Raw genomic sequence first — 57,365 nt, 5'->3', positions numbered from 1 at the left:
CTTCACGACCGGAACTTGCCGGGAAAACCAGACATGGTCTTCCCCCGGTACAAGGCGGTCATTTTTGCAAATGGCTGTTTCTGGCATGGACATTCCTGTCATTTGTTCAAATGGCCCTCTTCAAATGAGGAATTTTGGCGTAACAAGATAAATCGGAACATGGAAGTGGACGGTGAGACCGTGGCTCGCCTTCAGGAGATGGGCTGGAGGGTTGGAATTGTATGGGAATGTTCCCTGAAAGGGAAATACCGCATCAACAGCGAAGAAGTAATAGAGCTATGTGCCCAATGGTTGCACACGACGGATATGGCATCGATAGAGATTGGTGGGCAATGCTGACAAACCATCATTTGTGAGGATGTTATCGTATGAAGAGAGGTTTTCTTTCGCAGTATTTTGAAGGGGTAGCAATAAAACGACTTAGTGCAGTAGAGGCGAATCGTTCTAAGTCCAACCAACATGAGTTTAACGGAGTCAGGCTCCTGAGGAATCTGTTGGGAAATGGGGAGAGATCATTCACAGCCCGGTTTATGTGGCTGTCTGGCGAAAATGAGGGAATTACATCTGAGGGGAAAGTAACTTGGTATGACTCAAGAAAGAGACAAGCCCACAGGGCAGCTGAATACAGGTTATATTTTAACAGTAATCCAGTAATGGATGGTGCCAAAGAGGGCGACCTTCTTATAGTTGCTAAAAGACCTGATGAAGAGATTTATATTATTGTAGTCCCTGCAGATAGTACATTCGAGAATCAACTGTTGTGGCTGTTTGATGTTGAACTGACTGACAAGCAGTTCACGTATCAGTCTTTTGAAGCGGGTAATGATCCAGAAGTTGATTTTGTTGTTCGCTATATTCTCGAGGAGTTGGGTATTGAAGTCTCGGACCCCGATGGTAGCTACCTTGACAGTATAATCGAACCTTATTTAAAATCAGGCTTCCCTAGTACGTCGGTGTTCTCGATGGTAGCCCGAAAGACACTCAAGGATGTTTCACCGATTGAGGAACCGGACCAAACCCTACTAAAGTGGATTGAACATGAAGAAAAACTCTTCAAACGTCTTGAACGCCATATGGTTGCTAGAAGGCTCGAAGCGGGATTCCGGGATGAAGGAGCAACTGATGTTGAAGGATTTATCCAGTTCTCCCTCAGTGTTCATAATCGAAGAAAATCGCGTGTGGGTTATGCTCTAGAGAACCATCTGGAGGAAATTTTCAAGGTTCATAACATGACTTATTCTCGAACGCCAGTAACGGAAAATAAGTCCAAACCAGATTTTCTATTTCCGCATATCGACAATTATCGTGACATGTCGTTCCCTGAATCCAGATTGACTATGTTAGGCGTCAAGTCCACCTGTAAGGACAGATGGCGGCAGGTATTGGCTGAAGCTCAGCGGATTCGGAATAAGCACCTTTTTACACTCGAACCAGGAATCAGTGAGAACCAGACTGATGAAATGCAAGCGAGCAATTTGCAGCTTATCTTACCCAAGCGGCTGCATGAAACATACAAACCCAATCAGCAAAGCTGGCTGATGGACCTGAATTCATTTATTCAGCTTGCCAAAGAGAGACAATAATGGTGATGGTGAACATTACGAGGCTGTGATTTAACTCAGCCTCGTTTTGATGTCATTTTTTGCTGATAGTTTCTTTCCATTCCATCAAATCAAAGATAACCTCTCGAAAGTCCTTGTCAAAGGGATATCCCTCGGAAAGCTTATCGCTATAATCGGCCTCGATTTTTTCCCATTCCTCACCCAAGTGAGACCATGCATGAATGGCTTCATTCAATGCCTTTAAAAAGTCCTCCAATCCGATTACCTCCTGAACAGTGTCTTATTGTACTATGATATCATTCAAAAACTGATTGGTATATGGCAACGATCAGGCACCACAAGATTTCGCTCTATGGATGATACGGTGAACCGTATCACAAGTAGGGCGAAAAATTATGAAGATGAAATGACTAGAGTTGTCGTTAAGCAAGTTGAATAATTTGATATGAGGACTCCTGAGACCATTTGGCTCGGAAGTTTCTTAGTTCTTTTTGACTAGGGCTTGTCCATTATTTTCCAAAGCTATGATATGATAAGAAGGTAAATAGAAGGATTCGGATCTATACGAGGGGGTTAAACTGATGGCTAATCGGACAGGAACCTATGTCGCTTTTGATGGTTTTGGAGAAACAGACCCTACAAAGTCTGACTTTAAATACTATGCCACACTTCAAGCATGGAGTGCGAACAAAAATATCGAATTTTCGCTGACTAACAGTCACGAAAAAACGGATGCGGTGCGTGATACAAGTAAACGGGCAACATTGTATGCGCGTATTCAAGCAAGGCTGAGAGCATCAAAAAACATGTTCGTCGTCCTTACGAGTAAGACGCGTTATACCGGAAGTGTTTTAACCTATGAGATCGAACAAGCAATAGACACATACAAAATTCCACTTATTATCGCCTATCCCGAATATTCATCCATTCTGCATGTGGAGAGCCTCAGTAATCTTTGGCCAAAGGCACTTGCCGACCGTATAAATAGTACAGGTATAGAGGCAATCCATATCCCATTTGCTAAAGATTGCATTTTGAATGCCATCACTCGTTTCCATGTGAACGGTGAGCATCTTAGCGGAGGGAAGGATTATTACAACCGTGAAACACAAGTCAAATGGGGTCTGATCCGGTAAAGGAGAACATGTAAATGAAAGTCCCGTTTTTTGGTAAAAAGATACTGCATACTTTCTATGGATTTCTAAGTGTAATAAGCGTTCTTACTTCTATTGTTTTTCTTTTTGTTGAAATAGATCCTAAATGGAAAGGCGCCATTGGTGGAGGGGTACTGGCATTGCTGGTTCTTGTTTACATCGGAACCTGGATTCATGCTACTCTGCGCCGAAGCATAAAACTAACGATTAACACCTCAGAGATTGAGGTGAAGTTTGGTGATATTTTTTCTGAGGAAGCCAATCTAAAGGTAGTTGCTTTTAATGAATATTTCGACACGCTGGTGGACGAGAAAGTCATTTCAAGCAATTCACTCAATGGAATATATATTAAGAAATTCTATCAAGGAAAAGTCGCTGATTTAGACGGAATTATCTCTTTGGACACCCACCTGCCGGAGATGATCTCCTACAAAAATGTAGAAAGGCCTGTCGGAAAGAAGGTTGCATATAGACTTGGAACAATATGCACAGTAGACGATTATCTTCTGACGGCGTTCTCACGCTTCGATAAAAGTAACCAAGCGTATCTTGAAATGAACGATTACATAAGCTGCCTGTTGAATTTCTGGAATGAAATAGATAGGGTTTATGCAGGGAGAACAGTTGCCATACCCGTTCTAGGCTCCGGAATCACTCGCTTTAGAGGTTACGAGCATATTTCAGATCAAGAATTGCTTGAACTCATTATATGGACATTTAAGGTGAGTCGTATAAAATTCAAGTATCCATCTACGGTGAAGATCGTGGTCTGGAAGAAAAAAAAAGAAAAGATAAACCTGCTCAAGCTGAAGGACTTACAATCGCGAAATTAGAGCAGATAATTATGATATAAGCCTCTATTCCAGGACTGGGAATGGAGGCTTATATTACGCAAGGGAAAACCTTATATGGAGGTTTAGTATGGCTGAAAACAACCCGAAGGTATTTATTAGTTACTGCCAAGAGAGCATCGATTTTTCAGATAAGGTTCTGAAATTATCTAATAAGTTACGCAGTGAAGGTATAGATACAGTATTGGACCAGTATGAAGAGTCACCTAGCGAGGGATGGCCGAGATGGATGGAAAATTCAATTAGTGAGTCAGACTACGTCCTTATAATCTGCACCCAAGAGTATTTGAACAGATTAATGGGCAAGGCTGATAGAGGAGTGGGTAGAGGAGTAAAGTGGGAAAGCAATATTATTTATCAGCATCTTTATAATGATGATACTATTAACGAAAGATTTATCCCTATTGTATTCAACGGATCGGATACTGCATTCATTCCAATGCCTCTTCAAGGAACTACATATTACGAAGTATCAAGATCGGACAAATACGACAGCCTGTATTGGCGCTTACGCGGAATAAATAAAAGAGAGAAGCCTAAGTTAGGTAAATTAAGGCCATTACCAGTAAAAGAAAGAAAATCTCTATTTATTACCTCGCCAATTGATTTAGAATCTTGGGATAAGGCAATTTGGAGAGGAGCTGCCTTTCTTTTGGATGTAGGGGATGAGGAACCTCCGTGCTTACTACTTCCATATGCGAAAGGATTTTATGCTAAAAAAATATTTAAAAACTGGATTTTAATGCATGGTAAAGAAGACAAAAATGATGAGATAAGAATATCGATTGTCGAGGGTGATATTCCGGGTGAAGAATCCGGTTATACAATACACATTAGTTCCAATATTGACCGAGTAGCAAAGAGAATGGAAGAACAGGGGCTTGAATTAAATGAGAGCCTAATAATGTCAATATCTAGATTGCAGCGTGCTAATCCTACAGATGGTTTCAAAATGTTTAATATGTTTAAAGCAAGGTATAAAAAGCACCAAAAGTATGTTCTGATGCCTGCTGTACTTGACGAAAAGAACCGGAGAATTAAACCACTTACTGAGTACGGAATATTGAAGCATGAATTACTTTTTAGACATGCTTGTGACATTGGTGAGCATGATCTCGATGCGATAGTTATTCAAAGGAATAAGCCCTGGAAACAGCTATAATAATTTTAGATTCCCTTTTACTTAAACTAATATGAACTACCCAAGAAGAAATGCTGTTTACTTATTTCATGCAAAATCCACATTCTTTGTAAGGCAAATTCTTAGCCTTCATTTCAACCACCAGTTCGTAATAATCAGTGGAGCACAGTTTTGGGTGTTTAGGCGTAATGGGGCGGCTTCGGTTACGACTCGGTGGGGTTTCCAATGTTCGACATGTACGTGCCGAATGAATGATATTCTTAGTTGTTGTCGACTTTGGATTCCTATTGTTAATATTGAGAACAAATCCTTCTGGGTTACGGTTCCTCCACTCCATATATTGGTGTTTGTCTTCCTCTATTGTAAACCTCTCTATGGACATTGTGGTTACTCCTCTAATGGATGGTTTTCTAAACACACCACTCACCATTTTCGATATGAATAACGCTTTCTCCTGCAACAACGACATTGGCATTCTTTAAGAAATTCAACAGAAACGAATGTTATCCATGCGTTTAAACATCGAAACTTGGGAGTTTTGATGATTTTTATTCCCACCTGAGAAAGTATCTTGAGTTTTTGCAGATCATAAATAGCCGATTGCCGGGGCCATAAAAACCCCGAATTATGTAGGGCCAGAGACTAGCGAAGTTAACTATGTGATAAGTTGATTGGGCTACAATACTCTCGCGGCCCTTCGTTATTTCCAATTGGAGGAATTTATCATTATTTGTCGAAAAGTTCCTATAGAAACAAACAATTAAGATACAAATTCTTGTTGGAATGGGCAACAACTGCGAAGTGGATTCTGATCTTTAGCATCCTATAGCCCAACACAGAAAATAAAAATGAAAGTGGAGGCACATTATGGATTTAAGCACGTGGCTAAGTATTATCGGAATTATTATTACTTGTGTCGGATTGTTTGTGACTGTTAATAAGACAAAAACAATACACAAAAATAGTCACAACAGCAATATCACCAACAGCTTTAATACAACAAAAAATATTGATAAACGTAAAACCACATACGAGCATCACGAACACCACGAGCATCATCATCACACTACGAAGCACCCTACGTCCGTTACTTCGGCCGCAAATAGCGAGAATGATGAAATGGGGAAGGCTATAGCATTAGGCTTCGGTGCGCTCGCTGTGTTTGGGGTAGCGATATTTTTTTACATCAAATATAAATCGATGATTATTGAGATTTCCACTGGAGTAATGATTGTGGGCTTACTAACTGCGTGTCTTGTTGCTTATTTCAAGGAATCGATCTCCAATGGATATAAATATTATTTGCTGATTTTTTGGCTGTTTGTCTTTGGGATGGTTATTTTAATCAACCATCCGATTTATTCACCTGATAAATTGGATATTGCAGTAAACAAATTTACAAGTATTGAAGTTAAGGATGCTCCCAAGACATTATGGCAATTACATAAGGACAATCGATCAGCGGCACTCTTTTTAACATTTCAAATCGTCGGGCTGGTCATGATGATATGCTACCAGTTGTTTTACTTCTTTCTAATCTTTAAGATCATTGCAAACAAAAGAATTCAGTCAATAAACTCATTGATTAAAACAGACGTAGTCTTTGTACTAATCATCATGCTTTTTATAAGTGGTGAGCTAAATCGGTTAATTCAACTGCTACCTGCTGCGACAAATTGAAGGGGGAGTTCCGATGGCTCAACGAGATTCGAAACCAAAGATAAATAAAATCGAGGATACATACGTCATATCCCCTTCCCAATACGAAGAAGGCCGAACGGAGCTTGCGGATGATCAACGTGTAAAGGTTGATCAATTGTCCAAATTAATTACTGGTTACTACGATAATTTTTTTACCCTGGCCGATTCCTATACACCAAGAAGTTATTTAGACATCATTCATTCTCAACTTAATCTCAGGGTAAAAGACAATATGATGGAACCACATAAACGACTGGAAGCGCTCAGAATACTGGAAGAGTTGAGACAAGAGTTAGGTATTAAATAGCTGTTCAAAGACAAGAACATCCTTAATGACCAAGTTCGTTCGAGCCACCGATTTTCTTCGGTGGCTTTCGTGCATCACTATAGGTTTGATAGTGCCCCTTTGGAAGGTTGGGCAATACGCACCGCGGCAGCTCTTTTCGCAATTTTCGCCGATGCCCCCGTTAAGCTGAACAGTACCACAAGTAGGGCGAAATTTTTGTAATAGCAATAAAGCCTGTTTGTTAAGCAGGCTTTGCAACAAAGAACTAGTTAAACCATCGATAGCATTATGTGATACATGTTATAATTACTATAATGTTATCCAATGGGTAGGTGAACATATTATTGAAAAGAGCATCCAAAGAGGATTTATTAAAATTCAAACAATCTTTAAGCACACATAATGGAATAGAGAATAAAAATGAGGTTGCAGCTACAATAGAAGAGCCTCCGATTATTAGCAAGGCACCTGTTATTAATTTGTTGGAAAAGGCAAAATTAAAAGAAAAGCTATCAGTAGATGAGCAAATTGAGTACTTAAAATTTAAAGGTATTACTTTCAATCACTATAATGAATCTTTAGCTAAAGAAATACTAACGGAGCGAACTTACTATTATAAAGTTACTGCTTTCAGAAAAAATTTTAGTAAAGATAATGATAACAAATATACAAATGTTGATTTTTCAGTTTTGAATGACTTAGCTACAATTGACATGCACTTTAGGTATTTATTCTTAAAGTTGTCTTTAGATATTGAACATAATATAAAGTCATTAATTATTCGCTTAATAACTGACAGCGACGAAGATGGTTTTAAAATCATTGATGAGTATAAAGCATATGAGTTAGAAAGTTATAGAGAAAAACTTATCAAAAGAGATCTATCACTAGAAGAAATTGAAAATAAAATCAAAAAGTATGAAACTCTGGATAAAAAGTTATTGGAGGCATATAAGTCCCAAAGAGATTATAGCTACGATTTAATTGTCAAAAGAAAAAATAAGCCGTCTATTTGGGTGTTAATCGAATTAATGTCTTTTGGTCAATTATGCTTCTTTATTAAATTTTATGTTCATAAAAAGAAATATAAGTATAAAGAATTAAGACTGGCGAATAGCCTATTATTTGATTCAAAAAATATAAGAGATTCTTCTGCTCATAGTAGGCCTATTATTTTTAATATTGTAGGACCTAATCAATTTTTAATAGCAGATGAAAAGCGTATTAAATTGCAAGTTCGAAATTACTTAACTCAAAACTCTAAGTTGAGTAATTCAATCACTAATATCCGTCTTAGAAACCTTAAAGTACATGATATTAGTGCGTTAATATACTTGCATGATTATTATGTTAAAGGTAAGATTTCAAGAATTCAACGTAAGAAAGAATTAGTGGATCTTATTAAAAGATGTAGATTGAAGAAAAATTACTATGAAGAACATCAGGAGTTTGGAGAAATACTAAATATCCTATTCAAATTGGTTAGAAATTATAAAGTGAATACTTAAGATGTTTTTATTGACTTAATTAGTTTGTAGTGATAAGATCCTATTTAGATGAAAGACCCTTCCGAAAGGTCGTCTGGAAAATAGGGTAACAGCTATTTCTAGATTAGAGGAATAAAATCCTTTAAACAATTATTACTCGTGTAATTGTTTAAAGGATTTTTTAGTATTCGATTTAGCATGGAGATATTGAAGCCTATTCAAGATAATTAGATCTTGGATAGGCTTCTTTGTGCTGCTAGAAAATAACATAACTCTATATTGCTTGCTTAAGTTAGAGTATCGTTTCGGCGCTCTTTAAATTTCGCTCTATAGATGTTACGGTGAACCGTATCATAAGTGACGGCGAAAAATTTTGTTGTGGGGAACTTGTGAGAATGTTGTCGTACCTGTGGGATAGTGTGATTTCGAGCCTCTAAGACCTTGGGTTCTAGTGGTTTTTCGTAGGAGTAAAAAAGACAATTTTGTCCACCATTTTCCATAATGTGATATGATAATTTGAGCGAGTGGTACTCCGGGATTCATGAATATTACTGATCGACCCAGTCGCTGACGCTCCTTTAAGCCTCTCGGGTCCGTAAAAAGGATCGCTAAGGTGAGCAGTAGTTATGAGAGTGTTTTCATGATGTCAGATGGCGATTTCGATTTTCTCCCACTTCCTTTCTTGTTTTCGCTGGAATGAATCTCCCGCCGCTACTGCGACGGGAGCCGAGAAGTAGGAATCCACGTTTTCATCGAAGCTCAGTTCAATAGTCTCGATCTTCTTGCTTGTATTCATCGTAATTCGCTTGATGAACAAGTGTAGTAACGTTTTTCGCTGTTCGAACGGTGATGTGGCGATAACCAGCGGCAGTTTACCGTTATGTTCCCCCTTCTTTGCTCTTTGTTTCATTCCCATTTTTACGTTATCGACAATCGTGTTTCGTTCAAGACCGACCGCGCCCATCATTTGAAGGGCGAACTTACCCATAGATGTGCTTGTGTCGAAGTTTTCTGAGAAGGAACGGAAGGTAATGTTGTACGTTACTAATCGTTCTACGATGTTAAGTAAAATCAATGTTTTTTCGAGCCATGCGGTTAAACTTCCAGACGATAACCTCGTCGAATTTCCTTTCTTCCGCCTCCTTCAGAAGCTGTTGCAGTTCGTATCTGCCGACGATGCTTTTGCCGCTTATCCCCGCATCCACGTACTCTTTATAGACCTCTTTCTTATATAATCCGCAGTATTTACGCAAGGTGTCGAGTTGGGCATCGATGCTATAGCCTTGCTCGGCTTGGTCTTCGGTGCTCACACGCGCGTAAATGGCCACTTTAACGGGCTTGTTGGTCATGATAATTTTCCTTCCCACTTTCAAGCTCTAATTCGGTTACTGCTGCCTTAAATTGAAGGGCGAATTTGCCGATAGGTGTACTATTCTCGAAGTTCTCAGTGATGGATCGAAAGCCAATTTCAAGTTCATCAAGCGTTCGTGGCATCCTAGCCAACGTTAATTACATCGGAAAGATTCGGTTCATTGCACACGAGAAGTTTAACGGAGTGTCCAGTGACCATTCAAAACAGGTTGTGCAAGGCTCGCACGAGCCAATTATCAGCATGGAGCTATGGAACGAAGTACAAGAGCTTATGAAGCATCGCTACACGATCACCAACAAAAGCCATTACTCGAAATTATTCATTGACCGGGCTGTTAAAATGCCCTTTATGCGGAAGTGGCATGGTTCCTTTCCAAGATATAGAAATGTATTATTAGGGAGGGGGTCATAATCCATAAGCTCGAAACAACGTCTTTGTAAGTTTTTAGGTGGGAGTTGGTTTTTTGTCGAAAAATTTAAAAAGAATTGCATTCTGTTCCATAGCAATTTTATTAATCGTTTTATATTTTTGGGGTATTGGACTAAAAGACAATGCCAAGGAAATTGAAAAAGCTGTATTATCTTTAAACCAGCCGATGACAAAAATTGTCCATATTGAAGCATTAGAGAATAAGAAAGCTATTGCGTTTTATGAATGGGGAACAGCACCCGAAGATTATTTTGGGATTGCGATATTAATGAAAGACCTTTTTGGTTGGCACTTTAAGAGTGGCTCAACTTCGGCATCCCCAAAGGAATATAAAATAGGGTGGTCTTTTAGTGATTTAAAAAGGGACTTTTCAAATTACACAGACATTCTCTATGGAAAAATATTAGACGCCGAAATCGTAGACGTTCTTATTAAGACTAATGATGGTAAGCAATATTCAGCAAAAATCATTGACGATAAAAACGGTGAAAGGTTTTGGTTCTTAATAACAGAAGGAGTAAAACTTACTGGTTCTACTATTACAGCCTGTTCTCAAAATGGAAAAACAATTGAACAGATAACAAGATAAATTTTAATCGTTAAGCTAACGGAGAACTATAGTCCAACACACCATGGAGCACTTTCAGTCGGTAGCTGCTCCATATTTCCATTAAGCTAACGGGCAGATTACTTCAATTGAGAAAAGGTAAAAAGTCTAAGCCGTCGAATAGAACTAGGTATCCTATATATGGAAGGGACGTTACGGTTGAGTTTTAAACTACATAAAGAAAAAGTTGTAGCTGAATGTTTAAATAGGTTAGGGGTCAACGAAGATGAAGTAACGATATCAAAAATGATAAACGGTGGAAGTGGTGCAATCGTTGCAGAACTACTTCTTCATGATAAAAAGATGATTTTGAAATATACAGCACTAGAAGCTGAAGAGCAATTGTATAGAAACGCCCAAAGGGAAAGAAGGTTTTACAAGTATGGGGCTTCACAGATTAATATACAAGCACCCAATGTTGTTGCCGAATTCGAGGACGATTCTTTTGGGATTGGTCTGCTCATGCGATCGTATCAACAAACACCGCATCCAAGCGAGTGGGGAAATGATTTAATAACCAATGCATTGACGCAAATATCAAGACTGCATTCTATGTTTTGGGGAAAAGAAAAAGAAATTCAACAAATAACAGGTGAGGAATCATATCACCATAAATTTGAATATCTAAAAGATGAAATTGCTAAATCACTAGAAGCATGGGAACATGTATACTCCGTAAAAAACCTCAACGAATATTCACCGATAAGCAAGGATAAAATTTTGCATCTCTTAAGAAACTTGGAACAACTCGAAAGCGTTCAATTTGATATCACTCGTACTTTAATACACGGCGACTTCCATATGGAAAACTGTTTAATGGATGAGAGTCAAGAGATAGTAGTAGCCGATTGGCAATCGCCTAAAGCAGGGGTAGGGGCTGAGGATGTAGGTAACTTCTTAGCGCGAGCGGAATTATACGGCAATCCACTTTCAACTAACACATACATTGCTTTGTACAAACAGTTGCTGGAGAATCAACTGAAGCCTTCTTTTCCTTTAGGCGAAATCGAACAGATATGTCATTCCAAGAGGTTACTTCTACATTTATTCTGGTCACCTAGATATGTTTTGTATTATCCTGATCATGTACTTAGCCGAGTTTTAGAGGCGATCAATGAATCGTCCAATAAGATAGGGATCAATGCATAATTTGGACGAGCACCCGCACGCAAAAGATGGTTTTTGAAAATCCATGTGCATGGCAGTTCGTCATTAAACTAACGAGAAACGATAGTTGAATAAAATACAACCAGGCCGCCGTTGATTTTGGCGGAGAATCGTTCATGGCTATATTAGCGTGGTTTCTGCTATCCAGGAATTAGTACCATGTGCGGCCTCACTCAACAACAACTCGCGGAACTGTCTAATTTGGATGACGCTTATATTGAAGCAATAGAGCGGGGAGAACGGAATTTTCCATAGATACGCTGGAGAAGATATACAGGGCGCTTCAAGTTCAGCCGACAGAATTATTATCAACCTCTAAAGCCATTGGCTTTAGGGGTTTTTATGTTCGGAAGCTTATTTATATTCTATTCACACTGGGATTACTAGAGGTTTAATTCGAAAGTGGATAGAGAAGAGGGACGGTCAATGCACAGAAAATAGGGTGAAAAAGGAAATGGAAACAGAATGTATTTTGGTGATATACTGTTCGAACGAAACAATAGGAGGAATAAATAGAATGAAAAGGTTTTTTTATCTAATTTTGGCGGTTATCTCGTGTGTAGTGCTGGCAACGGCATTAACAGGAGCAAGCTCCAAAGGGGAAAAGTTCAATTTAAAGCTTGATGCAAATGAACGAACTATTGAGGCGTTAAAAAATAATCCAGTGACGACTAATAACAATAGAAAATTCGAAGGTAAGGAAAGCGAATCCCAAATGCACCTAAACTTAACATTGGATAATAATGTTAATAGAGTCAATGATTTATTTTCGACTGTCCCAGTGGATGCTTCGGGTAATCTTATTCTTGACAAGGCTTATCCATTTAAAGGATCAGGAGAGATGAACTTGTTGAGCTTCAATGGAAGGGAAATATACTATGGAAGAATTGAAATTAACATGAATCATGCTAATGGTGAAGATAAAGGTATTATTTCAATTAGATATGAACCCTCATCGGGAAAAATAGATGCTACTCTTACAAGTGGGGATATAGAAGATATCGCTGTGATTCCTTTTGGCCAACCATTTTTAACTGATGCGGATTTAGATAATATCGACAGTATTCTTAGTACTGGAACTCTTAAGGACTAAACTCAAGGAGATTAAAAACTATGAAATTACCAAAAAGAACATTGTTATTTACTATTGCTGCTATTTCTATGGCCTTTTCTTCAATCAGTTCGGCATTTGCTGAGGAATATTATTATTATAAAGGAGCTGAAAAGAACCAGGCTGTTAAGAGCACTTCCCTAACTCCATGGACATCAAAGGATATTGGTGGTTCAAGTGTTGTAATTGCAGCTTCCACAGTTTATGATGGGCGTGCTGTGGGTAAAGAAAGGGTTAGAGCATGAACTCGAAATGCCTTTATTGCTAATTATTTCAATGCATATCAGTGCCAAACAAGATCAATAACGTTGTCAATGACTAGTCCAGATAATGTACAGAATCTTATTACCCTAATGGCTCCTAATAAGACTGCTCCTCTTGAGAGCTTCCCTGATATAGAATGGCTCTTGGATGGATTAATAGCAAAAGCCTATCATTTTTCTATAGCTTTGGTTAAAGGTCAAATGGGCGGAGTAGATCAAACCCTAACAAGTTACAACACCAAAGGGTATGTTAAGATTAAATCACCTTCTGACCCTGATTCAATAGAACTTCCGTCAAGTATTGGCTACAAGGAAGGTGATTCTTATGCTAATGGTGAATATGATTCACAATCGCAAACTAGAATAAAATCACCAAAGGCAAGCGGGCAAACAGCCTATTTTTCTTTTCAATATGGCTTAAAACCTCAGAATGTTGGAAATATAAGAACTTCCGCCGAGGCATCGTATACAGTTAGAATAAGCAGTGGTGGTATGTATCCAAATGTTATAGATATGGATACAGGAATGGCAATACTTGACCATACCATAACAGGCAGATAAGAGGAGAATTAATGAAAAAGATAATTCTTGCGCTAAGTATTGCAGTTTCTGTTATAGCAATTTTATATGGCATATTATCAACATATAACTACCGAAATACAATCGCTTTAAATCAGCAGATGAAGGGTTTTTTTTATGCCTCATATATGAAAAATATGAAGGAGTTTAAAGATGAGGTGGATAAAGGGATTAAAACTGGAGCCTTTGATGAAGAAAGTATTGTTGAGCTGAATTCAATTAGAACGGGAATTGATGATTATTTCGCCGCTTACCAAACGTCTGTATTCCCATTAAAAGAGGACAAATCGGAGGCTTTCCAAAAGGTAAGAGATGTTTACCTTCGTTTTAATAGTGAAGATCCTAGGGTAATTACGAGTAAGAATTTACCCGAATTAAAAAAATCCTACAATAAGATGTTCGACATTATTGACGAAGCTATCAACCAGAAGAAATATTAATATGGAAATAATCAAAAGACTAGACTCATAGAAATTGAGTTTAGTTTTTTGACATTATTTTAGCAAAAAAAACTCATGGAGGGGAATGCTTATGCTACTTAATTCCCAAATTTAACAACAGATTTAGCCCCTGATATATCAGTCGAAACAAGCAATGCATGCCCGATACTCCTTCTCATTGGCATGAACCGTTATAACAATTTGAATTCACTTTACGCCGATAGATGCGTTAGGTCAAAGAATGTGAGTAAATGCACCCTAGCCGCTAATTTAAGAGGCCAAAAGGTGACTGATACTTGCCTCGGCGCTTATTCGTCTAATTAAGCTAACGGGCAGGATAGTTTAATCCAAGGCACAAAATTCAGAACAAACGTTCTTTACATATGCGTTGTTAATGGATAAAATTAACTTATTTCCATATCAGAAATGGAGGTTACTAAATGAGTAATAAAGCAGCTTTAAGCTATGATCAGATAGCAGAAGAAATACTAAAGTATAAAGAATTCGATGAACAACGCCTTCTTGAGCCAATAAGTGAAGGTAAGAGGTCAGTCAAGGAAATCATAGGACATCTATATTATTGGGATAAGTTCATTTTAGGGAATCATGTCCCATATATGAATGAGGGTGCAAACTTGAACGCTTTCCCTAATCATGACTTACATAATAGAGAAGCCATCGAATACATAAGTGTTTTTACAACAACAGGTTCTTTAATAGATGAGTTTGTCCTGAATAGAAGACTACTAATTGAAGCGATATCTGGAATCGACAGTAATGCTAAGTTCACAATTGGTTCTGGAAAACGTCAATTTACAGTGGATAAATACTTGAAGATATTCATTGACCACGATATCCATCACCTTAAACAAATGAATGAACGACTAAGCTAACGGGACACGATAGCTGAATAACAAACCATTAAAGAGCAGGCTGTGGTAGCTGCTCTTTTTTATTAAACTAACGGGCAGGATAACCCGATGGTCGTATTTTCTGCGCCCATAATAAAGCTTTTCCGGCAGAGGAGCTCTTGGCGGAACATTTTAATCAAGTAAAACTTTAGGACACGAATATGATATATGTCCTAAAATTTGCTTGAACCGGTTAATCAATCAAATAATTTAATGTAGAATTTTTGCGATGGAGGCGTAGCCATGTTATTTTTACAAATGTCTGGATTTCCTGGGTCGGGAAAATCAACTCTTGCCAGGGAAATTGCGAAGTTCACTAAAGCAGTTATTATAGACCATGATATCGTGAAAACAGGATTATTAGAGGGACTGATAGACCCTCTCACTATTAATAGTCAGCTAGACCAAGATAGTGTATTGAAATAATGTTCTCATATCCTAACGAAGCCCGTAGATTTTTTTTATTATCTACTGAAAGTTTAGCGTACTCTACTTGTGCATCGTAGAAGCTTTGTAGACGTGTTTTACCACTCTCGATCGCCTCGTAGTACTTGTAGACGAAGAAGAACGGGTTATTTCTCTCCAGAAGTTCCTTATCCACAGCGATGTAGTCGTTCCAATCGTCTCCTGTCTCTCCTTCAGGTGTAGGGATCGGTAGCCACAAGTAGTTCGCAACGTCTCTGCTGTAAGTCGAAATAGTGAAAGCGATAGGATTGATCATTTTACCCTTCGCCATTCCATCGTGAATGATACTGTTTGCATTTAGTCCCTTGGCTGTACCCGACCCCCAGAAAAAGGCTGTGTAGTAGTTGGAGTTCAGGCTGGCTGCACTTTTGCGATCGAAGAAGTAATTCTTTCTATCCTTTTTCAGAGTGGCTCCTTCTGTGTCTCCATCGCTACCTACTACAAGATCCATTACCCCTGACTTGTTCTCTTTTGTCAGATTTACGGCGAGATCCTTATAATAAGTACGGAGATCAGCATTGCTGAAGTAACCGAATTCTTCTTTTTCTTCTTTCATTCGATTCATGAAGAATACGATGTCATCCTGGGCTACATCCAGTCCTTTTTGAAACTCGACAGGGGCTGAAAGGGCAACGGTTGGAACGGACTTGCCTTCGATCTGCTTACGGTATGCCTCATAGTTGCTGACATACTTGGAGATTTCCCCTTTAGTCAGCGGAAGTCGCGAGACGGGCCATTCCGGAAGGATGCTGACTGGCTGATTCTCCTGAATGATTCCGTAGACGGTAACGTCCGTCAGGTATTTGCTATCGCTCTTGAAGTTGGAGTAGAACAGGTCGGAAACGGACTTTTCGGTCTTTCCGCTCTTGTCGTACTCGATGCCGTTCCATTCAAAATTACCTTCCGTAGGCTTCATTTTATGGACGTAGGAGAAGGCAGGAACATCGTTCGCCAGACCAAAGATCTGGACCCCAGCGACTTTGCCGCCGATCTTCTTCTGCTGGGCTTTCAGGGCATCTAGTAGTTTGGGAGCTTCCTTGTAGTTTTTTGCGTCAAACAAAACGTTATTGGTATTCTTGAACTTAGCTACGTATTGCTTGATGGCCGCGAGGTCCTTAGTGTCGACCTTTGAGCTATTGTAGACGAAGTAATAGTTGCTTTTCTCTGTGGTAGCTGTTTCGCTGGCACTCGTAATGCTACCGAATGGGAGAAGGATTAATATTAGTATAAAAAGAATCATGGAATTACATCGGAATCTATTCACTTACAACATACCCCCTGAAGTTATCTTAATATAAGAATATTTTACCATTAATATCAATCGTAGAGAATAAGAAAATAGCGAAAAATGATGATATATGTCCCCACACTATTTAGCATATATTCTACATCGGCTGGGATTAACTTATCTTATCATCAATAGGAAATTCATTTCACATCTTGAACTTTCGTATTGAATTTATTGGCCTCATTTCGTCTAACTATTGGATGTGATCTGTTTGGTTCTCTTCATTATTTTTCGATTTGTTTCTTCCAATCGCTATCAATATAAAAATGATTACAGCCGCTCCGATAAGCCATCCGTAGTAATTGGCAATGAAGGAAAAGAGCCAATTTACAACAGCAGCGGCAGCTCCTTTCGCATTTTCGCCGATAGACCCGTTAAGCTGAACCATACCATAAGTAGGGTGAAATTTACTCTACCTGAAAAGAGTTTGAATCGCATTACATCGTTATTAGTTACTTTGAAAATTGGCCACTTACTATGTTAAGCAGGTATCTGCAAGTCGTTCGGTATACCGGCGTTGGAGGTGTTGCAGCTTCTGTTCACTCTTGTTTTCCAGTAGCGAAATTAGTACCGCCTTTTAGAGAGTGAGCGCTCCTCGGTGCCTGGCAAGGACGTCATCTACCGCTACCTTAATCATTCAGGATTTGAATGGCGTAAATTCCTTTATAGTTTAAGTTTCTTGGTTGTTTGGTGCTTCGAATCACTCATTTCTAGTTCTCGAATTCGCGTGTTTATCGTAGACGATTCTGTATTAATCAAAATTGAAGTAAGAAAGTCGAACTTTTGGCTTGCATTCATGACCATACGATAGGTCGATTCGTCCGCGGGGACAATATGCTCACACTGGGTTGGTGGATAGCTTCAGCTTTTCACCGATCTATTTTGTCATGCTCAGTTCCCTTAAGATTACCAACTGTTTTGTGAAATAAAAGATAACTGACTTTGATTCTGATTTGTCTTTGGACACCTCGTTGTATTTTGGAAGTATTTTCTTCAGGTGATGAAAAAGGTCGGTGAAGGCACGGCGATTTTATGAGGACAGTTAAGGAGGTAGCAAGGAACTTTGACCCCCAAGGGATGGGGTACAAATGGATTGAAGTTGGTTGAAAACAGTGTTACTCTAACAACGGTAAACTCAAACTCTATGCTCCACAATATTTTCAATAATAGTCACAAATTTAGTTATAAAGAAAGGTAATACTATGATAAAAGTTGAAAACTTATCCTTCTCATTTCCACAAAAAGAATTATATAAAAACATTTCATTTACGTTAGAAGAAGCACAGCATTGCGCTTTTATAGGAACAAGTGGCAGTGGTAAAAGTACACTGATCGATATACTGATGGATCCAGAAAGATATTTGTTCGAGGGCAAGTTAGAGATAGATCCAACCTGCACAATTGGGTATGTAAGTCAGTTCTCCCAACTAGACAGAACGAAAGAAACAACCGTTTTTGAATATATTGGAGAAGAATTTATTAAAATACAAAATGAAATACAATCTCTTTGTACTGAAATGGAAACATCATCGGATATTGAGCCGTTACTCGAAGAGTATCAATTAGCTTTAGACGCGTTTGATGCAATCGGCGGCGAGAATTTTGAAAGCAACATTAATAAAAAACTAAATCTAGCAAACCTCATGAAGCTAAAAGATGTAAGGGTATCCGAACTGAGTGGTGGAGAATTCAAACTTATTCAAGTGATGAAGGAGATGCTTAATAGTCCCGACTTAATGATTATGGACGAACCGGATGTATTTTTAGATTTCGAAAACCTAAATGCGCTTAAAAAACTTATTAATTCTCACAAAGGGATGCTGCTAGTTGTTACGCACAACCGATATCTATTGAATCATTGTTTCAACAAAATTATACACCTTGAAAACATGGAGATCCAAGAGTTTGATGGGCGATATATTGAGTATAATTTCTCATTACTTCAAACAAAAGTTGAGTTGCAAGAAATTGCAGTCGCTGAACAAGAAGAAATTGAGAGATACGATAACATCATTGATAATCTTAGAGCTATCGCAACGATTAATTCAGAAGCATCTAGAGGGAGAGCTTTAAAAGCTAGAGTTAGATTTCAAGAGAGATTGGAAGCGCGTAGAATTAAAGCACCATTTGTAGAAATTAAGCAGCCGAATATTAGTTTTGATATTGATCATGAGATTGAAGACACCAATGTTGTAAATGTCAGTAACTATAGTGTTGCCTTTGATGAGCTGCTGTTAGACAATGTTAGCTTTGAGATAAAATCTACGGATAAAGTAGCCATTATCGGTCCAAACGGTACCGGAAAAACGACTTTACTCCGAGATATCTTTAACAATCATCATGATTCCATTGAAATAAATGCGGATGCTAAAGTGGCTTATCTATCTCAGCTTCAAGGCGAAGTGTTAAAGGATTCTAATACAATACTAGAAGAATTCATTGATGCTGGGTTTAGCACTTATGATGAGGTTAGATCGTATATATCACACTATGGCTTTGAAGGAGAAATCGTTAATCAGAAGATAGCATCTTTATCTGGTGGAGAAAAAAATATACTTCAATTGGCTAAAGTTTCTGCCAGTAAAGCAAACGTATTGCTTCTTGACGAACCGACAAGCCATTTAGACACCTATACACAAATCGCGCTGGAAAAAGCCATTGATGATTATAAAGGTGCGATTCTCATGATATCTCATGATTTCTATTCTGTTGTAAATGGTATGGATTATGTATTAATCATTGACGATAAGACGATTAGAAAAATGACTATGCGAAAATTTAAACAGATGATTTATGCTAGTCATTTTGATAAAGACTATTTAGAGGCGGAACAAAACAAAAAAGCAGTTGAAATGAAAATAGAATTGGCTTTAAAAGATACTGATTTCGAACTTGCAAAAGTATTAGTTGATGAGCTAGAAGAGCTGATTAAGTTGCTTTAAAATTACGACCCTCTGATTGAAATGAAGACCCCACAGGAATTAGAAGAGAAGGCACCCGATCGGGTGCCTTCTCTTTCGCTCAATAGATGATACGCTGAACCGTACCATAAGTAAGCACAAAGTCGTCGTTAATTGAAGCGTCAAAGAACAATTCAATGTCCTTGACGCTTCTTTCGTCGGGGTTGTTTCCAACGTTAACAGTTAGCACATCCATCGACCGACTATGAATATAATTTAAAGCGATACGATAACAAGTAAAATATGTAGGTTACGGTAATTGCAATTTACCTTCACGTAATATAAAATTACTTGATGGAAAAAAACATGAAGGGGTGGGAGTATGAGGTGGAAACGGAAGACTTACATTCAGTCGAATTGCGTATTTCATATTTCCATTCCATTAGGACACTAAAGCATTTATTGCTTTAGTGTTTTTATTTTATGGGGGTGTAATAATTGTCAAGGTACAAAAGGGTTCTCGTTAAGCTAAGTGGTGGAGCAGTAGCAGGAAACTCTGAATTTGGTTTTGAGCCAGAAAGGTTAGACCATATTGCGGATGAAATTATGTCAGTAGTAAACTTAGGCGTTGAAGTATCGTTAGTTATAGGTGGGGGTAACATTTTCAGAGGTAATATGGCGGAAAGCTGGGGGATAGAAAGGGCAGAAGCTGATAACATAGGGACGCTTGCGACTGTAGTAAATAGTTTAATGCTTCGTGGAGTTCTTAAAGCCAAGACCAAAAAGGAAGTACGAGTAATGACGGCAATACCCATTACTTCAGTTGCAGAACCATACATCCGTCTAAGAGCAATCCACCATCTAGAAAAAGGCTATATTGTAATTTTTGCAGGGGGGAACGGTCAACCTTACGTTACAACAGACTATCCTTCAGTACAAAGAGCCATCGAGGTTAATTGTGACGCTTTATTAGTTGCAAAGCAAGGTGTTGATGGTGTTCTTAATGCAGACCCTAAATTTGATAAAGATGCAAGGAAATTTCGTTCGCTTCATTACAACGACGTTTTAAAACACAACTTAAAGGTAATGGACCAATCAGCTTTCATTTTAGCAAGAGACTACAATCTGCCAATGCATGTGTTTAACTTCGATAAACCAGGCTCGATGAAAGAAATTTGTGAAGGTAAGAATAACGGTACGATAATTAGTGGCGGATCAGTTTTAGAGTTGGAATGAAATATGTTAGAAATACTGCTGATATGTATATCTTGTGGTCAAACTGTACTTTGTGCTTATATACATCACGGTGAGCCTTATCATAAGTAGAGCGAAAAATTAAGGGCGTCAAGAAGTTTTAGAGGCTACTAAGAGTGAGGTTGTATCTTTAAAGAAAGAGCCATCCCGCTAAGGATGGCAGTAAAATTTGCCTTACAGACAGCGCAGAGAACCGAACCAAAAGTAAGGGTGGACCCGTCTGCCAGGGAAGCTCCCTTTTATCCGAGAGATTAGCGCTCGACTTTTTCGGCACGAAGCCACATTTCGCCGTAGAATTCACCGTTTTCAGCTGCTTTGACGAATGTTGAGTTACCAGGACCAACGTATTTGTAGTCCGTGATTTCTTGCATCAAGCCGCCGAAAACTTTACCTGTGATTTCGTCAGCAAGGCGGTCTTTGTCAGTGCCCTTGCCCGGCACAACGATGTAGTCACCAGCGAGGAAATCGAGAACGACCGCACCTTCCTCATGGAACTCACCCATCACGCCGAATCCGCGCCAACTCTTACCGTCGATGATGTAGTTGATTTGATATTCTTGCCCGTCAGCGAGTGCGAGAAGTTCAGCGAGCTTGCCATTTTCAGTGATTTCCGCTTTTTTCGCTGCAGTTTTTGCTGCATTACCTGCCCAGTCGTTGTAGTCTTCAAGTAAAACACCGAAAGCAGTCATTTTGTAGTTTTCTGAGATGGTTTTGATTGAGTAGTTAGCCATTTTAATCTCTCCTTTGAGGATTTGTATCTTACAAGGTTGATTCTATTTGTTAAATGTATCAAAAAATGATACTCTTTATTGTCTTTTAAATCGCCAGACTTTTGGTCGGCCGTGCTCTTTGGATTTGGTGACTGTTGGTTGCTCGGTGTGATTAGACACTAAGTAATAAACGGTTGATTATTTCATCCCCTCCTTAAAGTTTGCGGCTCTTCGGACGTAGCGCCCACGAGACGAGAGCTAGGATTGCAAGACCAAGAGTGCTCCAAATATGGTACGCATAAGCCCCGTAGTCCCCCACGAATGCGTGTGATGCAGCTGCGCCCGTCATTCCAAAGAATATGCCTGCATACGCCCATTCCTTAAGCCGTGGAAAGCGCGGCACGAGGATGGCTATCGTCCCAAGTAATTTCCAAATTCCGATAATGGTCAGAAAGTACACCGGATACTCTACGATCTTCACTGTATCGAGCGTTCCCCATTGATGGGTTAGTTCCCCAATTCCACCGCTTCCCTCAACGAATGCAAGCAGCGCAGTTGTAATCCAATAGGCGACAACTTTTCCCTGGGGATAGGTTTTTAATTTTGAGTTTGTTACCGTATCAACTATCTTGCTCTTTTCTGAGATGGTTTTGATTGAGTAGTTAGACATTTTAATCTCTCCTTTGAGGATCTGTATCTTACAAGGTTGATTCTATTTGTTAAATGTATCAAAAAATGATACCTTTTCTTGAAAACTTTGCCAAATCTTTAGTACAAAAAGATCATGAAGAAAACTGAACGAGTGAACTTGACCATGCGCTACATCAATAACCGCGCGCATTTTACATTGCCGAGATTCAGCGGGAGTTCAAGATTTCCACGCGCGACGGTGATCCGCGACACTGATTCACAATCGAAAACTAGGGTGAAATCACCACAAGCAAGTGGAAAAACAGCATATTTTTCTTTTCAATATGGTTTAGATCCAAAAGAGGTTGGGAACATAAGAACTTCTGCTGAGGCATCGTATACAGTGAGAATAAGTAGTGGTGGTATGTATCCAACTGTTATAGATCGGTATTTCCACCCTGATATATAGTCGAATAAGCAAGGAAAGAAGCCCGATACCCCTTCTCAGTGTCATGAACAGTTATAACAATTTGAATTCATTTTTCGCCGATAAATGGATTAGGTCAAAGAATGTGAGTAAATGCACCCTAGCCGCTAATTTAAGAGGCCAAAAGGCGGCTGATATTCTGCGGCGCTTATTCGCTTTTTTAATCTAACGGGCAGTTTAGCGTGCCGCCGACCAACTAAGTGGTTGCTTACTCTCAATTGCTGGAAGGAAAGTTCTATTCTTTCGCGAATTCATTAGACATGCCGAAGTTACGTATTTTGCAAAAAAATCGCGGTAGAGCATTGGAAAGAGCATTTTAGTTTTCTATATCTTCATAGAAGGTGATTACGCATGAACCATAGACCGTCAGAAGAAGAATACGCCGGGGATGCCGGCGAGTATATCCGGTTGGTGCCGGAAGGCAACATCATCGACATTCTGCTCGCTCAGGAAAAGCAAATGACAGAGCTGCTGGCATCGTTGACCGAAAGCCAGAGCGCCTATCGGTATGCGGAAGGAAAATGGACTCTGAAAGAAGTCGTGGGCCACATCGCAGACAGTGAACGCGTCATGACCTACCGCCTGCTCCGATTTGCAAGAGGGGATCAGACGCCTCTGCCCGGTTTCGACCAGGAATTGTTCATTCCTCCTTTTGGAAGCTGGACAACCGCGCAATTGGCCGAAGATTACCGGGCCGTACGGCAATCGACGATCACACTGCTGCGCGGGTTACCGACGGAGGCGTGGTCCCGCAAGGGCACAGCCAACAACGTAAGCATTACGGCGCGCGCCCTCGCTTACGGCATCGCAGGACACGAGCTTCATCACATGGGGGTCATCCGAAATCGTTACTTGAGTTAGTCGTCCTTACTTTATGGCACCCTTCCCGCTCACGATATGAAGAGAGGACAAGGACGGGTTGAAAAAACAGCAGTGATTGGTTGCTGACAGGAGTTTTGTCTGAAAATGAATAGCAAATAATAATCACAAACAAGAAAAAGTCATTAAGCTAACGGGAAACGGTAGTTGAATAACATACAACCAGGCCGCCATTGATTTTGGCGGTCTTTAGTGTCCCATACAGGTGTTCGACTCCCCCTTGCCCCATTAGAAAGACCAGCTCCAGGAGCGGGTCTTTCGATATTCAAATAGCTAAGTTGTTGACTATGCCATTGACCTTTCCGCTAACCAATCAGAGGGGCCTTTTTTGCGAAACAAGAAATAATATACATGGGTCTGTGAAGTTTACAATAGTAATCTGATCATTGAACGTCTAGCATTAAGTATATTTGAAAGACGCATTTGGCGGATAAGGCGTACTACGGGTTGTTTATATTATCCTTGCATAATTTTTTTGAAATGGAGAGTTTATGAAAAAGTCTATTGTTTTTGTATTAACGATACTTATATTGTTCTCAGGATTCGCAAAACAAAGTTATGCGTTGTCAGATACGCAATCTGCGGCAATACAAGCGTTGCTGGATGATGCCCGTCGTATATCAGGTGTGCCGGGAATGTCAATCTCAATACTTGCTGATGATGAAGTGTTCTACTTTTCTTCCGGGTATGCAGACCGTGAGAATGGGTTGTCTGCAAGTGAAAATACACTATATGAGTTGGCCTCGGTCAGTAAAGCTTTTACCGGCATGGGTATTCTGCTGTTGGAAGAGCAAGGGCTGCTGTCAATGACTGACACTGTCCAAAAATATATACCTTGGTTTACGTTAAAGTATCAAGGGAAATCTGTTGATATGCAAAGCCTTACACTCAATAACTTTCTTCACCATACTAGCGGCCTAACAAATTTTAGGCATACTCAAAATATTCCACAAGGCAATACGCCAGATTTGCTGCAAAAGACTGTGGAAATGCTGGTAGATGCTGAGTTGGCGTTCCCTCCCGGTGAACAGTATAACTATGGAACCGTTAATTATGACGTATTGGGTTTAGTTATTGAGATGGTGTCAGGACAAAGCTATGAAGACTTTATGAGGGAACAGGTATTTCAGCCGTTAGGTCTTCACCAGACGTATGTTTATAAAGAAGATGCTCAAGCAACCGGACAGTTGGCACAGGGTTACCGTTCTTCCTTTTTTATGACAACTCCATATAACGCGCCGGATTTTTCCGGGAATAAACCCGCAGGCTACATCATTTCTTGTACAAAAGATATGGCGCGTTGGATGGGCATACAGATGGGTATTGTGCAGGACATACCCGAAATATTCCATACGGTTATCGAAAAATCACATCAGGGTGATATGTCTGTTCCGGCTGTCAACGAAATGTATTATGCGGCGGGCTGGTCGGTAAACGCCAACCAATCGATTATAGAGCACCCAGGGGGCAATCCCAATTTCGGAACCGAAGTGGCCATACTGCCAAATGAACGAACAGCCTTCTGCTTGCTGACCAACGGCGCAAATATCAATAGAAGCATGGTGCTAAAAGTTAAAGATATATTAGACGGCAATCTAACACAGTCATATGAAATAAGCGGCACACAGCTTTTGGACATCATTTTATCGTCTACCACAATTATTCTTTGCCTATTGGCCGTTCTGTTCTTTCTCTTAGGATTACGCAGAAGGAAAACGAATGAGCGGCAGCCAATGACAAAAAAGCGAATAATCGTAACAGCTATTTTGCTGATTGCTACGATTGCCCTGTGTATCATGTGCTGTGCATTAGATTGGTCAACGATACTGATTTGGCAAACATATAGTGTTCTTACAGCTTTGATTTCGTCGGCATTATTAACAGCAAGCATGACATGGTTTGTATACACTCACCGATATAACAGAGATACCACTTGAACTTTTCTTTTGTTGAATTACTTGCACAATCCTTGATGATTCTTAATCTACATACTGGCAGTAAAGCTCTACTATACATCGGATTTGTTGGGTTCGATCTTCAGGGGATGCAAACGATGCTGACAATTTTGTGCAGGAAAAAGCATGGCCTAATGCTTGCCGTTATAGACAGCGCGGTGAGCCGTACCATAAATGACGGCGAAAAATTATTTTGACATTATTTAGAAATCCGTTACGATCAACGTTAATGATCGGGCTCTTTTCAGTATAATTTAAGTCCAACGAAAGTTGAAAAAATAAGGACTTCTGCTGAGGCATCGTATACAGTAAGAATAAACAATGCTGATATCCCTACAGGTATGAATACAATTGTAATAGATATGGATACTGGAATGGCAGTATTGGACCATACCATAACAGGCAAATAAGAGGAGTATAATGAAAAAGATAATTCTCGCGTTAAGTATTGCGGTTTCTGTTTTAGCAATTATATACGCCATAGTATCAACGAGTAACTACCGAAATATAATTTCCTTAGATGAGCAGATGAAGGATCATTTTTATGCCACATATATTAAAAATTTGAGTGAGTTTAAAGATGAGGTAGATAAGTGTATTAAAGGCGGAGCCTTTGATGAAGAAAGTATCGTTGAATTGAATTCAATAAGAACGGAAATTGATGATTACTTCGCCGCTTACCAAACGTCCGTATTTCCGTTGAAAGAAAACAATTCTGAGGCTTTTCAAAAGGTAAGGGATGTATACCTTCGCTTTAATAATGAAAATCCCAGAATAATTACAAGTAAAAATTTGCCTGAACTAAGAAATTCTTACAAAAAATATGAGCTACCCACGACGGGCAGAAAAGCCGAATCAAAGAGGCTGCAGCGTGTTTCATGGAGGTACAGATAAAAGGAAAGGCCGGTTCAGTCCCTTGTCGTTTTGGAATATACAGCATGGACAGTGTCCAGAAAAGCGACCCAAGTCAACGAGGCTTTATCGGAGGCTAGGGTCGCTTTTTGTTCTTTCTGCCAGCTTCGTAATCGATTCAATGTCTTGATCGGTTAATTGATCCAGAAAATATTTGCGTATTGCCATTGAGACGATGGGTAGGGCCTCATCCAAAGCTGCTTTTCCGGCAGAAGTGATGATGACCTGGACACCACGGTCTGCGTCTAATGGACTCCTTATAACATGGCCCCGTTTTTCCATCCGCGTCAAATGATGTGATAATCTGCTCTTATCCCAGTTCATCGAGTCGGCTAGTTCCTGTTGGCGAAGCTTGCCATCTCCGAATTGGACTAACCGATCTAGTATTCCAAAGTCTCCTTCTGAGAGCCCTGTTTGTTCAGAAAGCTCCTTAACAACGCGACCGAAGATTCGCTTAAAGGAGCCTTTCCACATATTCCATATTTGCATTTCATCTTCGCTTACTTTATTGATATCCATGCAAGTATAATATCATGGTTGACACATCAACCACAAGATGTTAGTCTACATTCAAGTTGACATGTCAACCTGCTGAGGAACTGACGAGTTCTAAGTTGATGTATTAACCTGCATCGAGCAGGAAATCCCCACTAAAGGAGTTGTTTCTTATGCAGGATAAACCCGTGGCTTTGGTCACCGGAGCCAATAAAGGAATCGGTCTTCAAATCGCGAAAGATCTCACGGCGCACGGCTTCACTGTACTTGTCGGCTCGCGCAATCTCGAGAAAGGGGAGACGGCCGCGAAGAGCGTCGGAGCGGATGCCCGCGCCCTCCAACTCGACGTTACAAATCAAGATTCCATCTCCGCCGCGGCAGAGCGCATCCGGAGCGAGCTCGGTCGTCTCGATGTGCTCGTGAACAATGCGGGCATATCGCACCAAGGTCAGCCGGGCAGGCCTCTTGAGGAGGTCGGGAAGTCGGGGCGCCCAAGCGTAGCCTCTCTAGAAGAGGTGCGAGCGGTGTTCGAGACGAATGTGTTCGGCGTCATTGCCGTCACGCAAGCGATGCTGCCGCTCCTTCGTGATGCGCCGGCAGCGCGTATCGTCAACGTATCAAGCGGTTCGGGCTCATTGACGTTGAACGCAGATCCGACTAGTTCGCATCGTGAGATGTTTGGCGCCGTTTACAGCCCTTCGAAGACGGCTCTCAATGCGATTACGCTCGCCTTCGCCATTGAACTCGAGTCGACAGGCATTAAGGTCAATGCGGTATGCCCGGGCTTCACCGCGACGTATCTCAACAACTTTGAGGGCACGGGCACCGTAGAGCAAGCCGCGCGGCATCCTGTGCGCCTTGCACTCCTCGACGAGGACGGTCCGACGGGCACATTCTCAAACGAAAGATGCCAACTCCCGTGGTAATGTAGCCTCGAGTAGCACTGGCTCACCGAGATATGTGTAGACAACCTGAAGGCTTGAATGCCTTCCCAATTTCCTTAAGGAGTGTGCAATCAAATGGAATATGTAAAACTTGGACGCAGCGGGTTAGAGGTCTCAAAGTTAAGCCTTGGAACCATGAGCTTCGGAGTACCTGAACGCGGCAATACCCCATGGTCTCTGGATGAGGAGCAAAGTAGACCGATTATTAAGAAGGCACTCGAATCGGGCATCAACTTTTTCAGCACCGCCAACATGTATTCCGACGGAACAAGCGAAGAAATTCTCGGACGTGCCTTAAAGGACTTCGCTCATCGTGACGAAGTCGTCATAGCAACAAAGGTATTTGTTCCAATGCGCAAAGGTCCGAATGCTATGGGACTTTCCCGTAAAGCTATCATGACCGAAGTTGATAACAGTCTAAGACGACTCGGAACAGACTATGTCGATTTGTACCAGATACATCGGTGGGATCCTAATACGCCGATTGAGGAGACCATGGAGGCTCTTCACGATTTAGTTAAGGCGGGCAAGGCCAGATACATCGGTGCATCCTCGATGCTGGCATGGCAGTTTGCGAAAGCTCAACATGTCGCAGAGCGCAACGGCTGGACACGGTTCATTTCCATGGAGAATAGATTAAACCTGCTCTATCGGGAAGAAGAACGAGAAATGCTCCCCCTTTGCAGAGACGAGGAAGTTGGCGTCACTCCTTACCTGCCTTTGGCTGCAGGCCGGTTAACCCGGGATTGGAGTGAGCAGACCGTGCGATCAGAGAAGGACCAGGTAGCAAAGGCCATATTTAGTAAGACGGAAGAGGCAGATCGCAAAGTCGCGGAAAGAGTTGCGGAAGTTGCTGCTAACCGGGGAATTTCGCGCGCACAAGTTGCACTTGCATGGTTGCTGCAAAAAGAAGAGGTCACCGCGCCGATTATGGGTTCGACCAAAATCAGCCATCTGGAAGATGCAGTTTCGGCGTTGTCGGTTAAATTGACTTCTGAAGAAATTACCCGTTTAGAAGAACTGTATATTCCACATCCATTCGTATAAATTTGACGTAAGTAAGGCGTGCATCTGCTAATCATGCAAAGCCTGATTCTTATATGTTCAATTCTATGGAAAGAACTCTTCATGCTATTTCTCATGAAGAGTTCTTTCGCTTTTGTGGCGATATTTTTGTTACAATGTAGACTACGGCTAGCAATTAGGGACGGTGATTAACATGGGAAGAAAGCAGGCTTTTACAAAATCAGAGTTGCTTGATCAAACCAAGAGAGTGCTTCTCGAATACGGTTATGAGGGGTTTCAACTTAAGTTATTATCCAAGAGCCTGGTTGGGGCAAGGAGCACAATTTACCAATATTATGCCAACAAAGAAGAGATCGTTGCTGCATGTATGAAACGGTCCATGGAAAATGTATTACAGAAGGCGTCGGCTATTGATGAAACGGATTGCATGACTGCTCTTCAACATCTGCTGGATGTATATCTGGAGGAAGCTAATCTCCATCAATTGCTTGGATATGCTCATAAAATAAATAAAGCCAATTCTGCGGCTGCGGCCCATGATCTTGAATTTGTTGAGCAAGCGCATGTGACTTTAAAAAATCAACTGGAGCGATTGTTTGCTCGTGCTCAGGAAGAGGGACACTTGAATACAAGCATCCCACTTCCTGCCATTATAGGTGTATTTTTTAACCTGATTGAAACTCCCAATATGATGAATATTCCTACTCCTCAGTGGAGCAAGCTATTGTACCAAATGTGGCTAGGAGGAGTAGGAAGACGATAAGGAGCACAAATATATTTGACACGCGTGTCATATAAAACATATAATGAATACGTTCCGGACGAGAGGCGATTAATTTGACACGCGTGTCATTTATTTGTGCCGAGGGGAGAAATAGTATATGTTTTTGGCTTTAAAGGAATTGAGACACAGCAAGACAAGGTTCTTGATGATTGCTATCATTTTTGTACTTATTTCTTGGCTGGTGTTTATATTGTCGGGTTTGGGGAATGGGTTATCTACGCTTGCGGCTTCGACGTTTAAGACGATGAAGGCTGATTATGTGGTTTTCGAACAAGGGTCGAAGGCTTCAATGAGTAAGTCTTTATTGTCTAATGATTTGTCAGCTAAATTAGCAGAGATGCCGAATGTAAGTGCCGTTTCACCTATGGGAACCATCATGGCATCGGCAATCAAAGGGAGTAGCAAGTTGAATGAGGATAAAGTAGATATAGCGATTATTGGAATTGACCCGGGGAGCTTTCTTGAGCCGGCGATTATTGAAGGCTCGGGGCTGACATCCGATCAGATGACGAAGGTCATTGTCAATGAGACGATGAAAGACGAAGGATTTAAGCTAGGGGACACCTTCCAATTAGATGGCTCGACGGAATCGTTGACAATTGTCGGCTTTGTCAAGAATCAGACGTATAACCACGTAGCAGCTGTATTTACACCTATAGAAGAGTGGCGTAAGCTTGCGTTTGCGGCACCAGGCTCGGACAAGGGAGTCAAGGACCCCGTCAATGCGATTATGCTTCAAGGTAAAGATATAGATCGGAGTACTATAAATGAACAGCTTTCGGGTACCGATACGGTTACCCGTGCGGCAGCGGTACAGGGAATGCCCGGATACAAGGAAGAGAATGGCACAATCATGATGATGCTTGCGTTCCTGCTTGCGATCTCTGCATTCATCATTGGCGTGTTCTTCTATGTATTCACGATGCAGAAATCCAACCAGTTCGGGATTATGAAAGCGATCGGGTCCAAGAATGGATTCTTAGGTAAAGCCGTCGTCTCACAGGTGTTCGTCTTGTCGCTCTCAAGCATTATCGTTGGCATCTTATTGACCTATGGGACAGCGGCAATCATGCCCAAAGGCATGCCGTTCATGCTGGATACGAAGCTGGTGTTCACGTATTCCATTGTATTGCTCGTGATCTCATTGCTTAGTTCATTGGTATCCGTTCGCACGATATCGAAAATTGATCCGCTTACGGCACTTGGGAGGGTTGAGTAATGACTGAAGGCTTGCAAATAACAGCAGCTTCCAAATATTACAACGAAGGATTGAATCGTATTGCAGCATTAGACCGAGTGTCCTTAAAAGTGGAGCCGGGTGAGTTCGTCGCAGTGGTAGGTCCGTCCGGTTCTGGTAAAAGCACCTTCCTATCCGTTGCGGGTGCACTGCTTAAAGCTTCCGAGGGAGAGGTTAAACTAAATGGGAAGGACATATCGAAGCTGTCAGGCAAACAACTATCCGATATCCGATTGCATGAGATTGGTTTCATCATGCAGGCCTCGAATTTGGTTCCGTACCTGAACGTTCTTGATCAGCTGCTTGTCGTGAAGCGGATGTCGGGAAAGGTTCGTGCAGCAGACAAAGCTATGGCTATAAAGTTGCTTGAAGAGCTTGGTCTAGGCACGAAGCTGAAGAGCTACCCGGAGGAGCTGTCCGGGGGCGAGAAGCAGCGGACCGCCATTGCCCGCGCGTTAATTAACGATCCCAATGTCATATTGGCGGATGAACCTACAGCAAGCTTGGATACCAAGCGCGCCCATGAAGTTGTCTCCTTGATTGCCCATGAGGTGAGAACACGCCACAAAGCGGCGATTATGGTCACACATGATGAGCGTCTTCTTACCTACTGCGACAAGGTATACCGGATGGAGGATGGCAAATTATCTCTAGCGGAGCTGGAGTCCGTCCATTAAGGTGTTATTGGAATCCTCTTAATTTTGTGAGCAATTCAAATTTCAAAAAATTAGGGAGATGGTAAGGATGATCGTAGTCACGAACAGAATTAAAGTGAAAAAAGGAATGGGCGCGGTAATGGCACCGAGTTTTACAGCACCAGGCCCGCTAGACACTTCCGAGGGCTTTGTAAAAGTAGAGGTATTGTTGACACAGAACATAACTGAATACGATGAGTTAAATGTAAACATGTATTGGGAGAATATTGATTCCTTTACAGCTTGGAGAAATAGCGATGCCTTTAAATCAGCACACAAACGTCCAGAACCAGGTTCAGAGGCAGCAAATAAAGAATCTCCAATTCTCGGAAGTGAGATCATAACTTATGAAGTGGCATCAGTAAAAAACCGATAGGCTTCATACGGCAGACAGGTTATATAATAAATCCAGTTACTGTGTAAACCGGTACCCATAAACTAGACACTTTGAAAAAGGTGTATAGGCTGTGGGTACTTTTGCTTATGAAGTAGCAACGAGGGGGAAAAATTTTACCGTGAAAGGCTTGGGAAATGCTGAAGGATTTGTGGAATAGTTCTTTTATGATTGGATAGAAGCCAAAACAGGGTGCATCTCGAGAGAGATGCACTTTTTCGTTCTTAAATTACAGCAAGATGTGGAAAGCCCGGGCGAAACCCGTTATGTTATTTTATTTGCAACAGGAATGATCAACTTCGAGCAAAGAAAGGAGCAGGCAGAATGACAAGCGAGCCGCGATCTTACAAATCAGAATCGGTAGGGAGTTTTTTGATAGGCGCATAGATATGGTAGGTCGAATCCAGCTGATGGACGTCATCAAAAGCTTGAATGAGTTCAATATCTATTTCGTCCGTTTCCTGCCTGGAGATTTTTAAAAAACGAGCATAGTCGCTTTTCAGTACATCCCCAATATCAAGAAGGTCACCGCTATAGTTGAACCTGGCACAAAAAATTTGCGGCATATCAACCGTGAAATAATAAGGCTTATCAATTTCAATACGGCTTGGGATCCCGAACAGTACCTTAAACGAAGTTGAATCGGGTTGACAGTTTGAATAAATGACATAACAAGGACCATTGATGGTTCCATCAATATGACTCAACAGCATTTCTGAATGTGCGCGGATCTTCTCCTTGTAATCATCATGGGCTAAATCCACTTCAAAGGCGATCCCACTGATTCGGGTCTCCTTGAATTCGGTCAGGGTGAAATCCGTGACGATATCCCCGTTAATGTTCTTTATAGGTCTCTTCACCACTGTAGGTATAGGGACAGGAGAGATGGTTGTAAGTCCTGTTTTTAAAGAACTTGGAGCTACGCCGTATTGTCGTTTGAAAGCTCGAGTGAATGAGGCTTGCGTACCGAAGCCCATTTGATACGCAATATCGGTTAGAGAGCTGTTTTTGTTTTGAATAAAGGTTAAAGATGCATTCAATCTTCGGGATAGAATGTATTGGTTTAACGAACAGCTCATCATAGCAGAAAACAGCCGATGAAAATAGTATTTAGACATGTTGAAGGTATTGGCAACGGATTCTACGGTTAAGGGCTGTTGTAAATGGCCCTCGATATGGATCAAAGCACGTTCGATAACTTCGTTATGGTCCATAATGACTCCTTATATCACGTTTTGTAGGCAAGTATACCATACGTCCATCAGCAAATATATTGATTATCTTAGGAGGCACAGAAAGATGATGCGAGACCGAAGGAATGCAAGGATACTGGGGATTTTTTATATCCTTGCTGCAGTGACGTCAATCATAGCGGTTGTTTTGTATGGGCCGGTTTTGTCAGAACAATGGCAGATGGCCGTGGCAAATGGATCGGAAACGAAGGTCTTAATCGGTGTATTCAATGACCTCTTGCTTATCGTAACGGCTGTTGGTACAGCAGTCATGCTGTTTCCCTACGTTCGGCATTGGAATGAGCATCTTGCACTCGGGTATCTTTGTTTCCGGTTTATGGAAGCTGTTTTTATTGCGATTGGTATCATAAGTATATTAGGTTTGTTACAACTTAGTTCGTATTATGATACTGCTAACTTAGCTGCTAAGACCAGTTTAGAGCCCATAGGGCTGTTGCTGCAGTCGATTTATCGCTGGACGGCTATGTTGGGTCCAAATTTTATGTTGGGCATCAATACGAGTCTGTATAGTTATTTGCTTTATCGAACAGGCTATGTGCCTAAACCGATAGCGATTTTCGGAATGATTACAGCGGTTATGGTATTTTTAGCTGGTTTGCTGCAAATGTTTGGGATCATCGGACCCTATTCGGCGGTAAAAGGATTGATGGCACTTCCTGTGGGTGTTTACGAGATGAGCTTGGCAGTCTGGTTCATTGTGAAGGGATTTCATGGGGAGAACCTGGCTAAATTGAGAGCAAAAACAGCTTCTTCGTCGTTAGTAAAATAATCAAAAGTTCTTTGATCGGTAGATTAAGAAGGTGATGATGATTCAACTCATAAATTTGAGGGAATTCCTATTGTTCGAATAATTAGAGTGTAAGAGGGTCAGGGGCCAGGAAGATCAATGATTTATAAGAAATTCTAGCCCCTCAATCGGCTTAGATTTTTTTCATATTGCAAGGAACGACAATGATTTCCACCTTGTGGTATGATTTCACTAGTAGCAAATATGTTCCATTTGTAGGAACAAAAAAATACTAGGAGAGTGACATAGGCTATACAACCATACAAACTCCTTTCTTTGCTCCTATCCAGAATAGAAGAAAATGTTTCTGGTACGAGCGAGACAGAATATCTGAACGATCTCCCGATCTCCACTGTTCATTTGCGTCGACTTTTCAAGTTCGCTTTTGGCGTGCCGCTACAAAGCTATATCCGCTCTCGAAAGCTGGCCGTCAGCTTAGAGGATTTGATGCAAACTGAGAAGCGGGTCCTCGACATTGCTATCGAATGCGGTTATGAACATGAGCAAACCTACATACGCGCGTTTAAACGCGAATATGGGCTTACGCCTGGTGAATGTAGAGATTCAGGCAGAAACATTCACGTAACACCTCCTTTTCATCTGTTTCCAAAGAACGATGTTTGCGGGAATATGGTATACGGGCCGGATATGGTCATGATTCCCTCCTTTCATTTAATCGGGCAAATGTATCAAATTGAGATCGCTGTAGCGCCGACAAAAGCACCCGAAGTTGCCAAACAGTTTTGGTGGAACAAGCGGCATAATGTTCCTAATCCAATAGAATCCAATATCTATTACGGTCTAACGAGGACACCTGATCCATCGCTTAGTTGGACGCACTATCTACCGTCTATGCGTGTAATGAATCTGAACGATATTCCAGAGGGCTTTACAGGTGACACAGTCCCTGCTTCTATGTGTGTCGGCTTTCGCTATATTGGGAACCATCATTACGAGGAGATTAGCGAACTACGCGCAGAGGCGCTGTATACTGCCATCGATAAGCTTGCCAAGGAGCACAACGGGAGATATGAGCTTCTGGATAGCGAATTCTTTTTCGAAAAAATCGATACGGATGCTTATGATGGCCAGTATTGTCAAATGGAATGGTTTGCTCCCATCAGAGTGAAGAACGCTTAAAATGACCAAAAAAGTCCATTGAGCTTGCCGCTATTGAGGTATGCTCTTTTTGTATTCATAAATAGATGTTTGTACGAAAAGGAGAGATAGTTATAAACTATAACGAAGTTGTTGCAATCGGAGATACCTATTTACTTGCAGTGGTATCAGAGTTGTTCGGATTAGAAGGCTATGAAATCCAGCGGATTCCGGCACATGATGGAGGGCGAAATGTCGTTTATACCTGTGAAAAAGAGGGCGAGGGCGCTAAAATACTCCGAATCGCTTTCTTACCAGACAGGAGCCGAGAAGATTTCCTAGGCGAAGTGGAATTTGTTCGGTATTTATTTGAGCACGGAGGTAGTGTCTCAAATGTAATCAGCTCCCAAAAGGGGAATCTGCTGGAGGAGATCACCCACAATAACCACATCTTTTTTGTCTGCCTGTTTGAAAAGGCTAAAGGAAAAATGCTTGTAGAAAATAATTATCGGTACCGGGAAGGGGCTCCAATTACCGAATATTATTATAACTGTGGCAAGACCCTGGGAAAACTCCACCAAATATCGAAGGGATATACGCCTGTCGATCGCCGGTATAGCTTTTTTGACAAATACAATGCCGAATATATCGATTCACTGATACCGGGTTCCTTATCTCTGGTTAAGGAGAAAATGGTAGAGCTCCTTGATACCTTACAAGGGTTGGATAGGGACCAGGAGACTTTTGGTATGATCCATTTTGATTACAACGATGGGAATTATTCTATAGATTTTGATACCGGACAAATCACGGTATATGATTTCGATAATTCACGTTTCGGTTGGTACATGTTTGACCTAGCGGGCCTCTGGATACAAGGAGTGGGCTGGATACAATTTGAACCAGACGCCAATAAACGCAAAAAGTTTATGGATGATTATTTTGAGACAGTCCTCGCAGGGTACAGATCCGAGACCAGAATCGAAGATTCGATGTTGGATAAGCTGCCGTTGTTTATCCAAGTAAGCCTCATGGAAAATATTATAGATGCATTCGAGGTCATGCGGAACAACGGCGAAAATCCGGAGTGTGATAGGGAGCTGTCGTATCGCATAAAATGTTTTGAAGACGATATCCCGTTTAAAGGATTTTTCCATGAAATTTATTCATGTGAAGAGCCGTTTGAATATGAGGAACGGAATATTTAGTCTTTTAGTTGTGGCTTTACCCTTCCATCCTATAACCAGATCTGAATCCCATCGAGCAGTAACCGTACCACAAATAAGGGCAAGTTTTTTTGTAATTCCTTTCGGGGCATGAGTTTGTATATATTTGAGTAGGTTTCTTGCAATGGTAACGCTGGAAAGGTACTTAGGGCCAGAAGATCCCGAAAGCATTCAATAGGGCATCTATACTCCGGAAAGGTCCTAAGCAGAAGCATAATAACCTGTTAGAAACGGTACGGAACTAAAGAAGTAGTGCCTGTTTTCTAAAAAGAGGCGGTGCCTTAACGGGCATCGTCTTTTAATTGCCGATATACCAGCAGATGGTTTGTATAAGAAATACACATATTCGAAATCGGTTGGTATGTATTAAATGTATTGAGTTAAGTAACGGGATAAACTTATCGGTCTGTAATTGGTAATATAAGGTATGATGGAATTGAAATTACTAAATGGGAGGGACAAAGCATGTCTGAATTATCTTCTATAAAGTATTATTCCGACGCCGTCAATCTGAATGATCTAGAAGCGCTAGAAGCCAGATTGCAGCAGATGCTCCAACAGGAAATTAAGTCCGTTGCCGATTTGGAGGAATGGCTCGAGGGGGAGAGGAAGTTCCGGGAGGAGATTGAAGAGGCAATGTACGGTCACCAAATCGACTTCTATCGTGATACCACAAATGCTGTCATGCGCGATATTTTTTCACACGATCAAACCGCTGTGCAGCCTATGCTGATGAAATATCAGGCAGAATTGGACAAGAAGTTATTGGACAGTCCGTTTCACGAACAGTTGGACGATAAGAAATACGGCCTGATGCTTAAAGTGCGGCGAACGAAGGCGGAACTATTTCGCGAAGAGAATATTCCGCTTACCGTTCGGGAGCAAGAACTGGTCACCAAGTACAATGAGATCATGGGTGGTTTGAGCATCGAATGGGATGGCGAAACCAAACCTTATTCATTCGTGGAGGGACAATTGGACAGTCCGGATCAAGTAATTCGCGAACGAGCTTGGCGTGCATTGGCCGGTGCTAGGTTACGTGTAAAGCCGCAAATGGATGAACTGATGAACGAATTGGTGAGCCTTCGGCACAAGATGGCTGTCAATGCTGGTTTCGATAATTACCGTGACTACATGTTCACGATGAAGAACCGCGAATATAGCATCCAAGACTGTTATGACTTTCATGATTCTGTAGAGAAACATGTGATCCCCGCATGGGACCGTCTTGCCGGCATCATGCAAGCAAGCCTAGGCATAGAATCTTACCACCCATGGGACAAAGGTCCGTGCTTGATGCAAGGTGCGCCGTTCCAAACGGTTACCGAGTTGATGGACGGCGTGGATCAGATGCTTGGCATGACCGATCCTTATTTCCAGGAAAGATTCCGTCACATGCGCGGGAATGGGCTTCTCGATCTGGAGGTTCGTCACGGAAAAGCGCCCGGCGGGTTTTTAGAATTCCTGCCAGCGACCCAAAACGCATTTATATTTTGTAATTTCAGTCCATCGTTCTTCGCGCTCATTGCGCTGATTCACGAAATGGGCCATGCGGTGAACGCGTATCTGCAGTACGAATCCGGGGAAGGGATTCAAGAGCACCACCTTCGTGCGGAAGTAGCAGAGCTTTACTCACACGGTTTGGAGCTGTTGCTGCTCGACAAGCTTCATATATTCTATACCGATGATAAAGAATGCAAGAATGCACAACGTGAAGAACTTAGCCGCGCCTTCACCATGCTTATCGGGCCCGCCGCAGGCGACTTGTTTCAGCATTGGCTTTACACGAATCCGGATCATACACCGGAAGAGAGGGATGAGAAGTACTTAGAATTAGAAAAACGATTCATCTATCACCCGGTAGATATTACGGGTCTTGAGTCTGAAGTGGCAACCAGGTGGACCGCTGTTACTCACTATTTCGGTTATCCGTTCTACAATATCGAATACTCTATGTCGATGGTGGGAGCTCTGCAGTTATTACAAATCTACCGGGAAGATCCGGCTAGAGCGACGTCGTTATACAAGCAAGGAGCGGGGGCGGATCCCAATCAATCTATAGCCGATATTTATCGCGATACGGGTATTGAATTTGACTTCACGGACCGATGTCTGGCGAAGACCTCCAAATTTGTGATGGGTTTGATTAATGAGCTGCAGTAACAGGCCCAGTTCAAGGTGGTTAATGGGTACAGCCGATAACACCTTCGCTGTATAAAATGAACGCGTGCGGAGGTCACGGCATTAATTGCAAGAATGTTGAAAGTAACGGAGATTATTGATAAGTAATATTGTAGATCAAACAACCTTTGCTGAATTGAAAGTCAGCAAAGGTTGTTTTTATGTTAGAAGCATCCGATTTCTCGCCGATAAACCCGTTACGCTGAACCGTACCACAAATAACGGCAAGTTTTTTGGGAATAAACCAGCAAGAGTCTTTTTTGACTTTTGCTAATACCTTTGCCCGGGCGCTTTCAGGAGAGGCAGCGCAATCTCTTGGAAAAGCCTTGTTGCTAAGCGCCGAGCTTCGGTCTATGGCATGGGGTTTCTAAGAGTTCTCTATACCGTGTTTGTTTGCAATTTGTTCGCTTTGGTTGGGCTGGCCCTTACCCTTGGTGATCAAGTCGCGAAGGCTGCCGCTTATGTAGATGCCCCAGGAGTCCGTACAGACGGCGTAACACTCATACGCGGGAACGAGGCCTACGTGCGTAAATCGAACTTCTGTTTTGCCGTCCTTCTTGGCGATTTCAAAGACAATGTCGGTATCCGTCCACTCGCTCTTGTCCTTTACGAAGTTAAAGTAGTTGTCTGCAATGTGCCAAACAACCTTTTTACCTGGAACAAGCTCGGTGATTTGGATGGTGCAGCGGTGAATATCTTGGTGGTGGTACTTAAATTCACCGAGTTCGTCAGTGGTGCCCTCTATTTCCTCTGACCACCATCCGCGGACATTATTAATAGCGGCATATACCTCTTCAGGGCTCTGGTCTACCTTGAAAAAAGTGCTGTAACTTTGATTCATGCAAGTGATCTCCCCTCGTTAATTGTTAACTACACACCGAGTATAAATCTTGTACTTGCAAAACACAAGTACAAACTTGCAAAATGCAAGCACGAATTGTATAATCATTCTCATGAAAAAGCGATCTTCCACAGTTTGTCCAATCGTATATGCGCTCGACATATGGGGTGATCCCTGGAGCCTAGTCATACTTCGTGACGTCCTTATCCATAACAAGCGGTATTACCGCGAGTTTCTTGCTTCACGCGAGCACATCTCAACTAATATTTTGAGTGCACGGCTCCAATCACTCGTTGAGGCAGGCCTGCTCGTCAAGATAGAAGGAGATACAAACCGCGCACAAACCATGTACCGACCAACACAAAAGGCACTTGACCTGTTTCCGGTCGTTTTTGCCATTATGCACTGGGGCCTGAAATACAACCCCAATACCGATATGACTATTCCGATTATGCAAGAACTAACAACAAACGAAAAAGGGCTGGAGCTGCGCCTTTTGCAGAATTTCGACGATATTACATCATAAAAAAATCGCGACGCAATTCCTACGTTCTTAAGCCATGAAAATAGCTGCATACGGAAAAGTATCGATATCGGTCTCGAAGCGATCGGTCGACAAAGCTGAAAACAGTTTTTTAGCCCGGGGGCACTCTAATGAGTGCCTTTGTTTTATTTCAAAAACTCCGCCATCCCTTGAAGTAGATCGAAACCTCGAGCACTAACTTGGGTGTAGAGCCAGATATAGGGGTGTTTCTTCTCTATTAATCTTTCAACTTTTTTACATTGACTTCATATATTCTACGATTTTTATGAATTTATTCATGTTATAGTATTTCAGGAACAGAAATTTGAGAGGGGTTTTGTAACTCATGTCATGGAAAAAAGTTCTGGGTAAAAGCACCATTCGTGTGGCTGCTACTGCACTATTGCTATCCCAACTATTTGGCGCAGTAGGTTCTGTCTCTGCTGCAGGCAAAGATGTCGAGGTACACTTAATCGGAATCAATGACCTGCACGGTCAGTTAGATACGACAACGATGGTTAGTGATAAAAAGGCAGGGACTGCTCCAATTCTAGCTACATATCTAAAAGAGGCTCAAGCAAAATACGAAAACTCCCTACTCTTCCATAATGGAGACTCCGTTGGCGCATCTGCTCCAGTTTCATCTCTGGATCGTGATGAGCCTACGATGGAATGGATGAATATGATGGGCTTTGATGTTGGTTCTTTAGGCAATCATGAATTCGACCAAGGTATCGCTGCATTAAAAGCACAAATCTTTGGTGGCCTTGATCCTAAAGAAGGCAAGGTAACTCATGCTGGTGCAAAACTTGATTATGTTAATGCAAACGTCATTGAAACCTCCACTGGCAAACCATTGATTAAGCCATATGTAATTAAAGCAGTGGGCGGAGTCAAAATCGGATTTATCGGATTAGTGACGAAAGCTACACCTTCTAAAGTATCTCCATCTGGTACAGCAGGCGTGCGTTTCTTAAGTGCAGAAGAAGAAGTTGAAGCCGTTAATAAATATGCAAAAGAATTGCAAAATCAAGGTGTAGAAACGATCATCGTCCTGGCACATGATCCAGCAACAACCAAAGAAGGCGTAACCACTGGAGAAGCAGCTGATTTAGCCAAAGCTTTGCCGGCAAATTCCCCTGTTGACGTTATCGTTGCAGGTGACAATCATGCTTTAGCTAACGGTGAAGTGAATGGAAAATTGATCGTTCAGGCTTATTCTTACGGTACGGCATTTGAAGATATTAAGTTGATGATTGACCCTGCTACGGGGGATGTAACCGAAAAATCAGCTGCAGTTACAACGACTCTTCAAGAGGGTGTAAAAGAAGACCCTGAATCTTTAGCTATTATTAAAAAGTCATTGGACAAGCATCCTGAACTTACGAAGCCAGTAGGTACAACAGATGGCTCTGTCACTCGCACAGATGCTTATAATAACGAAGCGCCTCTAGGCAACCTCATTGCAGATGCAATGCGTCAAGCAGACTTTGGCGATAAAGCAAGCGCTGCTGACTTTGCATTTATGAACCCAGGGGGTATTCGTGCGGATCTGCCACAAGGAGATGTGACCTTTGCTGATCTTGCTAAAATCCAACCCTTTGGCAATACTTTGGTAAAACTAGAGCTGACTGGTGGACAAATTCAAACCTTGTTGGAGCAACAATGGGGTACAAACGCGGACGGTACACCAAACACAAAAACACTACAAATCTCTGGCTTGAAGTACACTGCAGATTTCAATAAGCCAGTTGCAGAACGTGTGACTAGTCTTAGTCTTGAAGATGGTACACCTATTGATCCTGGAAAAACATATACGGCTGTAGTTAACAACTTTATGGCAGCAGGTGGAGATAACTATACAGTGCTAGTGGATGCTAAATCATCCTTAGCAGGTCCTATCGATCTGGATGTATTCTACCAGTACATTGTAGATACGTTTAAAGGTGGGGCTATTCAAGCTAAAACAGAAGGTCGTATCACGAATCTAGCTGCATCTACAGAGCAAACAGAAACACCTGTAACGACAGAATTCATTTCCCGTGCTGAATTTGTAAGTGCTCTAGTTGACATGTTGAAACTAAACGAAGTAGCTACAGCACCTGCATTCAAGGATATTGCTGCTGACGCTGCATATGCAGATTCAATCGCTGAAGCTGCTCATGCCGGATTCATTCAAGGCTACGGTGGTAACTTCAATCCTGATCGTGATATCACTCGTGAAGAAGCTGCGACCATTCTAGCTAAATTGTTGAACGATAAAGCTTCTGATAAAAATGCTGCTACGATCATTGCAGGTTTTGGAGATGGAAAAATCGTTTCTGCCTATGCGGTTAAATCTATGGCAAAACTGATTGACAAAGGTATCCTTAGTGCAGCAGAGAAAAATCTGCTTCAACCTAAACAAGGTCTTTCTAAAGACGCTGCAAAAGCTTTAATTCAAAAAGCTGTTGCAGCAAAGGCTTCATAATGTAGAACTTATGCAAACCTTATAGTAAGACAGGAAAACACATCCCTTTTGGTAAATAAGCTTTCTTCTATTGATAAACCCCAATTAGTCCTTCAATTCATGGAAAGGTTTATTTAGAAGAATGCTATATCCCCATTTAGGATGTGTTTTTTCATGCTTTTATAAGAGTATACCGGCGAGTTTTGCGTTCATATATGCCAATACGAAGACGGAAAGTGGAACTTTTCGTAAGTATAGTTATTCAATTGCGTTTTTCGTGGCCTTATACATATTTTCCGCGTATTCGTCGACTTCATCTCGTGACATGCGTAAGCGATTCACAGAAGAACCATATCCAATTTCCTTTTGACCTTCTTCTAATCCTTTGAAAATTCCATCTGTGAAGGCATCTAATGGCTCTCCCTGGATATGCAATCCCGCTCCACCTAAATTTGTATTCACTGCCGGAGGAGCAACTTCAATTACTTCTACAGACGTTTCAGAAAGTTGGTGTCTTAGACTCATTGTAAATGAATGAAGCGCCGCTTTAGATGCTGAATAAATCGGAGCAATCGCAAACGGTGTAAAAGCTAACCCAGATGTCACGTTAATGATAGTCGCCTCTTCTTTTGCTGCAAAAAATGGAGCGAACAGCATAGAGAGATGGAAAGGTGCTTCAATGTTGGTTGTGATTTCTTTACTGAAATAATTCCAATTGTTCTTCGCGTCCTCTTTTAACACATTAAAGCGTTGTTGGATACCTGCATTGTTAACTAACACATTCACTTCTGGATAGTTCACTGTTACCCAATCAAACAATGCTGCACGCTCGGATTCAATATCCAAATCACTTACACGAGTAATCAGGCTAGGGAATTTTTCTTTCGCATCTTGAAGTATATTTTCACGTCGTCCACTAACAATCACTTTATTTCCAGCTTTTATAAAGCGCTCTGCAAAAGCTAATCCTATTCCAGAACTTCCGCCGGTAATAAGGATTGTGTTTCCTGAAAGTTTCATTATTGTTCCTCTTCTCCATTAGTTTTTTATCTTATTTTCTTCTTTTCTTTCCTGAATGCGTTTTGTATAACGAGTAATTTTTACGTCAATTTCTTGTAAGGCTTCTGTCATTCCCGTAATTTCAGCTAGAACAGCTTGCTTGTGATTCTTCAGCATTTCAAGTCGGAGTACAGTGGTGTTATCTCCCTCTACTACCCAATCAACATATTGCTTGATACCACTAATTGGCATGTGCGTTTTTTTTAAATAAATAACGATTTCAAGGAGCGTAATTTGATTTTCTGAAAATAATCGCCTCCCAGCTTCATCACGCTCGATGAGTGGGAGTAGTCCTTTTTTTTCATAATAGCGTACCGTTGATTCTGGAATATTGAATTTAGCTGAAACTTCGCCAATTGAACAATACTTCATTTGGAGGCCTCCAAGTTTAAACTTTCATGTCTGCAGGTATATGATACGGCTTAAACCATGGTTTAAGTCAACATAAAAACAAAAATGTCCGAAACTGAACAAAAATTGTTGAAAAAAGGGCGCAGCCCTCGTCACGAATTCCGTCAGCGTTTAACCAGAAGTAATGCAATCAGCACATAACAGGTCAGTATCTTTGATCATTCATTCACCTATCGGGGAACGGGAGTTGAGGAGCTTGCTTGGAGGCAGCTCCTTTTGCTTCTTCACAAAAGATAGGAATTTGTACTTATGTCCGCCGGCGTCAACTTATTCTTTATTGCGCTAATGAAGGAGTTTAAAGATGAGGTGGATACAGGGATTAAAACTGGAGCCTTTGATGAAGAGAGTATTGTTGAGTTAAATTCAATTAGAACGGGAATTGATGATTACTTCGCAGCTTACCAAACGTCTGTATTTCCATTAAAAGAGGACAAATCTGAAGGTTTTCAAAAGGTAAGAGATATTTAACTTCGTTTTAATAATGAAAATCCTAGAATAGTTACAAAGTAAGACTTTACCTGAACTAAAAAATTCTTATAAAAAGAGGTTCGGCATCATTGACGAAGCTATCAACCAGAAGAAGTATTAATATGGATTAATAAAAAAACTAAACTCATAGAAATTGAGTTTAGTTTTTTTACAATAAATTCATTTCAATGTGAAAAGAAAAACATTTTTGAAATCAAAAAGCACTTGTGTATCACGTAACGTGATACAGTAAAATTGATGTAAGAGGTGATAGAAATGAATAATATTATAAGAATGCTTTCAGCAAACAAAGACTTTAGAATGGTTATTGCTGATACACATCAAATTTCAGAAAAAGCATTAAGTGAATTTACAGGAACTCATTGTATACGCAAGTTTTTGGAGCAGATCATTACAAATTGTACGCTATTATCTGCCATAAATGATTTTAATGAAAAAATAAGTTTTTCTTTTCGTCTTTCTCAAGGAGTCTCTATTTTTTGTCAAATCACAGATTCAAAATTTAGTATTGAGTATAATGATAAACTTAATGAATTTGATGGAACTGTGGCTGATTTATTTGACACTAAATCTGTAGTGTCAATAACAACAGGGAATTGGGAAACAGGGTTACACACAGGGACAGTTGAGGCGTATATGGATAGTGTCGTTATGCTATTTTCTCATTTTACAGTACAGAGCGAGCAGCTTCCAAGTCATTTTATAATGGCAGGGGATAATTCTTCAAGGGGTCTTTTGATGCAACCCTTACCATTTGCTGATGAAAAATTAATCTCTAAAAGTGATGATGAATTGGTGTATCTATCAAAGGAGCTAGAACAAGTGAATTGGGATAATGTTGAAAACATGTATAGTCATTTGGCAAATGTAATATCAGAAAACAAGATAGAATAGAGTGTATAACTATGGAACAATATATAAAAATAAAAGAGCTTTCTGAATTGACCGGTGTAAGTGTACGAACATTGCAATACTATGATGAAATAAACCTTCTCACCCCAGCATATATCAATGAGTATGGTCATCGATTTTATGATTCAAATTCTTTTTCGAAAATTTTCGTGATCATTTCACTTAAAAATATGGGGATGAGTTTAAATAACATTAATCAATATATAAATAATAATGATTATGATATTCGGCTTTTTATTAAAGAAGAAAAACGCAGGATTGAGACAGCAATTACAGATTTACAATTACGTTTAATGCGATTGTCCATTCTTGATGAGCAAATTAGCGAAAAACAGGATATAACCCTTTATATTCTTCCATTTTTTTCGCAAATAACAAATGATACTGAAATTTCAAAATTACAGATTGAAAAATTGGCACAGGAAAAAGATACAAATTTTATCTTCAATATAAAAGGTTGGAACGAATTTATAAAGGACTTGAATTTTTGCTTAGAGCATAAATTGTCTTCAAAAGACAAGAAAACTATTAAATGTATTCAATATTGGAAGGAGAACATTCTTAAGGCAAATCAAGTATCCGATGATACGATAAAATTTGCAGAAGAATTTTATCAAAAAAAACCCACAAATACTTTTGGAATTACAGAGGATAATTATAAATATTTAGTCGGATTGATTAATGAATATGATAAAAATCAATAAATTTAATATGGCTTTCAACAATTATAATCAACATTTGACGTAGTAAATGTACCAAAAGAACAAATTGCAATTCTATATTATATAAATTTGGAAATGAAAGATCTTCAAGATAACATGTTCGAGATGATAGATGAACAAGAGAATAATGTGAAAGTTCCGGCTGGAATTAGAAGTCGATAATCTGACAATTGAGCGCGGGCCTCTGGGTGATGATGAGAAAGAATCTATATATGTTTTAGATTAATGGACTGCTCTGATTGCGTCCATTAATAATAACGATGCCTTGCCCAAGAAGCCTTTATTTTTATAAACGATTCCCAAGGCGACTATGGGATTCATATCGGCGAAAGGTCTGATGACCAGGGATCCTCCCAGTTCCAGACCACCGTAAATCGGAACAATACCTACACTGAATGCTTCTTTGACCATTTGTTGAATCACAAAGAAGCTTCCAACCTCAATGCAAGAGAAAGGATGTTTGCTAGTCTCACGGACTGTCCTTTCCCAAAGCTCCCGATAGATACAAGTAGGTTCTTTGACAAAAACGGTTAGCCCCGTGAGGTCGCTCGCCGCGATGTCATTTTGGTTGGCTAACGGGTGATCCGCTCTCATCATCACTCCTAATTCTTCCTCAATCAGTGGTTCAAACTCTAACAGAAAAGCAGCCGATGGGACGGAGCATATGCCGAAATCCAATTCACCAGCTCGGACCCTCTCCGCGATCGACTTGCTTCCGCTCACTTCCATGGTCAGCTTCACTTTGGGGTGCCCCGTACAAAAGTCAGCTACGACGGTTGCAAGTCTCTGGCTCGCGATGGGCTCAATAGCTGCGAAGCGAACAGTTCCGCCGTCCCCCGCCGCGATATCGGAAACGGTCTGCCTCATGGATCCGATCGAGTTCAGCAGAATTAAAGCCTCTTGGTGGAGCCACCGGCCGGCTTCGGACACGATCACTCGTTTGCCGTCGCGCACGAATAAAGAGACGCCCAGATCGGCTTCAAGTCGCTGAATTTGAAGGGTTACCGTTGAGGGAGCGTATTGGAGTTCCTCGGCAGCTTTCTGAAAATGACCAAGACGCACGCAGGCTTCAAAGGTTTTTAAAGCTTGAAGATCCATTTCCATCCCCCTTGGTTTAAGATTTATGAATCATTCATTCATATTATTCAATTTTACATAACTTTCCTGCAATAGTACACTTATTTCAACAAATTATTATAGGGGGTGATGGGCAATGGGCACGAAATCGGCATTCAGCTGGATCACTCTGTGGGCATCACTTTTGTTTGTCGTCATTCTCGGTTTTTCTCGGCTTTCTTATGGCATGTTCTTGCCCGGGATACAAAGAGAGATCGGGGGGAGCTACGGTCAATTGGGCATATTGGGCACAGTGAACTTTATCGGGTATTTGGTAGGCACACTGTGTCTTCCTCCTTTGATCTCGAGGTTTCCGGAACATAAGCCTGTCATCAATCGATTGTCGTGTTTCTTGCTTGGACTGACTATGATCGGCTCGTCATTTAGCCAATATTTCATCCAGCTCGGGTTATGGCGGTTCGCAATCGGCTTGTTCTCGGCTATCGCGACGGTGTTAGTTCTGTCGATTGCACTGGATGCTGTTCGGCCGACGGAACGAGGAGTGGCATCCGGTCTGATCTGGTTGGGTGGCTCCGCCGGTATTCTAGTAACGGGATTATTCGCGCCCCTCACCATCGATCCTTCTCACTTGGAGGGGTGGCGGTATGCCTGGGCGGCCATGGGTGTGTTCGGCGTCCTTGCGGCATTTGGTTTTGAGTTCGTCACTGTAAAGCAGGGATCAACAAAAACACCCTCGCCGGCGGAATCAGTTTTACGAGACCAAGAACACGTGAATGTGTACCGTCTCTTGTTGAGCCCGAGGAAGCTCTTATTCTTAATCGGCTCTTATTTCTTCTTCGGGTGGGGATACATTATCTATTTCACGTTTTTGATTCCCTATCTGGTAGGCAAAGGCATTCCGTCTCTATATGCCGGGTTGATTTGGTCCGCTATTGGGCTTGCGGGGCTATTTAATGGATGGATTGGGGGCAAGGCAATCGATCGTTGGCCCAGCGGGTATACGCTTGCGTCCGGTTTAACTTTGGGGACGATTGGGGCAATTGGCGTAATCACCAATAATCTGTTTGTTACTGCTTTGGGTGCAGTTGTCATTGGGCTGGTCTCCTTTATTACCCCGCCGTTGATGACGACTGCACTTCTTCGGAAACATGTCCCTGATCGCGCCTATGCGAAATGCCTCAGCTTAGCCACAGCCTTTTTTGCCTCGGGGCAGATTATCGGCCCAATCGTTGGGGGCGTGGGGGGGGAACGGTTCGGTTTGCAATTCGGTGTCGCGTCCAGTGCGATCTTTATGGCGATAGCTGCCACGTTGGCTGGGTTATATGGACTACAACAACGAAAGCAAGAGGTCCGTCATTTCCCTCTTTGAGGCTGAAAATTATTTCTCAATGATGACAAAAGCTGTCACCATTAGTGGTTAAGATGGGATTAAGGAAGATTAGAGCTGAATAAAAAAGGAGTGACATTAAGATGTTGAATATCGGTTATGATAGCTCGGCAACAAGGAAATCCTTTCACTCGGGAAACCTTTGTCTTTCTTACCTTGATTATGGTGGAGATAGCAAACGAGTGCTCGTTATGTTGCATGGGTATATGGCTAGTGCAAGATCATTCTCAGAGCTGGCTGTGCGTTTCAAAGATTGGCGGGTTATTTCCATGGATCAACGCGGACACGGTTGGAGCGAACATCCACCCGGGAAGGAATACGCAAGGGAAGATTACGTGGAGGATATTCTCAATCTGGTTCAGTCGGAGCTTGGGGGACAGCCGGTTACGATCCTGGGGCATTCCTTGGGAGGATTGAATGCGTATCAATTTGCGGCCCGTTATCCAGAGCTGGTGAAGGCCGTTATTGTAGAGGACATCGGTGCGGAGATTGACGCCGATTTCTCCTTTGCCGACAAGCTTCCTTTTCGATCGGCTTCTTTAAAGGAACTGAGACAATCGCTTGCAGACATAGGGCTCCGTGCCATCGATTATTTTGCCGAAAGCGTATTTGAGGATGAACTCGGTTGGGGATTCCGAACGGATCTGAAGGGACTGCAAGTATCCGTTCCAAAGTCCAATGGGGTCTGGTGGGAGGACTGGTTAGGGTCGAGTTGCCCGATCCTGCTGATTCATGGTGGGAAGAGCTTCATTCTTGGTACCGAACAAGCGAGACGGATGGGAGCGAGGAGGCTTAACACCAAGCTGACTGTGTTCGAACAATGCGGTCACGGTGTCCACTCCGAGGATTTAAACGGTTATTATCAGGCGGTAAACGAGTTTGTAATGGAACTGAATTAAGGGGATGAAAAGATGTATTGCACAGTCGAAGATTTTATAGCCGAATGGAAGAATGAAGCCGCACTAACTCAGAACATACTGGACGGTTTGACCGATGAATCGCTCTCGCAGCAGGTTTATCCCGAAGGACGCACGTTGGGAAGGATCGCCTGGCACTTCGTTACAAACATTCCGGACTATTTATCAGAATTTGGATTAACGGTAGCGAAAGTCCCAAATTTAAACGAAGTGCCATCTGCAAAGGTGATCGCCGATACTTTTCGTACGGTAAGCATAGAGGTAGAGAAGGCACTACACGAGCAATGGACGGACTGTATATTGAAGCAAATCCAAAAAGCTTTTGGAAGAATGGAGTCCAACGCCACGATATTCATGGGATTGATCAAGCACATCGTACATCATCGGGGCCAAGTTACGGTGTTGATGCGCCAAGCAGGGTTGCCTATACCTGCGGTATATGGTCCTTCGAAGGAAGGGTGGGCCCGGCTGGGGATATTGCCTCCGTTTTGAGCGCGTTATATTATAGATACTCTGCATAATTGCAGGATCTCTTATTTAAAAGTCAAAGGCACCCGACGGGGTGCTTTTGACTTGCGCCCTGCTTATGATACGCTGAACCGTACCACTACTCCAAATTTGATCAAACTGTAATAAATAGCTTCTGATTGAGGGCTTTTCCGGACAAAGGAAAGGCCCCTTCTGCTATATAAGGGGTTGCTTGAACAATGCTTCATCACGGGATGGCAGTTTAAGTGTGTGCTGGTACTAAAGGAACCGTTCTAATCATATTTCTAAAAGGAAGAAATAAGAGTAGGGGGTGCAAAAGTTATTTGAAAAAAATTAAGGTTAGTTTACAGCCTATTGTAGATAAGCTCAATATGCCCACTGTTATGAAAACAGCTATACTTCCAGGTGATTCAATTGAAAGACTATTTATTGCAACCCAAGTAGGAGAGATCTTTTACATAGGAGACGGAGTTATAAGGACTTTTTTAGATATACGCCCTCGAATCATAAAACTAGGTGCTTCTAGGGGAGGGTATGATGAGCGCGGATTGTTAGGGTTAGCGTTTCATCCCGATTTTTATTATAACGGTCTTTTCTATCTTCATTTTTCAGTAGCTGGGACACAGGGTCCAGGTGCAATTCCGGGTGCTCCGCTTGAATCTTTTAAGCCTAACCCATGTGATCCCGAAACTTTAAACCTCAGGTGGACGAACAGAGAAACGAATTATGATCATATCGATACAGTTGAAGAATGGAATGTACAACCGAATGGTCAACCTCAAAGACGACGGACATTACTTAACCTAAGGAGACCATTTCTTAATCATAATGGCGTCAATAGCTTAAACTTTTCACCTGAAACAGGAAAGCTTGTTTTAACAACTGGAGATGGCGGATCAGGCTTTGATCCATTTAATTTAAGTCAAGATAATTTGGAAATCGCGGGGAAAATTATTGAAATGGATGTAGCTAAGGAGACGTTGATTTATAATCCGCCTGTAGTTACACGTTTTAATGAACTTCCCGTGCCTATTCAAGAAACGCTTACGGTCATTGCCAAGGGCGTTCGCAATGTACCAGGCATTTCATTTGAAAAGGTTTATAACCGGTATATCAAATATGTGGGGAATGTCGGACAGGACTTGGTCGAGTCGATTTTTTCATTCGTTCATTATACGCCAATCCCGGTCACCCAGCTTGTTCAGGCTTCATTAGGGAACTCTGAGCTTGACCAGGAGGGATTGATTAACTTTGGCTGGCGAGGGTGGGAAGGTGCATTTCCGACTACGATTATAAAGAACTGCGCTGCAAGTAAAGCTTTGGATGAGAAGACAATGGCTTATTACAATGAAGCAGTAGAAACTTCAGTGAGGCGTCTTCAGCCTCTCATCAGTTATTTTCATAAAGATCCTCGGCCTGATAAGTTTGGAGGAACCGCGCTTACAGGAGTCCAAGCCTATATGGGGGATGGCATCCCCGGTTTAACAGGAAGCGTTGTGTTTACCGATCTTGCCAAGAATGAAGGGGTTCGCCCTCCGGTTAGAGGGGTTTTAGCTTATGCCAGGGGACAAACAGATTGTAAATTAAATGACTTTAGTATTATTGAAACCGATTATAATTTTGGATCTGAGTCCGCTTATTATGTAAGCTTAGGAACGAATATGGATCAAACCAGATTATACTTAGGGGTTTATGGCTCCATGAAAGTTGCTGATTTTAACCAAGGTACTGTTTTTGAAATTACTCCATAATTACCCTGAATTATTTCCCTAAAGCTCATCAGAAGCTGGATTTCATGATAGTATGGTATACATCCATTACCAATTAATCGTTAATCATTAGGGAGGCATACTTATGGACCAACTATCTCAGCAAGAGGGGTACTTCGGGGAGTTCGGGGGCAGCTTTGTCCCGCCGGAATTGCAGGAAGTGCTGAACTATTTGAGTGAGCAATTTTACAAGTTTCGGGACGATCCAGACTTCAAGGAAGAGCTTAGCTATTACCTGCGTGAATATGTTGGTCGCAAGAGCCCGCTAACGTATGCCGAGCGACTGTCCGAAGCTTGGGGAGGCCCCAAGATCTACTTGAAGCGCGAGGATCTGAATCATACTGGAGCGCATAAGATTAACAACGCTATTGGCCAGATTCTGCTCGCTAAGCGGATGGGAGCTAAGCGGATTATTGCCGAGACTGGTGCCGGACAGCACGGTGTCGCTACAGCAACAGCTTGCGCCATGTTTAATATGGATTGCGTCATTTACATGGGAGCTGAAGATATGCGCCGCCAAGCGCTTAATGTGTTCCGGATGGAACTGCTCGGCGCAACCGTCATTCCGGTTCATAAGGGACAGGGCCGCCTGAAGGACGCGGTGGATGAAGCGCTTGACGATCTGGTTAGAAACTATAAAAATACGTTTTATTTGCTCGGATCCGCGGTTGGACCGCATCCGTTCCCGACGATGGTCAAACATTTCCAGGCAGTCATCAGCGAAGAGTCGAAGCTGCAGATGATGGAGAAGGAAGGTCGTTTGCCGGATGCGGTGGTGGCATGCGTGGGCGGCGGCAGCAATGCTATTGGTGCATTCGCCCACTACATCGACGAACCGAGCGTTCGCTTAATTGGCGTTGAACCCGACAAAGCGCCAACCTTAACCCAGGGTGTGCCCAGCATCATTCACGGCTTCAAGTGCTTAGTGCTGTTGGATGAGGAAGGTCAGCCGCAAAAGACGTATTCGATTGCTGCGGGGCTCGACTATCCGGGTATCGGGCCGGAGCATAGCTACCTGAAGGTGACCGGACGGGCTGAATATGTCACCGTCACCAATGAGGAAGTGCTGGAAGCCTTCCAAGAGCTGTCCCGCACGGAGGGAATTATCCCTGCCCTAGAAAGCGCGCACGCGGTTGCATACGCCAAGAAGTTAGCACCGACAATGGACCTGGATCAAATTCTCATTGTTAACCTGTCTGGCCGAGGGGACAAGGATGTTGAACAGGTGTTTCAAATGCTCAAATAAAATTCGCAGGTGCTTAGGCCGTCAGATCGTTGATCTGGCGGCTTTTCGTTTAAAATTTATCGGGAAAAAGGCCAAAAATAGGATAAAATGGAGAGAGATTTTAAAGAGATGCCGGTTAATTCACCGTATACAGAAAAGGCCATCCTGCATAGGATGGCCTTAAAACTTGCCTTTATTGACAGCGCGGAGAACCATACCGTCACGGACATGCATTTTCTTGAACGCCGTGATAAGTCTGGAATGGAACATGAGCTCCAGTTTGGGTATGGCCCGTCCATTTGCGTGTGACGTCGATGATAAGAAGTGCTGTTAGTTTCTGGTTTTAACAGCTAACCCACTAAATGATATGGGTCCTACAACATCTACTCTTGTATTTGCAGCCCGGTTTTCAGCTGTGACTGTGTAAGCATGAGTACCTGCTTTCACATTTCTATCTTCAGCTTGGAAGGTAACGATATAATTTTGCTCTGAACCCGTAGATTCGATGCCTTGCTGTGTGTTGAAAATTTCTGTATTACCACGGAAGACTCTAAAGCGGATTTGTCCAATGCCTGTGATACCTCTGACACCAACAGATACTATCAAATCTACCCGGTTTGGTTGAGCATTTACTGGAATCCGTATTGGGATCGTTGCTATGCCAGATTTTTGCGGGGAACGCCGAATCGTAAATGATTTGGCCGGATTGAAGCGACTAAGCGACTGGACGGCCGCTTTATCAAGGATACGTACCATACTATCAACTCCTCTATTTTAATGCTCCAGTTTATGCAAGATTCAGAGGGAATGATTGGGTAGACTTGCAAGGCAATTCTTTCCGGGGAAAAGATTCAGCTACTTCTGTTAAACTACCGGAGAAGATAAAAATTAACACACGAAAGCAGGACACTATGGGTTAAAGAATGGTCGCCTTTGATTTGGCAACAGCCTAATATACTTGCCGCTATTAAAAACATCTCAATGACGACAAAAGATAAAGAGGACCGCAAGTTAGCAAGCATCATAAGCTGTCGTATCCTCGCAGCCACCGGACAAACGTACTTTTATTTTCTTGTCCACTTGTATACCTTACCAAAACGATTCTATTGCATTTAATGAACATATCAATGACAAGGGAGGTTTTGGTAATGGGAAATAGAGGACCTAACGGTTATGACCCTGTTCAGATCTTCAACTCTACTTCGTTTAATGCGTTTGGGAAAGTTGAGTATGCTACCTTCTTTTGTAGTGACGACAATTATAGTGTTCTGCGTGACGAGACTTGGAGAGCTTCGAGCCGCGGCGTCTGCTTGGTGACTAGAATCACCGCAACGGTTAGAACGCCGAGTGGAAATATCGAAGCGGAACCTTATACTTCTTCCGGCACATCTTTCAGCCAGTTTGCCATTATACAGGTAGGGGTAAATAAGTTCCAAGTGACGCGCGTTGTAAGTAGAAGTGCCAAAAGAAGACGTAAGTGACATCTCAAGCGTTGCATGATCAAGAATAGGGTTCAACATGAAAAGACGACAGGCCAAAGATCAAAGGCTGGTCGTCTTTTTTTCGCTTTAATACTTCTTAAGATATCAGAACGTATAAAATTCGAAGCAGGATCTTCCTGATATCGCAAGAAAAACAACATCTTAGTGCGGTCTATCTCCATTGAGAGTACGTCGATAGATGCTTTGCTTATACCATAATATTCTGCGATGCATTGAGGAATCTTTCAAGAGCCGGAAAGGGCGCAGGTCCGGTTGATAATTGCCTTCAATGATCCAAATCCGGCGGTTCCGGTCGATGCCGATATCGAACCCGACTTGTCTAAGCGTGGGATAACGCTCTCCCAGTCGTTTGGCAGCGAGTAGTGCGATCTGTTCCGCTTTGACAAGCAAGCTCCGATCTCCGATTCGGGCTAATTTTAGCGCCTCAAGCACTGGAATGGGGCGGCTGGTCACATTGGTGACCAGATATCCCTGCGCTGCCACCTTCGCGTACGAGCCTGTCACGTTCCAAGTGGAGGAAGAGCCTTTTTTCCGCTGAACCATGATCCGGATGTCGAACGGCTTGTGCCCAACTTGAGCAAGCTGCAGACGCCTTTGGACAATATATCCATAACCTTTATTTATTTTACTAAGCTCCTTGAGCAATTGATTGGTGTCTCTCATGGTGACCGTATTCTTTTCGTTTTGAACCCGATAGGTATTTGCACCGTTCCGATGAATGAACACGATATCCCTTCCGTAACTCCCATCGCGAGGTTTCAGTACGACGCTTCGATATTGAAGCAGCATGTTCGATAAAGCATTCTTTTTAAGCAACCGTGTATCTGGCAAACGTCCGGCGAGAGAGGATCCATTGCGAAGGATGCGATATTGCAACCATTTATCTCTTTTGATTAACATTGGAATCACAGCCTTTTTCAATCGTCTACGGTCATTCTAAGTCAAATGAGTGATCAGCATAAGTGGTTTTCGTCCATATTGATGTGCCTAAGCAGGTAAAGAAGGCTTTTTCTTGACGTGATGAAGGGTTTTATGCAAAGTTACTAGTATCGAAAAGGTTAATATAGCGCGAGAAGCGAGAGAGGGTAAGACACAATGAAGGCGAATCGGATGGAAGCGTTCAGCGATGGCGTACTGGCGATTATCATTACGATCATGGTACTGGAGTTTAAAGTGCCGGTAGGTCATGACTGGTATGCGCTGATCGAGCTCGGCCCAAAGATTCTTAGCTACATCTTTAGTTTCGTATATATCGGCATCTACTGGAACAATCATCATCATCTGCTGCACATGGTTCGAAAGATGAACGGGCCGTTGATGTGGCTCAATTTGCTGCTTCTATTCTGGTTATCCCTTGTTCCGTTTACGACAGCTTGGATGGGGGAAAGCCATTTTGCAGCCACTCCTACAGCGCTGTACGGTATTATACTATTACTCGCAGCATTCTCGTACTGGCTGCTTCAGCGGGCGATTATTAATCAGCATTCCAGCGATTCCTCATTCTTTTTGATGATGGGAAAAGACTGGAAGGGGAGAATATCCCCCTTACTCTACTTAGCTGCAGCCTTGACCGCATATGTGAGTCCTTGGATATCTGGCTTCTTTTTTGTACTCGTTGCCGTAATCTGGTTCATGCCGGATAAGCGAATCGAGCATGCTCTGAAAGGGCGTTAAAAATACGTGCCGAATGAGTGACTTCCGCCTATCTTGTGACGGAAATGGCGGCGATGCCGATTTTCGGCAAGCTGTGGGAGTTCGCCAAGTGAAAGGCAATCCGGTTCTCAAAAAGCCCTTGCTCCATGAGCAAGGGCTTTTTGATTCGATGAATAACGAAGCGCCAAAGCCGCTTGAAAAGAAATCTCCTGCCAAGGCACTTACGTTCTGCCCGGCGCATTCGATATTTGTTGGATGTACGACAAATACGACTCAGGTTGAACGGATTCCTTCAAATGCATTTTTGACTAAGTTCTCCACATAGGGTTCGTCCAAGGTTTCGCCTGTCACAAGTAAACGATAGAAAATCGGCCCGTAAATGAGATCGATGCATATGCCAATGTCGAGATTATTTTTCAATTCCCCGCGTTGAACCCCTTTTTCCAAAAGACCTCTAGCCTCAAGTCGGCGGGGACGGAAAAACCGAGCACGATAGGCCTCCGCCAATCCTGAATCGAACTGCCCTTCGCCTAATAACTCCGTAATGATAGTCCCCTCTCGGCTTGTCAAAAACCTGGTTAAATTCGTGGCGTGAATTAAAATATCATTAAATGTTGTACCTGTATCAGGCACGGGTAATCTGTTTGTGGCGGCATGCAGGAAACCATCCATAACCACGGCAGCCTTATTAGGCCACCATTTATATATCGTGGCTTTGCTAACTTGGGCACGATCGGCAATTTTATCCACTGTGACGGCTTGAAAGCCATTTTCCAGCAATAACTCATAAGATGCGGAAAGAATAGATTTTTGAGCTTCTATATTACGCGGCCGGCCTCTTTTTCCATTCATCGTCATCATCCTCTTTCGTTCATACATATCTGATCCGATAAAAATAAACTATACGTTCAGTATACCAATTATGAATAAAAAATAAAATTGTGATTACCTATTTACAAAACTGCACGTTCAGTATATTATTCTGTTTATACAATTTATAAACTATACGTTCAGTATTTTAAATAGAATGGAGGAATTACGCGAGGAGGAAGCCGGCTGGAATTGTAACTGTCGTGAAGCCATGAATTTATTGACTTTAGAACACAATATATTTCTATATAAGGAGTTGCCTAAAATGACTGCGTTAAAAAAACAATCGATCGAGAGTAATATCCCAACATGGTTAACCCTGCTTCTGGCGGCCGCATGCGGCGTCATTGTAGCTAATCTTTACTATGCGCAGCCCTTGGTTGGGGTCATCAGCTCTTCCATCGGGCTA

The 57,365-nt window shown here is 41.9% G+C and carries 60 protein-coding genes and 1 pseudogene (2 of these 61 only partly in view); 45 read left to right on the top strand and 16 right to left on the bottom strand.

From position 1 onward, the window contains the following. Positions 1-339, top strand: partial view of a very short patch repair endonuclease gene (locus KJS65_RS21070; RefSeq protein ID WP_213651806.1) — the 3' portion only. It extends 120 nt beyond the left edge of the window; only the last 339 of its 459 coding nucleotides appear in the window; its start codon lies off the left edge, out of view; its stop codon occupies positions 337-339. A gap of 29 nt (positions 340-368) precedes the next feature. Further along, entirely contained in the window at positions 369-1,583 is a 1,215-nt protein-coding gene (locus KJS65_RS21065) for a type II restriction endonuclease (protein ID WP_213651805.1), read from the top strand. A 52-nt stretch (positions 1,584-1,635) separates the two neighbouring features. Here KJS65_RS21065 and KJS65_RS21060 read toward each other — a convergent pair whose 3' ends face one another. Next, the gene (locus KJS65_RS21060) at positions 1,636-1,818 is read right to left on the bottom strand and encodes a hypothetical protein (RefSeq protein ID WP_213651804.1); all 183 of its coding nucleotides are present in this window, start codon (positions 1,816-1,818) and stop codon (positions 1,636-1,638) included. A 325-nt stretch (positions 1,819-2,143) separates the two neighbouring features. Here KJS65_RS21060 and KJS65_RS21055 point away from each other — a divergent pair, with 325 nt between their 5' ends. The 6 genes from KJS65_RS21055 to KJS65_RS21030 all read left to right on the top strand — a co-directional run bounded on the left by KJS65_RS21055 (position 2,144) and on the right by KJS65_RS21030 (position 8,203). After that, positions 2,144-2,698: a TIR domain-containing protein gene (locus tag KJS65_RS21055; RefSeq protein ID WP_213651803.1), complete on the top strand. Its 555-nt coding sequence runs from the start codon at positions 2,144-2,146 to the stop codon at positions 2,696-2,698. 14 nt (positions 2,699-2,712) lie between these two features. Beyond that, a complete protein-coding gene (locus KJS65_RS21050) occupies positions 2,713-3,549 on the top strand; it encodes a macro domain-containing protein (protein ID WP_213651802.1) in 837 nt (278 codons plus the stop codon). A gap of 88 nt (positions 3,550-3,637) precedes the next feature. Then, positions 3,638-4,729 (top strand): toll/interleukin-1 receptor domain-containing protein, encoded by a 1,092-nt coding sequence (locus tag KJS65_RS21045; protein ID WP_213651801.1) that lies wholly within the window; start codon positions 3,638-3,640, stop codon positions 4,727-4,729. An 846-nt stretch (positions 4,730-5,575) separates the two neighbouring features. Beyond that, on the top strand, positions 5,576-6,388 hold the full coding sequence (locus KJS65_RS21040; RefSeq protein WP_213651800.1) for a hypothetical protein: 813 nt from the start codon (positions 5,576-5,578) through the stop codon (positions 6,386-6,388). A gap of 13 nt (positions 6,389-6,401) precedes the next feature. Then, a complete protein-coding gene (locus KJS65_RS21035; protein ID WP_213651799.1) occupies positions 6,402-6,716 on the top strand; it encodes a hypothetical protein in 315 nt (104 codons plus the stop codon). 323 nt (positions 6,717-7,039) lie between these two features. Further along, positions 7,040-8,203 (top strand): Abi family protein, encoded by a 1,164-nt coding sequence (locus KJS65_RS21030; protein WP_213651798.1) that lies wholly within the window; start codon positions 7,040-7,042, stop codon positions 8,201-8,203. Positions 8,204-8,828: 625 nt separating this feature from the next. Here KJS65_RS21030 and KJS65_RS30115 read toward each other — a convergent pair. The 3 genes from KJS65_RS30115 to KJS65_RS30300 are packed head-to-tail and all read right to left on the bottom strand — an operon-like array spanning position 8,829 to position 9,676. Continuing rightward, positions 8,829-9,257, bottom strand: coding sequence for a recombinase family protein (locus tag KJS65_RS30115; RefSeq protein ID WP_280531346.1), 429 nt, complete (start codon positions 9,255-9,257; stop codon positions 8,829-8,831). Further along, positions 9,244-9,531 carry a recombinase family protein gene (locus tag KJS65_RS30110; protein ID WP_280531345.1) on the bottom strand — a complete coding sequence of 96 codons (288 nt, stop codon included), beginning with the start codon at positions 9,529-9,531 and terminating at the stop codon, positions 9,244-9,246. Before KJS65_RS30110 ends, KJS65_RS30115 begins: the two co-directional genes overlap by 14 nt. Then, positions 9,512-9,676, bottom strand: coding sequence for a recombinase family protein (locus KJS65_RS30300; protein ID WP_213651797.1), 165 nt, complete (start codon positions 9,674-9,676; stop codon positions 9,512-9,514). Before KJS65_RS30300 ends, KJS65_RS30110 begins: the two co-directional genes overlap by 20 nt. On the opposite strand from KJS65_RS30300, the gene KJS65_RS30295 reads away from it, so the two are divergent. The 10 genes and pseudogenes from KJS65_RS30295 to KJS65_RS20970 form a co-directional block, all read left to right on the top strand. Beyond that, the gene (locus KJS65_RS30295) at positions 9,633-9,965 is read left to right on the top strand and encodes a recombinase family protein (RefSeq protein WP_213651796.1); all 333 of its coding nucleotides are present in this window, start codon (positions 9,633-9,635) and stop codon (positions 9,963-9,965) included. The two genes, KJS65_RS30300 and KJS65_RS30295, sit on opposite strands and share 44 nt — an antisense overlap. A gap of 52 nt (positions 9,966-10,017) precedes the next feature. Further along, positions 10,018-10,572 (top strand): hypothetical protein, encoded by a 555-nt coding sequence (locus KJS65_RS21010; protein ID WP_213651795.1) that lies wholly within the window; start codon positions 10,018-10,020, stop codon positions 10,570-10,572. Between the two features lie 177 nt (positions 10,573-10,749). Beyond that, positions 10,750-11,739: a phosphotransferase gene (locus KJS65_RS21005; RefSeq protein WP_213651794.1), complete on the top strand. Its 990-nt coding sequence runs from the start codon at positions 10,750-10,752 to the stop codon at positions 11,737-11,739. A 177-nt stretch (positions 11,740-11,916) separates the two neighbouring features. Next, positions 11,917-12,012, top strand: a complete 96-nt coding sequence (locus KJS65_RS29950) for a helix-turn-helix domain-containing protein (protein WP_244864679.1) — start codon at positions 11,917-11,919, stop codon at positions 12,010-12,012. A 262-nt stretch (positions 12,013-12,274) separates the two neighbouring features. Next, positions 12,275-12,850 (top strand): hypothetical protein, encoded by a 576-nt coding sequence (locus tag KJS65_RS20995; protein ID WP_213651793.1) that lies wholly within the window; start codon positions 12,275-12,277, stop codon positions 12,848-12,850. A 20-nt stretch (positions 12,851-12,870) separates the two neighbouring features. Beyond that, the gene (locus KJS65_RS20990; RefSeq protein ID WP_213651792.1) at positions 12,871-13,113 is read left to right on the top strand and encodes a hypothetical protein; all 243 of its coding nucleotides are present in this window, start codon (positions 12,871-12,873) and stop codon (positions 13,111-13,113) included. A 108-nt stretch (positions 13,114-13,221) separates the two neighbouring features. Then, positions 13,222-13,692 carry a hypothetical protein gene (locus KJS65_RS20985; RefSeq protein WP_213651791.1) on the top strand — a complete coding sequence of 157 codons (471 nt, stop codon included), beginning with the start codon at positions 13,222-13,224 and terminating at the stop codon, positions 13,690-13,692. An 11-nt stretch (positions 13,693-13,703) separates the two neighbouring features. Continuing rightward, a complete protein-coding gene (locus KJS65_RS20980) occupies positions 13,704-14,150 on the top strand; it encodes a DUF2015 domain-containing protein (RefSeq protein WP_213651790.1) in 447 nt (148 codons plus the stop codon). Positions 14,151-14,590: 440 nt separating this feature from the next. Next, entirely contained in the window at positions 14,591-15,043 is a 453-nt protein-coding gene (locus KJS65_RS20975) for a DinB family protein (RefSeq protein WP_213651789.1), read from the top strand. Between the two features lie 261 nt (positions 15,044-15,304). Continuing rightward, positions 15,305-15,433 (top strand): annotated as a pseudogene (locus tag KJS65_RS20970) (P-loop nucleotide/nucleoside kinase family protein); the annotation flags it as partial. Positions 15,434-15,449: 16 nt separating this feature from the next. Here the strand turns inward: KJS65_RS20970 and KJS65_RS20965 are convergent. Further along, positions 15,450-16,790 (bottom strand): hypothetical protein, encoded by a 1,341-nt coding sequence (locus KJS65_RS20965; protein ID WP_213651787.1) that lies wholly within the window; start codon positions 16,788-16,790, stop codon positions 15,450-15,452. A gap of 1,226 nt (positions 16,791-18,016) precedes the next feature. Here KJS65_RS20965 and KJS65_RS20960 point away from each other — a divergent pair. Then, positions 18,017-19,756 carry an ABC-F family ATP-binding cassette domain-containing protein gene (locus KJS65_RS20960; RefSeq protein WP_213651786.1) on the top strand — a complete coding sequence of 580 codons (1,740 nt, stop codon included), beginning with the start codon at positions 18,017-18,019 and terminating at the stop codon, positions 19,754-19,756. Positions 19,757-20,212: 456 nt separating this feature from the next. Then, a complete protein-coding gene (gene pyrH, locus KJS65_RS20955; RefSeq protein ID WP_213651785.1) occupies positions 20,213-20,950 on the top strand; it encodes a UMP kinase in 738 nt (245 codons plus the stop codon). A 269-nt stretch (positions 20,951-21,219) separates the two neighbouring features. Here pyrH and KJS65_RS20950 read toward each other — a convergent pair whose 3' ends face one another. Then, positions 21,220-21,699, bottom strand: coding sequence for a hypothetical protein (locus KJS65_RS20950; RefSeq protein WP_213651784.1), 480 nt, complete (start codon positions 21,697-21,699; stop codon positions 21,220-21,222). A 193-nt stretch (positions 21,700-21,892) separates the two neighbouring features. Continuing rightward, on the bottom strand, positions 21,893-22,348 hold the full coding sequence (locus KJS65_RS20945) for a DoxX family protein (protein ID WP_213651783.1): 456 nt from the start codon (positions 22,346-22,348) through the stop codon (positions 21,893-21,895). Positions 22,349-23,146: 798 nt separating this feature from the next. Here KJS65_RS20945 and KJS65_RS20940 point away from each other — a divergent pair. The 3 genes from KJS65_RS20940 (at position 23,147) to KJS65_RS20930 (ending at position 26,523) form a co-directional block, all read left to right on the top strand. Next, positions 23,147-23,656: a DinB family protein gene (locus KJS65_RS20940; RefSeq protein WP_213651782.1), complete on the top strand. Its 510-nt coding sequence runs from the start codon at positions 23,147-23,149 to the stop codon at positions 23,654-23,656. A gap of 509 nt (positions 23,657-24,165) precedes the next feature. Further along, positions 24,166-25,611, top strand: a complete 1,446-nt coding sequence (locus KJS65_RS20935; RefSeq protein ID WP_213651781.1) for a serine hydrolase domain-containing protein — start codon at positions 24,166-24,168, stop codon at positions 25,609-25,611. Between the two features lie 438 nt (positions 25,612-26,049). Then, positions 26,050-26,523: a hypothetical protein gene (locus tag KJS65_RS20930; protein ID WP_213651780.1), complete on the top strand. Its 474-nt coding sequence runs from the start codon at positions 26,050-26,052 to the stop codon at positions 26,521-26,523. Positions 26,524-26,607: 84 nt separating this feature from the next. On the opposite strand, the gene KJS65_RS20925 is transcribed toward KJS65_RS20930, so the two are convergent. Continuing rightward, positions 26,608-27,060: a MarR family winged helix-turn-helix transcriptional regulator gene (locus KJS65_RS20925; RefSeq protein WP_213651779.1), complete on the bottom strand. Its 453-nt coding sequence runs from the start codon at positions 27,058-27,060 to the stop codon at positions 26,608-26,610. Positions 27,061-27,209: 149 nt separating this feature from the next. On the opposite strand from KJS65_RS20925, the gene KJS65_RS20920 reads away from it, so the two are divergent. The 6 genes from KJS65_RS20920 to KJS65_RS20895 all read left to right on the top strand — a co-directional run bounded on the left by KJS65_RS20920 (position 27,210) and on the right by KJS65_RS20895 (position 32,098). After that, positions 27,210-27,962: an SDR family oxidoreductase gene (locus KJS65_RS20920; RefSeq protein ID WP_213651778.1), complete on the top strand. Its 753-nt coding sequence runs from the start codon at positions 27,210-27,212 to the stop codon at positions 27,960-27,962. A gap of 93 nt (positions 27,963-28,055) precedes the next feature. After that, the gene (locus tag KJS65_RS20915) at positions 28,056-29,027 is read left to right on the top strand and encodes an aldo/keto reductase (RefSeq protein WP_213651777.1); all 972 of its coding nucleotides are present in this window, start codon (positions 28,056-28,058) and stop codon (positions 29,025-29,027) included. Between the two features lie 172 nt (positions 29,028-29,199). Beyond that, entirely contained in the window at positions 29,200-29,769 is a 570-nt protein-coding gene (locus KJS65_RS20910) for a TetR/AcrR family transcriptional regulator (RefSeq protein WP_213651776.1), read from the top strand. Between the two features lie 118 nt (positions 29,770-29,887). After that, positions 29,888-31,009, top strand: a complete 1,122-nt coding sequence (locus KJS65_RS20905) for an ABC transporter permease (protein WP_213651775.1) — start codon at positions 29,888-29,890, stop codon at positions 31,007-31,009. Next, a complete protein-coding gene (locus KJS65_RS20900; protein ID WP_213651774.1) occupies positions 31,009-31,704 on the top strand; it encodes an ABC transporter ATP-binding protein in 696 nt (231 codons plus the stop codon). The genes KJS65_RS20905 and KJS65_RS20900 overlap by 1 nt, the downstream gene beginning before the upstream one ends. 67 nt (positions 31,705-31,771) lie before the next feature. Then, positions 31,772-32,098, top strand: a complete 327-nt coding sequence (locus tag KJS65_RS20895; RefSeq protein ID WP_213651773.1) for a heme oxygenase — start codon at positions 31,772-31,774, stop codon at positions 32,096-32,098. 362 nt (positions 32,099-32,460) lie between these two features. Here the strand turns inward: KJS65_RS20895 and KJS65_RS20890 are convergent, their stop codons facing one another. After that, positions 32,461-33,330 carry a helix-turn-helix transcriptional regulator gene (locus KJS65_RS20890; protein ID WP_213651772.1) on the bottom strand — a complete coding sequence of 290 codons (870 nt, stop codon included), beginning with the start codon at positions 33,328-33,330 and terminating at the stop codon, positions 32,461-32,463. An 85-nt stretch (positions 33,331-33,415) separates the two neighbouring features. Here KJS65_RS20890 and KJS65_RS20885 point away from each other — a divergent pair, with 85 nt between their 5' ends. From KJS65_RS20885 to KJS65_RS20870, 4 genes are all read left to right on the top strand, one after another. Further along, positions 33,416-34,138 carry a DUF4386 domain-containing protein gene (locus KJS65_RS20885; RefSeq protein ID WP_213651771.1) on the top strand — a complete coding sequence of 241 codons (723 nt, stop codon included), beginning with the start codon at positions 33,416-33,418 and terminating at the stop codon, positions 34,136-34,138. A 294-nt stretch (positions 34,139-34,432) separates the two neighbouring features. Beyond that, positions 34,433-35,296 carry a helix-turn-helix domain-containing protein gene (locus KJS65_RS20880; protein ID WP_280531344.1) on the top strand — a complete coding sequence of 288 codons (864 nt, stop codon included), beginning with the start codon at positions 34,433-34,435 and terminating at the stop codon, positions 35,294-35,296. Positions 35,297-35,361: 65 nt separating this feature from the next. Then, positions 35,362-36,462 carry a phosphotransferase enzyme family protein gene (locus KJS65_RS20875; RefSeq protein ID WP_213651769.1) on the top strand — a complete coding sequence of 367 codons (1,101 nt, stop codon included), beginning with the start codon at positions 35,362-35,364 and terminating at the stop codon, positions 36,460-36,462. A gap of 483 nt (positions 36,463-36,945) precedes the next feature. After that, on the top strand, positions 36,946-38,643 hold the full coding sequence (locus tag KJS65_RS20870; protein ID WP_213651768.1) for a M3 family oligoendopeptidase: 1,698 nt from the start codon (positions 36,946-36,948) through the stop codon (positions 38,641-38,643). A gap of 385 nt (positions 38,644-39,028) precedes the next feature. On the opposite strand, the gene KJS65_RS20865 is transcribed toward KJS65_RS20870, so the two are convergent. Further along, the gene (locus tag KJS65_RS20865; protein ID WP_213651767.1) at positions 39,029-39,502 is read right to left on the bottom strand and encodes an SRPBCC family protein; all 474 of its coding nucleotides are present in this window, start codon (positions 39,500-39,502) and stop codon (positions 39,029-39,031) included. Between the two features lie 112 nt (positions 39,503-39,614). Between KJS65_RS20865 and KJS65_RS20860 the strand changes: the two genes are divergently transcribed. Continuing rightward, a complete protein-coding gene (locus tag KJS65_RS20860) occupies positions 39,615-40,028 on the top strand; it encodes a winged helix-turn-helix transcriptional regulator (RefSeq protein ID WP_213651766.1) in 414 nt (137 codons plus the stop codon). Positions 40,029-40,371: 343 nt separating this feature from the next. Beyond that, a complete protein-coding gene (locus KJS65_RS20855; protein ID WP_213651765.1) occupies positions 40,372-42,495 on the top strand; it encodes a 5'-nucleotidase C-terminal domain-containing protein in 2,124 nt (707 codons plus the stop codon). Between the two features lie 237 nt (positions 42,496-42,732). On the opposite strand, the gene KJS65_RS20850 is transcribed toward KJS65_RS20855, so the two are convergent. Beyond that, a complete protein-coding gene (locus KJS65_RS20850) occupies positions 42,733-43,494 on the bottom strand; it encodes an SDR family oxidoreductase (protein WP_213651764.1) in 762 nt (253 codons plus the stop codon). Positions 43,495-43,512: 18 nt separating this feature from the next. After that, the gene (locus tag KJS65_RS20845) at positions 43,513-43,905 is read right to left on the bottom strand and encodes a MerR family transcriptional regulator (protein ID WP_213651763.1); all 393 of its coding nucleotides are present in this window, start codon (positions 43,903-43,905) and stop codon (positions 43,513-43,515) included. A 288-nt stretch (positions 43,906-44,193) separates the two neighbouring features. On the opposite strand from KJS65_RS20845, the gene KJS65_RS20840 reads away from it, so the two are divergent. The 3 genes from KJS65_RS20840 to KJS65_RS20830 all read left to right on the top strand — a co-directional run bounded on the left by KJS65_RS20840 (position 44,194) and on the right by KJS65_RS20830 (position 46,049). Then, entirely contained in the window at positions 44,194-44,412 is a 219-nt protein-coding gene (locus tag KJS65_RS20840) for a hypothetical protein (RefSeq protein ID WP_213651762.1), read from the top strand. A gap of 276 nt (positions 44,413-44,688) precedes the next feature. After that, positions 44,689-45,327 carry an Hsp33 family molecular chaperone HslO gene (locus KJS65_RS20835; RefSeq protein ID WP_213651761.1) on the top strand — a complete coding sequence of 213 codons (639 nt, stop codon included), beginning with the start codon at positions 44,689-44,691 and terminating at the stop codon, positions 45,325-45,327. Between the two features lie 11 nt (positions 45,328-45,338). Next, positions 45,339-46,049 (top strand): MerR family transcriptional regulator, encoded by a 711-nt coding sequence (locus tag KJS65_RS20830; RefSeq protein WP_213651760.1) that lies wholly within the window; start codon positions 45,339-45,341, stop codon positions 46,047-46,049. A 240-nt stretch (positions 46,050-46,289) separates the two neighbouring features. Here the strand turns inward: KJS65_RS20830 and KJS65_RS20825 are convergent, their stop codons facing one another. Further along, positions 46,290-47,165 (bottom strand): LysR family transcriptional regulator, encoded by an 876-nt coding sequence (locus KJS65_RS20825; protein WP_213651759.1) that lies wholly within the window; start codon positions 47,163-47,165, stop codon positions 46,290-46,292. Positions 47,166-47,280: 115 nt separating this feature from the next. Here KJS65_RS20825 and KJS65_RS20820 point away from each other — a divergent pair, with 115 nt between their 5' ends. From KJS65_RS20820 to trpB, 5 genes are all read left to right on the top strand, one after another. Beyond that, positions 47,281-48,513: a YbfB/YjiJ family MFS transporter gene (locus tag KJS65_RS20820; RefSeq protein ID WP_213651758.1), complete on the top strand. Its 1,233-nt coding sequence runs from the start codon at positions 47,281-47,283 to the stop codon at positions 48,511-48,513. 101 nt (positions 48,514-48,614) lie between these two features. After that, positions 48,615-49,430, top strand: a complete 816-nt coding sequence (locus KJS65_RS20815) for an alpha/beta fold hydrolase (RefSeq protein ID WP_213651757.1) — start codon at positions 48,615-48,617, stop codon at positions 49,428-49,430. A 12-nt stretch (positions 49,431-49,442) separates the two neighbouring features. Then, entirely contained in the window at positions 49,443-49,940 is a 498-nt protein-coding gene (locus KJS65_RS20810; RefSeq protein WP_213651756.1) for a DinB family protein, read from the top strand. A gap of 320 nt (positions 49,941-50,260) precedes the next feature. Next, the gene (locus KJS65_RS20805) at positions 50,261-51,688 is read left to right on the top strand and encodes a PQQ-dependent sugar dehydrogenase (protein ID WP_213651755.1); all 1,428 of its coding nucleotides are present in this window, start codon (positions 50,261-50,263) and stop codon (positions 51,686-51,688) included. A 103-nt stretch (positions 51,689-51,791) separates the two neighbouring features. Next, positions 51,792-52,952: a tryptophan synthase subunit beta gene (gene trpB, locus KJS65_RS20800; RefSeq protein ID WP_213651754.1), complete on the top strand. Its 1,161-nt coding sequence runs from the start codon at positions 51,792-51,794 to the stop codon at positions 52,950-52,952. Positions 52,953-53,261: 309 nt separating this feature from the next. On the opposite strand, the gene KJS65_RS20795 is transcribed toward trpB, so the two are convergent. Together KJS65_RS20795 and KJS65_RS20790 are read right to left on the bottom strand one after the other, a co-directional pair. Further along, a complete protein-coding gene (locus KJS65_RS20795) occupies positions 53,262-53,687 on the bottom strand; it encodes an exosporium protein C (RefSeq protein ID WP_213651753.1) in 426 nt (141 codons plus the stop codon). 887 nt (positions 53,688-54,574) lie between these two features. Next, positions 54,575-55,309 carry a YheC/YheD family protein gene (locus KJS65_RS20790; RefSeq protein WP_213651752.1) on the bottom strand — a complete coding sequence of 245 codons (735 nt, stop codon included), beginning with the start codon at positions 55,307-55,309 and terminating at the stop codon, positions 54,575-54,577. Between the two features lie 219 nt (positions 55,310-55,528). Between KJS65_RS20790 and KJS65_RS20785 the strand changes: the two genes are divergently transcribed. After that, on the top strand, positions 55,529-56,107 hold the full coding sequence (locus KJS65_RS20785; RefSeq protein ID WP_213651751.1) for a TMEM175 family protein: 579 nt from the start codon (positions 55,529-55,531) through the stop codon (positions 56,105-56,107). Between the two features lie 252 nt (positions 56,108-56,359). On the opposite strand, the gene KJS65_RS20780 is transcribed toward KJS65_RS20785, so the two are convergent. Beyond that, entirely contained in the window at positions 56,360-56,938 is a 579-nt protein-coding gene (locus KJS65_RS20780; protein WP_213651750.1) for a TetR/AcrR family transcriptional regulator, read from the bottom strand. 283 nt (positions 56,939-57,221) lie between these two features. On the opposite strand from KJS65_RS20780, the gene KJS65_RS20775 reads away from it, so the two are divergent. After that, positions 57,222-57,365 carry the 5' end (the start) of an MFS transporter gene (locus KJS65_RS20775; RefSeq protein ID WP_213651749.1) on the top strand. It continues 1,050 nt past the right edge of the window, so 144 of the gene's 1,194 nt are visible here — the first part of the coding sequence; the start codon lies at positions 57,222-57,224; its stop codon lies off the right edge, out of view.

Origin of the sequence: Paenibacillus sp. J23TS9, from assembly GCF_018403225.1 — a bacterium.
In the GTDB taxonomy this organism is placed as follows: domain Bacteria; phylum Bacillota; class Bacilli; order Paenibacillales; family Paenibacillaceae; genus Paenibacillus_AQ.
The sequence above is the reverse complement of the archived record's forward strand: the minus strand, read 5'-3'. Positions and strand labels throughout refer to the sequence as shown.

Excerpts from the sequence above, each read along its gene's own strand:
- KJS65_RS20975 (WP_213651789.1), top strand. The coding sequence starts at position 14,591 with ATGAGTAATAAAGCAGCTTTAAGCTATGATCAGATAGCAGAAGAAATA.
- KJS65_RS20815 (WP_213651757.1), top strand. The coding sequence starts at position 48,615 with ATGTTGAATATCGGTTATGATAGCTCGGCAACAAGGAAATCCTTTCAC.
- KJS65_RS20870 (WP_213651768.1), top strand. The coding sequence starts at position 36,946 with ATGTCTGAATTATCTTCTATAAAGTATTATTCCGACGCCGTCAATCTG.
- KJS65_RS20990 (WP_213651792.1), top strand. The coding sequence starts at position 12,871 with ATGAAATTACCAAAAAGAACATTGTTATTTACTATTGCTGCTATTTCT.
- KJS65_RS20920 (WP_213651778.1), top strand. The coding sequence starts at position 27,210 with ATGCAGGATAAACCCGTGGCTTTGGTCACCGGAGCCAATAAAGGAATC.
- KJS65_RS30295 (WP_213651796.1), top strand. The coding sequence starts at position 9,633 with ATGGATCGAAAGCCAATTTCAAGTTCATCAAGCGTTCGTGGCATCCTA.
- KJS65_RS20855 (WP_213651765.1), top strand. The coding sequence starts at position 40,372 with ATGTCATGGAAAAAAGTTCTGGGTAAAAGCACCATTCGTGTGGCTGCT.
- KJS65_RS20780 (WP_213651750.1), bottom strand. The coding sequence starts at position 56,938 with ATGAATGGAAAAAGAGGCCGGCCGCGTAATATAGAAGCTCAAAAATCT.
- KJS65_RS20850 (WP_213651764.1), bottom strand. The coding sequence starts at position 43,494 with ATGAAACTTTCAGGAAACACAATCCTTATTACCGGCGGAAGTTCTGGA.
- KJS65_RS21050 (WP_213651802.1), top strand. The coding sequence starts at position 2,713 with ATGAAAGTCCCGTTTTTTGGTAAAAAGATACTGCATACTTTCTATGGA.
- KJS65_RS20875 (WP_213651769.1), top strand. The coding sequence starts at position 35,362 with ATGTTTGTACGAAAAGGAGAGATAGTTATAAACTATAACGAAGTTGTT.
- KJS65_RS20890 (WP_213651772.1), bottom strand. The coding sequence starts at position 33,330 with ATGGACCATAACGAAGTTATCGAACGTGCTTTGATCCATATCGAGGGC.
- KJS65_RS20785 (WP_213651751.1), top strand. The coding sequence starts at position 55,529 with ATGAAGGCGAATCGGATGGAAGCGTTCAGCGATGGCGTACTGGCGATT.
- KJS65_RS20885 (WP_213651771.1), top strand. The coding sequence starts at position 33,416 with ATGATGCGAGACCGAAGGAATGCAAGGATACTGGGGATTTTTTATATC.
- KJS65_RS20910 (WP_213651776.1), top strand. The coding sequence starts at position 29,200 with ATGGGAAGAAAGCAGGCTTTTACAAAATCAGAGTTGCTTGATCAAACC.
- KJS65_RS20925 (WP_213651779.1), bottom strand. The coding sequence starts at position 27,060 with ATGGATATCAATAAAGTAAGCGAAGATGAAATGCAAATATGGAATATG.
- KJS65_RS20865 (WP_213651767.1), bottom strand. The coding sequence starts at position 39,502 with ATGAATCAAAGTTACAGCACTTTTTTCAAGGTAGACCAGAGCCCTGAA.
- KJS65_RS20940 (WP_213651782.1), top strand. The coding sequence starts at position 23,147 with ATGAACCATAGACCGTCAGAAGAAGAATACGCCGGGGATGCCGGCGAG.
- KJS65_RS21035 (WP_213651799.1), top strand. The coding sequence starts at position 6,402 with ATGGCTCAACGAGATTCGAAACCAAAGATAAATAAAATCGAGGATACA.
- KJS65_RS30110 (WP_280531345.1), bottom strand. The coding sequence starts at position 9,531 with ATGACCAACAAGCCCGTTAAAGTGGCCATTTACGCGCGTGTGAGCACC.
- KJS65_RS21055 (WP_213651803.1), top strand. The coding sequence starts at position 2,144 with ATGGCTAATCGGACAGGAACCTATGTCGCTTTTGATGGTTTTGGAGAA.
- KJS65_RS20835 (WP_213651761.1), top strand. The coding sequence starts at position 44,689 with ATGAATAATATTATAAGAATGCTTTCAGCAAACAAAGACTTTAGAATG.
- KJS65_RS21065 (WP_213651805.1), top strand. The coding sequence starts at position 369 with ATGAAGAGAGGTTTTCTTTCGCAGTATTTTGAAGGGGTAGCAATAAAA.
- KJS65_RS20845 (WP_213651763.1), bottom strand. The coding sequence starts at position 43,905 with ATGAAGTATTGTTCAATTGGCGAAGTTTCAGCTAAATTCAATATTCCA.
- KJS65_RS20795 (WP_213651753.1), bottom strand. The coding sequence starts at position 53,687 with ATGGTACGTATCCTTGATAAAGCGGCCGTCCAGTCGCTTAGTCGCTTC.
- KJS65_RS20945 (WP_213651783.1), bottom strand. The coding sequence starts at position 22,348 with ATGTCTAACTACTCAATCAAAACCATCTCAGAAAAGAGCAAGATAGTT.
- KJS65_RS21040 (WP_213651800.1), top strand. The coding sequence starts at position 5,576 with ATGGATTTAAGCACGTGGCTAAGTATTATCGGAATTATTATTACTTGT.
- KJS65_RS20930 (WP_213651780.1), top strand. The coding sequence starts at position 26,050 with ATGAAAAAGATAATTCTCGCGTTAAGTATTGCGGTTTCTGTTTTAGCA.
- KJS65_RS20915 (WP_213651777.1), top strand. The coding sequence starts at position 28,056 with ATGGAATATGTAAAACTTGGACGCAGCGGGTTAGAGGTCTCAAAGTTA.
- KJS65_RS20895 (WP_213651773.1), top strand. The coding sequence starts at position 31,772 with ATGATCGTAGTCACGAACAGAATTAAAGTGAAAAAAGGAATGGGCGCG.
- KJS65_RS20905 (WP_213651775.1), top strand. The coding sequence starts at position 29,888 with ATGTTTTTGGCTTTAAAGGAATTGAGACACAGCAAGACAAGGTTCTTG.
- KJS65_RS20860 (WP_213651766.1), top strand. The coding sequence starts at position 39,615 with ATGAAAAAGCGATCTTCCACAGTTTGTCCAATCGTATATGCGCTCGAC.
- KJS65_RS30300 (WP_213651797.1), bottom strand. The coding sequence starts at position 9,676 with ATGCCACGAACGCTTGATGAACTTGAAATTGGCTTTCGATCCATCACT.
- KJS65_RS20830 (WP_213651760.1), top strand. The coding sequence starts at position 45,339 with ATGGAACAATATATAAAAATAAAAGAGCTTTCTGAATTGACCGGTGTA.
- KJS65_RS21045 (WP_213651801.1), top strand. The coding sequence starts at position 3,638 with ATGGCTGAAAACAACCCGAAGGTATTTATTAGTTACTGCCAAGAGAGC.
- KJS65_RS20810 (WP_213651756.1), top strand. The coding sequence starts at position 49,443 with ATGTATTGCACAGTCGAAGATTTTATAGCCGAATGGAAGAATGAAGCC.
- KJS65_RS20960 (WP_213651786.1), top strand. The coding sequence starts at position 18,017 with ATGATAAAAGTTGAAAACTTATCCTTCTCATTTCCACAAAAAGAATTA.
- KJS65_RS20825 (WP_213651759.1), bottom strand. The coding sequence starts at position 47,165 with ATGGATCTTCAAGCTTTAAAAACCTTTGAAGCCTGCGTGCGTCTTGGT.
- trpB (WP_213651754.1), top strand. The coding sequence starts at position 51,792 with ATGGACCAACTATCTCAGCAAGAGGGGTACTTCGGGGAGTTCGGGGGC.
- KJS65_RS20900 (WP_213651774.1), top strand. The coding sequence starts at position 31,009 with ATGACTGAAGGCTTGCAAATAACAGCAGCTTCCAAATATTACAACGAA.
- KJS65_RS20950 (WP_213651784.1), bottom strand. The coding sequence starts at position 21,699 with ATGGCTAACTACTCAATCAAAACCATCTCAGAAAACTACAAAATGACT.
- KJS65_RS20985 (WP_213651791.1), top strand. The coding sequence starts at position 13,222 with ATGGCTCCTAATAAGACTGCTCCTCTTGAGAGCTTCCCTGATATAGAA.
- KJS65_RS20935 (WP_213651781.1), top strand. The coding sequence starts at position 24,166 with ATGAAAAAGTCTATTGTTTTTGTATTAACGATACTTATATTGTTCTCA.
- KJS65_RS20840 (WP_213651762.1), top strand. The coding sequence starts at position 44,194 with ATGTCCGCCGGCGTCAACTTATTCTTTATTGCGCTAATGAAGGAGTTT.
- KJS65_RS29950 (WP_244864679.1), top strand. The coding sequence starts at position 11,917 with ATGTGCGGCCTCACTCAACAACAACTCGCGGAACTGTCTAATTTGGAT.
- KJS65_RS20820 (WP_213651758.1), top strand. The coding sequence starts at position 47,281 with ATGGGCACGAAATCGGCATTCAGCTGGATCACTCTGTGGGCATCACTT.
- KJS65_RS20980 (WP_213651790.1), top strand. The coding sequence starts at position 13,704 with ATGAAAAAGATAATTCTTGCGCTAAGTATTGCAGTTTCTGTTATAGCA.
- KJS65_RS20995 (WP_213651793.1), top strand. The coding sequence starts at position 12,275 with ATGAAAAGGTTTTTTTATCTAATTTTGGCGGTTATCTCGTGTGTAGTG.